56 protein-coding genes, 10 tRNA genes and 1 rRNA gene (1 of these 67 running past the window's edge) are annotated in these 57671 nt (G+C 46.1%); 22 read left to right on the top strand and 45 right to left on the bottom strand.

The features are described from left to right. The 5 genes from AA84_RS0108820 to AA84_RS0108800 form a co-directional block, all read left to right on the top strand. Positions 1 to 1044, top strand: partial view of an MFS transporter gene (locus AA84_RS0108820; protein WP_028976899.1) — the 3' portion only. It extends 237 nt beyond the left edge of the window; only the last 1044 of its 1281 coding nucleotides appear in the window; the start codon falls outside the window, past its left edge; it ends in the stop codon at positions 1042 to 1044. 180 nt (positions 1045 to 1224) lie between these two features. Continuing rightward, positions 1225 to 2391 (top strand): tRNA epoxyqueuosine(34) reductase QueG, encoded by a 1167-nt coding sequence (gene queG / locus AA84_RS0108815; RefSeq protein ID WP_028976898.1) that lies wholly within the window; start codon positions 1225 to 1227, stop codon positions 2389 to 2391. Between the two features lie 75 nt (positions 2392 to 2466). Then, complete coding sequence (locus AA84_RS0108810) at positions 2467 to 3291, top strand: AraC family transcriptional regulator (protein WP_028976897.1); 825 nt, start codon at positions 2467 to 2469, stop codon at positions 3289 to 3291. An 89-nt stretch (positions 3292 to 3380) separates the two neighbouring features. Then, a complete protein-coding gene (locus tag AA84_RS0108805) occupies positions 3381 to 4592 on the top strand; it encodes a multidrug efflux MFS transporter (protein WP_028976896.1) in 1212 nt (403 codons plus the stop codon). Positions 4593 to 4604: 12 nt separating this feature from the next. After that, positions 4605 to 5162 carry a hydrolase gene (locus AA84_RS0108800; protein ID WP_081791753.1) on the top strand — a complete coding sequence of 186 codons (558 nt, stop codon included), beginning with the start codon at positions 4605 to 4607 and terminating at the stop codon, positions 5160 to 5162. 154 nt (positions 5163 to 5316) lie between these two features. Here the strand turns inward: AA84_RS0108800 and AA84_RS0108795 are convergent, their stop codons facing one another. Next, the gene (locus tag AA84_RS0108795; protein ID WP_028976894.1) at positions 5317 to 6594 is read right to left on the bottom strand and encodes a YhgE/Pip domain-containing protein; all 1278 of its coding nucleotides are present in this window, start codon (positions 6592 to 6594) and stop codon (positions 5317 to 5319) included. A gap of 180 nt (positions 6595 to 6774) precedes the next feature. Between AA84_RS0108795 and AA84_RS18380 the strand changes: the two genes are divergently transcribed. Then, entirely contained in the window at positions 6775 to 7182 is a 408-nt protein-coding gene (locus AA84_RS18380; protein ID WP_051577888.1) for a TetR/AcrR family transcriptional regulator, read from the top strand. A 540-nt stretch (positions 7183 to 7722) separates the two neighbouring features. Here AA84_RS18380 and glmS read toward each other — a convergent pair. From glmS to sigW, 6 genes are all read right to left on the bottom strand, one after another. Continuing rightward, complete coding sequence (gene glmS / locus AA84_RS0108785) at positions 7723 to 9528, bottom strand: glutamine--fructose-6-phosphate transaminase (isomerizing) (RefSeq protein ID WP_028976893.1); 1806 nt, start codon at positions 9526 to 9528, stop codon at positions 7723 to 7725. A gap of 552 nt (positions 9529 to 10080) precedes the next feature. After that, on the bottom strand, positions 10081 to 11436 hold the full coding sequence (gene glmM / locus AA84_RS0108775; protein ID WP_028976892.1) for a phosphoglucosamine mutase: 1356 nt from the start codon (positions 11434 to 11436) through the stop codon (positions 10081 to 10083). 110 nt (positions 11437 to 11546) lie between these two features. After that, positions 11547 to 12905, bottom strand: a complete 1359-nt coding sequence (locus AA84_RS17485) for a CdaR family protein (RefSeq protein WP_051577886.1) — start codon at positions 12903 to 12905, stop codon at positions 11547 to 11549. Beyond that, positions 12898 to 13716 carry a diadenylate cyclase CdaA gene (cdaA, locus tag AA84_RS0108765; RefSeq protein WP_010024497.1) on the bottom strand — a complete coding sequence of 273 codons (819 nt, stop codon included), beginning with the start codon at positions 13714 to 13716 and terminating at the stop codon, positions 12898 to 12900. The genes AA84_RS17485 and cdaA overlap by 8 nt, the downstream gene beginning before the upstream one ends. Before the next feature lie 162 nt (positions 13717 to 13878). After that, entirely contained in the window at positions 13879 to 14262 is a 384-nt protein-coding gene (locus AA84_RS0108760) for an anti-sigma factor family protein (protein WP_028976891.1), read from the bottom strand. After that, complete coding sequence (gene sigW, locus AA84_RS0108755) at positions 14259 to 14837, bottom strand: RNA polymerase sigma factor SigW (protein WP_028976890.1); 579 nt, start codon at positions 14835 to 14837, stop codon at positions 14259 to 14261. Before sigW ends, AA84_RS0108760 begins: the two co-directional genes overlap by 4 nt. A 256-nt stretch (positions 14838 to 15093) precedes the next feature. Here sigW and AA84_RS19005 point away from each other — a divergent pair, with 256 nt between their 5' ends. The 3 genes from AA84_RS19005 (at position 15094) to AA84_RS0108740 (ending at position 17260) form a co-directional block, all read left to right on the top strand. Then, complete coding sequence (locus AA84_RS19005) at positions 15094 to 15270, top strand: aspartyl-phosphate phosphatase Spo0E family protein (RefSeq protein ID WP_160168711.1); 177 nt, start codon at positions 15094 to 15096, stop codon at positions 15268 to 15270. A gap of 143 nt (positions 15271 to 15413) precedes the next feature. Continuing rightward, on the top strand, positions 15414 to 16067 hold the full coding sequence (locus tag AA84_RS0108745) for a TetR/AcrR family transcriptional regulator (RefSeq protein WP_028976889.1): 654 nt from the start codon (positions 15414 to 15416) through the stop codon (positions 16065 to 16067). Then, positions 16064 to 17260, top strand: a complete 1197-nt coding sequence (locus AA84_RS0108740; protein ID WP_028976888.1) for an Acg family FMN-binding oxidoreductase — start codon at positions 16064 to 16066, stop codon at positions 17258 to 17260. The genes AA84_RS0108745 and AA84_RS0108740 overlap by 4 nt, the downstream gene beginning before the upstream one ends. A gap of 173 nt (positions 17261 to 17433) precedes the next feature. Here AA84_RS0108740 and AA84_RS0108735 read toward each other — a convergent pair whose 3' ends face one another. The 29 genes from AA84_RS0108735 to AA84_RS0108595 form a co-directional block, all read right to left on the bottom strand. Continuing rightward, on the bottom strand, positions 17434 to 18225 hold the full coding sequence (locus AA84_RS0108735) for an ABC transporter ATP-binding protein (RefSeq protein ID WP_028976887.1): 792 nt from the start codon (positions 18223 to 18225) through the stop codon (positions 17434 to 17436). A 15-nt stretch (positions 18226 to 18240) separates the two neighbouring features. After that, entirely contained in the window at positions 18241 to 19053 is an 813-nt protein-coding gene (locus tag AA84_RS0108730) for an ABC transporter permease (RefSeq protein ID WP_236628082.1), read from the bottom strand. Positions 19054 to 19092: 39 nt separating this feature from the next. Then, on the bottom strand, positions 19093 to 20334 hold the full coding sequence (gene hutI / locus AA84_RS0108725; RefSeq protein WP_028976885.1) for an imidazolonepropionase: 1242 nt from the start codon (positions 20332 to 20334) through the stop codon (positions 19093 to 19095). Continuing rightward, on the bottom strand, positions 20327 to 22363 hold the full coding sequence (locus tag AA84_RS0108720) for a urocanate hydratase (RefSeq protein WP_028976884.1): 2037 nt from the start codon (positions 22361 to 22363) through the stop codon (positions 20327 to 20329). Before AA84_RS0108720 ends, hutI begins: the two co-directional genes overlap by 8 nt. A 66-nt stretch (positions 22364 to 22429) precedes the next feature. Continuing rightward, complete coding sequence (locus AA84_RS0108715; RefSeq protein WP_028976883.1) at positions 22430 to 23443, bottom strand: ABC transporter substrate-binding protein; 1014 nt, start codon at positions 23441 to 23443, stop codon at positions 22430 to 22432. Positions 23444 to 23477: 34 nt separating this feature from the next. Further along, positions 23478 to 24443, bottom strand: coding sequence for a C-terminal binding protein (locus AA84_RS0108710; RefSeq protein ID WP_028976882.1), 966 nt, complete (start codon positions 24441 to 24443; stop codon positions 23478 to 23480). 37 nt (positions 24444 to 24480) lie between these two features. Then, the gene (gene hisD / locus AA84_RS0108705; RefSeq protein ID WP_028976881.1) at positions 24481 to 25758 is read right to left on the bottom strand and encodes a histidinol dehydrogenase; all 1278 of its coding nucleotides are present in this window, start codon (positions 25756 to 25758) and stop codon (positions 24481 to 24483) included. A gap of 188 nt (positions 25759 to 25946) precedes the next feature. Beyond that, positions 25947 to 26714: an SDR family NAD(P)-dependent oxidoreductase gene (locus AA84_RS0108700; RefSeq protein ID WP_028976880.1), complete on the bottom strand. Its 768-nt coding sequence runs from the start codon at positions 26712 to 26714 to the stop codon at positions 25947 to 25949. A gap of 14 nt (positions 26715 to 26728) precedes the next feature. Beyond that, positions 26729 to 27136, bottom strand: coding sequence for an aconitase X swivel domain-containing protein (locus AA84_RS0108695; protein WP_028976879.1), 408 nt, complete (start codon positions 27134 to 27136; stop codon positions 26729 to 26731). Continuing rightward, entirely contained in the window at positions 27133 to 28338 is a 1206-nt protein-coding gene (locus tag AA84_RS0108690; RefSeq protein WP_028976878.1) for an aconitase X catalytic domain-containing protein, read from the bottom strand. The genes AA84_RS0108695 and AA84_RS0108690 overlap by 4 nt, the downstream gene beginning before the upstream one ends. 23 nt (positions 28339 to 28361) lie before the next feature. Next, positions 28362 to 29708 (bottom strand): amidohydrolase family protein, encoded by a 1347-nt coding sequence (locus AA84_RS0108685; protein WP_028976877.1) that lies wholly within the window; start codon positions 29706 to 29708, stop codon positions 28362 to 28364. Between the two features lies 1 nt (position 29709). Next, positions 29710 to 30990 carry a Zn-dependent hydrolase gene (locus tag AA84_RS0108680; RefSeq protein ID WP_028976876.1) on the bottom strand — a complete coding sequence of 427 codons (1281 nt, stop codon included), beginning with the start codon at positions 30988 to 30990 and terminating at the stop codon, positions 29710 to 29712. Between the two features lie 55 nt (positions 30991 to 31045). After that, a complete protein-coding gene (locus AA84_RS0108675) occupies positions 31046 to 31933 on the bottom strand; it encodes a MurR/RpiR family transcriptional regulator (RefSeq protein ID WP_028976875.1) in 888 nt (295 codons plus the stop codon). Between the two features lie 264 nt (positions 31934 to 32197). Next, a complete protein-coding gene (locus AA84_RS0108670; protein WP_028976874.1) occupies positions 32198 to 32986 on the bottom strand; it encodes an ABC transporter ATP-binding protein in 789 nt (262 codons plus the stop codon). Between the two features lie 64 nt (positions 32987 to 33050). Then, the gene (locus AA84_RS0108665; protein WP_236628081.1) at positions 33051 to 33812 is read right to left on the bottom strand and encodes an ABC transporter permease; all 762 of its coding nucleotides are present in this window, start codon (positions 33810 to 33812) and stop codon (positions 33051 to 33053) included. Between the two features lie 71 nt (positions 33813 to 33883). After that, positions 33884 to 34867 (bottom strand): ABC transporter substrate-binding protein, encoded by a 984-nt coding sequence (locus AA84_RS17480; RefSeq protein ID WP_037563318.1) that lies wholly within the window; start codon positions 34865 to 34867, stop codon positions 33884 to 33886. Positions 34868 to 35080: 213 nt separating this feature from the next. After that, positions 35081 to 36598, bottom strand: coding sequence for a hypothetical protein (locus AA84_RS0108655; RefSeq protein ID WP_051577885.1), 1518 nt, complete (start codon positions 36596 to 36598; stop codon positions 35081 to 35083). A 247-nt stretch (positions 36599 to 36845) separates the two neighbouring features. After that, a tRNA-Ala gene (locus AA84_RS0108650) sits at positions 36846 to 36918 on the bottom strand. Positions 36919 to 36924: 6 nt separating this feature from the next. Next, positions 36925 to 36999 (bottom strand) — tRNA-Gly (locus AA84_RS0108645). 23 nt (positions 37000 to 37022) lie between these two features. Further along, positions 37023 to 37108 (bottom strand) — tRNA-Leu (locus AA84_RS0108640). A 7-nt stretch (positions 37109 to 37115) separates the two neighbouring features. After that, positions 37116 to 37191, bottom strand: a tRNA-Lys gene (locus tag AA84_RS0108635). A gap of 13 nt (positions 37192 to 37204) precedes the next feature. Then, positions 37205 to 37289 (bottom strand) — tRNA-Tyr (locus AA84_RS0108630). Between the two features lie 25 nt (positions 37290 to 37314). Continuing rightward, positions 37315 to 37390: transfer RNA gene (locus AA84_RS0108625), tRNA-Thr, on the bottom strand. Positions 37391 to 37394: 4 nt separating this feature from the next. After that, positions 37395 to 37467 (bottom strand) — tRNA-Val (locus tag AA84_RS0108620). Between the two features lie 6 nt (positions 37468 to 37473). After that, a tRNA-Glu gene (locus AA84_RS0108615) sits at positions 37474 to 37545 on the bottom strand. 534 nt (positions 37546 to 38079) lie between these two features. Further along, entirely contained in the window at positions 38080 to 38235 is a 156-nt protein-coding gene (locus AA84_RS19000; RefSeq protein ID WP_156031422.1) for a hypothetical protein, read from the bottom strand. Between the two features lie 93 nt (positions 38236 to 38328). Then, entirely contained in the window at positions 38329 to 39120 is a 792-nt protein-coding gene (locus tag AA84_RS0108605; RefSeq protein WP_037563317.1) for a M15 family metallopeptidase, read from the bottom strand. 188 nt (positions 39121 to 39308) lie between these two features. After that, positions 39309 to 39437, bottom strand: coding sequence for a hypothetical protein (locus AA84_RS19505; RefSeq protein WP_255304661.1), 129 nt, complete (start codon positions 39435 to 39437; stop codon positions 39309 to 39311). Positions 39438 to 39823: 386 nt separating this feature from the next. Continuing rightward, entirely contained in the window at positions 39824 to 40249 is a 426-nt protein-coding gene (locus AA84_RS0108595) for a universal stress protein (protein ID WP_028976870.1), read from the bottom strand. A 387-nt stretch (positions 40250 to 40636) separates the two neighbouring features. On the opposite strand from AA84_RS0108595, the gene AA84_RS0108590 reads away from it, so the two are divergent. After that, on the top strand, positions 40637 to 41626 hold the full coding sequence (locus AA84_RS0108590; RefSeq protein ID WP_028976869.1) for a DMT family transporter: 990 nt from the start codon (positions 40637 to 40639) through the stop codon (positions 41624 to 41626). Positions 41627 to 41669: 43 nt separating this feature from the next. On the opposite strand, the gene AA84_RS0108585 is transcribed toward AA84_RS0108590, so the two are convergent. The 6 genes from AA84_RS0108585 to AA84_RS18375 all read right to left on the bottom strand — a co-directional run bounded on the left by AA84_RS0108585 (position 41670) and on the right by AA84_RS18375 (position 46318). After that, a complete protein-coding gene (locus AA84_RS0108585; protein WP_028976868.1) occupies positions 41670 to 41927 on the bottom strand; it encodes a PepSY domain-containing protein in 258 nt (85 codons plus the stop codon). A 97-nt stretch (positions 41928 to 42024) separates the two neighbouring features. Further along, the gene (locus AA84_RS0108580; RefSeq protein WP_081791750.1) at positions 42025 to 42885 is read right to left on the bottom strand and encodes a PhnE/PtxC family ABC transporter permease; all 861 of its coding nucleotides are present in this window, start codon (positions 42883 to 42885) and stop codon (positions 42025 to 42027) included. Beyond that, positions 42885 to 43670, bottom strand: coding sequence for a PhnE/PtxC family ABC transporter permease (locus AA84_RS0108575; protein ID WP_028976866.1), 786 nt, complete (start codon positions 43668 to 43670; stop codon positions 42885 to 42887). The genes AA84_RS0108580 and AA84_RS0108575 overlap by 1 nt, the downstream gene beginning before the upstream one ends. Next, positions 43667 to 44467 carry a phosphonate ABC transporter ATP-binding protein gene (phnC, locus tag AA84_RS17475; protein WP_037563314.1) on the bottom strand — a complete coding sequence of 267 codons (801 nt, stop codon included), beginning with the start codon at positions 44465 to 44467 and terminating at the stop codon, positions 43667 to 43669. Before phnC ends, AA84_RS0108575 begins: the two co-directional genes overlap by 4 nt. Before the next feature lie 35 nt (positions 44468 to 44502). After that, positions 44503 to 45522, bottom strand: a complete 1020-nt coding sequence (locus AA84_RS0108565; RefSeq protein WP_028976865.1) for a PhnD/SsuA/transferrin family substrate-binding protein — start codon at positions 45520 to 45522, stop codon at positions 44503 to 44505. Between the two features lie 85 nt (positions 45523 to 45607). Continuing rightward, entirely contained in the window at positions 45608 to 46318 is a 711-nt protein-coding gene (locus tag AA84_RS18375; protein WP_028976864.1) for a GntR family transcriptional regulator, read from the bottom strand. 182 nt (positions 46319 to 46500) lie between these two features. Between AA84_RS18375 and AA84_RS0108555 the strand changes: the two genes are divergently transcribed. From AA84_RS0108555 to AA84_RS0108495, 12 genes are all read left to right on the top strand, one after another. Continuing rightward, a complete protein-coding gene (locus AA84_RS0108555; protein ID WP_028976863.1) occupies positions 46501 to 47217 on the top strand; it encodes a GntR family transcriptional regulator in 717 nt (238 codons plus the stop codon). A gap of 151 nt (positions 47218 to 47368) precedes the next feature. After that, positions 47369 to 47809: a phosphonate C-P lyase system protein PhnG gene (gene phnG, locus AA84_RS18370; RefSeq protein WP_223362615.1), complete on the top strand. Its 441-nt coding sequence runs from the start codon at positions 47369 to 47371 to the stop codon at positions 47807 to 47809. Then, positions 47796 to 48413, top strand: coding sequence for a phosphonate C-P lyase system protein PhnH (gene phnH, locus AA84_RS0108545; RefSeq protein ID WP_028976862.1), 618 nt, complete (start codon positions 47796 to 47798; stop codon positions 48411 to 48413). The genes phnG and phnH overlap by 14 nt, the downstream gene beginning before the upstream one ends. Continuing rightward, positions 48414 to 49514, top strand: a complete 1101-nt coding sequence (locus tag AA84_RS0108540; RefSeq protein WP_028976861.1) for a carbon-phosphorus lyase complex subunit PhnI — start codon at positions 48414 to 48416, stop codon at positions 49512 to 49514. A 20-nt stretch (positions 49515 to 49534) separates the two neighbouring features. Then, positions 49535 to 50386 carry an alpha-D-ribose 1-methylphosphonate 5-phosphate C-P-lyase PhnJ gene (locus tag AA84_RS0108535; protein WP_028976860.1) on the top strand — a complete coding sequence of 284 codons (852 nt, stop codon included), beginning with the start codon at positions 49535 to 49537 and terminating at the stop codon, positions 50384 to 50386. Then, positions 50376 to 51221 (top strand): ATP-binding cassette domain-containing protein, encoded by an 846-nt coding sequence (locus AA84_RS0108530; protein WP_028976859.1) that lies wholly within the window; start codon positions 50376 to 50378, stop codon positions 51219 to 51221. The genes AA84_RS0108535 and AA84_RS0108530 overlap by 11 nt, the downstream gene beginning before the upstream one ends. A gap of 9 nt (positions 51222 to 51230) precedes the next feature. Next, positions 51231 to 52421 (top strand): phosphonate metabolism protein PhnM, encoded by a 1191-nt coding sequence (gene phnM, locus AA84_RS0108525; RefSeq protein WP_037563310.1) that lies wholly within the window; start codon positions 51231 to 51233, stop codon positions 52419 to 52421. Positions 52422 to 52548: 127 nt separating this feature from the next. After that, positions 52549 to 53259 (top strand): phosphonate C-P lyase system protein PhnL, encoded by a 711-nt coding sequence (gene phnL / locus AA84_RS0108520; protein ID WP_028976857.1) that lies wholly within the window; start codon positions 52549 to 52551, stop codon positions 53257 to 53259. Next, positions 53256 to 53705 carry a GNAT family N-acetyltransferase gene (locus tag AA84_RS0108515; protein ID WP_028976856.1) on the top strand — a complete coding sequence of 150 codons (450 nt, stop codon included), beginning with the start codon at positions 53256 to 53258 and terminating at the stop codon, positions 53703 to 53705. The genes phnL and AA84_RS0108515 overlap by 4 nt, the downstream gene beginning before the upstream one ends. Continuing rightward, positions 53698 to 54567 (top strand): PHP domain-containing protein, encoded by an 870-nt coding sequence (locus AA84_RS0108510; protein ID WP_028976855.1) that lies wholly within the window; start codon positions 53698 to 53700, stop codon positions 54565 to 54567. The genes AA84_RS0108515 and AA84_RS0108510 overlap by 8 nt, the downstream gene beginning before the upstream one ends. A 120-nt stretch (positions 54568 to 54687) precedes the next feature. Further along, positions 54688 to 56028 carry a hemolysin family protein gene (locus AA84_RS0108505; RefSeq protein WP_037563308.1) on the top strand — a complete coding sequence of 447 codons (1341 nt, stop codon included), beginning with the start codon at positions 54688 to 54690 and terminating at the stop codon, positions 56026 to 56028. A 357-nt stretch (positions 56029 to 56385) separates the two neighbouring features. Then, positions 56386 to 56931: a GNAT family N-acetyltransferase gene (locus tag AA84_RS0108495; protein WP_028976852.1), complete on the top strand. Its 546-nt coding sequence runs from the start codon at positions 56386 to 56388 to the stop codon at positions 56929 to 56931. A 391-nt stretch (positions 56932 to 57322) separates the two neighbouring features. Here the strand turns inward: AA84_RS0108495 and AA84_RS0108490 are convergent. The 3 genes from AA84_RS0108490 to rrf form a co-directional block, all read right to left on the bottom strand. Next, positions 57323 to 57396, bottom strand: a tRNA-Thr gene (locus AA84_RS0108490). Position 57397: 1 nt separating this feature from the next. Further along, positions 57398 to 57472: transfer RNA gene (locus tag AA84_RS0108485), tRNA-Asn, on the bottom strand. Positions 57473 to 57585: 113 nt separating this feature from the next. Beyond that, positions 57586 to 57671, bottom strand: a 5S ribosomal RNA gene (gene rrf / locus AA84_RS18365); the annotation flags it as partial.

Raw genomic sequence — 57671 nt, 5'->3', positions numbered from 1 at the left:
AAAAAAATGCTGGTACTGACTGTGATGATTATGGGGATCAGCACATGCCTCATTGCGCTATTGCCGACTTATGCACAAATCGGTATTTGGGCACCGATTATTTTGCTCTTGCTTCGTGTGGTGCAAGGAATCGGCCTGGGCGGCGAATGGGGCGGAGCCGTCCTCATGACTTACGAATACGCTCCGGCACGCAAACGCGGTTTATATGCCAGCCTTCCGCAAATCGGTTTGGCTTTGGGCTTGCTGCTTGCCTCCGGCGTCGTCGGTATATTAAACAGTCTGCTTTCTCAAGCACAATTTCTTGCCTGGGGCTGGCGAATCGCATTTGGTCTCAGTGTCATCCTGGTCGTTACCGGACTATGGATGCGCATCTCGGTTAAAGAGACCCCGGAATTCCAAGAAGTGAAAGAAAACAATATGGAGACCACACTCCCATTCAAAGAAATGTGGAAAGACGGGAATAGTAAAAAGATCATCGCCGGAATGGGCGCACGTTACATTGATGGCGTTTTCTTCAATGTGATGGGTGTGTTCTCCATCGACTATCTGACGCATCACGTCAAACTGTCCGGATCTTCAGCGACTCTCAGTGTGTCCGTCGCTGCGTTGGTCATGTGTTTCTTTATCCCTTTATTTGGTCACTTCTCAGATCGTGTCGGCAGAATCCGTATCTATTTGTGGGGCAGCTTGCTTGTCGGCCTTTCTGCTATTCCTGCCTTTTGGCTTTTCGGACAGTCCGGGGGGAATATGATTGTCATCATCCTGACACTTGTCGTTGCATTTGGGATTCTGTATCCAATTGTTTACGGTCCGGAGGCCGCTCTTTTTTCAGAGCTGTTTGATCCGAAAGTTCGTTATACCGGTGTGTCTTTCGTCTACCAGTTTTCCGGGATCTTTGCCAGTGGAATTACGCCGATCATCGCCACTGCACTGCTTGAGGCAGGCGGCGGCTCTCCGTTGTTGCTCACACTCTATGTCTTGTTCTCTGGAATTGTCAGTGCATTATCTGTTGTTTGGATGAAAAAGTTAGAAGCAACACCCTAATACTGGTTTTGTTCTCGAACACGATGTTTGGGGGCAAAACTTTTTTTATGCGCAACTTTCAAGCAGGCTTTCAGCGTTGATTTGCCGACGTCCGCCAATCACGTTATCATGAGATCAGCTGCTTTGAACGCATGTATGCTGTTTTTTAAAGTGACAAGCAATGAAGGGATATAAATAGAAATGACGGATTTTCAAGAGCTGAAAGAACAGCTGATCAGATATAGTAAAGAAATCGGTGTGGACAAGATTGGCTTCACAACGGACGATCCATTCACGGAATTAAAGGCACGTCTCTACCGGCAGCGGGAACTCGGTTACCAGTCCGGATTCGAGGAGAAGGATATCGAAAAAAGAACTGAACCGTCGCTGCTTATGGACGGCGTGCAGTCGATTGTCTCAATCGCCATGGCCTACCCGAAGAAAATGGCCGAGCGCCCGGCAAACACGAAAGGTCATCGCCGTGGTGCTTTTGCCCGGGTTTCTTGGGGACAGGACTACCATACGATTCTGCGTAACCGCATGCAAAAGCTTGGCGAATTTCTCGTTGAAACGGTTCCGGGAGCTAAGTTCAAAAGCATGGTCGACACCGGGGAACTGTCAGATAGGGCAGTGGCTGAACGTGCCGGCATCGGCTGGGCGGGGAAAAGCACCAACCTGATTACGAAAGAATTCGGGTCCTATGTTTATCTTGGCGAGATGCTGACCAATATTCCGTTTCCTCCGGACAAACCGGCGACCGACCTGTGCGGCGATTGTACAATCTGCATTGATCACTGCCCGACCGGTGCACTGGTTCAGGGCGGACAGCTTAACAGCAAGAAATGCATTGCCTACTTAACCCAGACGAAGCAGGAACTTCCGGAAGAATATAAGAAAGCAATCGGCAATAGACTCTACGGCTGCGATATGTGTCAACAGGTCTGTCCGTACAATCGTGATGTGGACAGCCATTTTCATGAGGAGATGGAGCCGGACCCGGAACTTTCCCGTCCCCTTCTCGCACCGCTGTTATCGCTTTCCAATCGTGCATTTAAAGAAACGTTCGGTGAACTTTCCGGTTCGTGGCGAGGAAAAAAGCCGATTCAGCGCAATGCGATTGTTGCACTCGGCAACTATAAGGAAGTTGCCGCGGCACCGGAACTGCTTCGCTTGCTTCACGATGACCCGCGTCCGGTGATCCGGCGCACGGTCACCTGGGCACTTCAGCAAATGTGGGATCGCCTTGAACCGGACATGCGCGCACATATGATTCAATCCTTCGAAGACCTGCTTGCGAAAGAAGAGGATGAAAAAGTTCACCAGTGGATCAAGGCAAAGCTGGATGCTGAAAAAGACAACTACTGTTAATCAGCATCACAAAAATAAAACGCTGGGAATTCCGATTAAAGTAGCCATCCAATACTTTGGAAAGCCGGTGAGGTCATGTTGTCCGACCAACTTTTTTTCCATATTCATTATTGCAACCATCGATCATTTGATGATAAGGAGCGTCCCCCGCGCAAAATAAACCGTACACTGTCCCACCACGAACTCATTCTTTTTACTGGCGGTTCCGGAACGATCGCCATTGATAAGCGACATTATTCAATAAAAAAAGGCATGCTTTGCTACATCAGCCCCGGGCTCCATCATACATTTGAACCTGAAGCGGGACCCGGCGGTTTTTTATCGGTTCATTTTAGCTGCGCGGAGGTGGAATGGAGTCAAAATCAGTGGATAATCCATGAATGCACAAAACAGCTGATGAAGAAACTGGGGAAACAATTAATGGATGCCTACGAGGTAGAAGCGTCGTTTCGACGCTTGACCGACTGCTGGGACCAGAAAAGACCCGGATATCCTTTTGCCGCACGCACCTTGCTGCAGCAACTGTTCCTCGCCATTGCAGACAATGTCAGGAAACAGAATCAGAATTTCGCAAGTTCGCTAAAGGTGGAGCGAATTGTCGACTATATGCAAAAAAATTTATCGAAGCATATTACCTTGAATGAACTATCCGAGCTTATACGATTGTCACCAACCTACCTAACAAGGATCTTTAAAGAAAGCACCGGTTCCTCCGTTATTTCTTATTTTAACCAGATGAAAATCGACAAGGCGAAGGAGCTGCTTCTTGACGGCGATCACAAGGTCAAGGACGTTGCGCATCTGCTTGGGTTTGCTGATGAATTTTATTTTAGTCGGCTATTTAAACGATCCGAAGGGATAAGTCCAATCGACTATTACAGCAAAAATGTCCATGGATAACAGGATCAACTATGGATCAGCCACTGATCTGTGTTTAGACTAATGGGTGTGATTATTCATCCTATCGTTGAATCGCGGAGGCTCAGATCATGCCGATTTGGAAAAAAAATTTAGTAGTTTGCTGGTTTGGCATGTTTGCGACAGGCATTGGCATGAGCCAAATTGCACCGGTGCTACCGCTGTACATCAGACATCTTGGTGTGGGTCAGGAAGCGGCAGTCGCTCAACTGTCCGGCATTGCATTTGGCAGTACCTTTATTTTGTCGGCCATTTTCTCACCCATTTGGGGGTCGGTGGCCGATAAGTTTGGCCGAAAGCCTATGCTGCTTCGAGCTAGTCTGGGTATGGCAATCGTGATCGGCTGCATGGGGTTTGCCCCCAATGTCACTGTACTGATTGGGCTGCGCCTTTTACAAGGCGTGATCACCGGTTACAGCACAGCCTGTACGACGCTGATTGCTACGCAAACGGATCAAGAACATGCCGGCTGGGCGCTAGGTACACTTTCGACCGCCAACATAGCCGGTTCGCTGCTCGGTCCGCTCATCGGCGGATTTCTTAGTGAACATTTCGGATTGCAAAATGTATTTTTTATGACCGGAGCACTGATGATGGTCTCCTTTTTTACGACGCTTTTCTTCGTCAAGGAATCGTTTCAGCGTACCGATAAAAAAGTACGTCACGCCAAGGAGATTTGGCATCAAATCCCGGAAAAAAGTTTGACCGTTACCCTGTTTGTGACCGCATTTATCTTGACCATCGCCTTATATTCCGTTGAGCCGATTGTGACGGTATTCATGGGACATCTGACAAACAGCAGCCATCTTGCCCTGCTGTCCGGGCTTGCTTTTTCAGCGTCAGGGCTCGCGAATATCCTCGCCGCCCCGCGCTTAGGGAAGCTGTCCGATCGGATTGGCGCGCATAAGGTCATGGTCATTACGCTGTTTACGGCAGGCTTGCTTTTTATCCCGCAAGCTTTTGTCACCGCGCCATGGCAATTAATCGTGCTTCGATTTCTGTTCGGGCTTACGGCCGGCGGGCTAATGCCTTCCGTGAATATTATGATTCGCAAAATTACCCCCACCGCGCTGACCGGACGCGTATTCGGTTTTAGTATGTCCGCGATGTATTTAGGTGTTTTCGGTGGATCGGTTTTTGGCGGCCAGATTGCTGCATGGTTAAGTATTCGTGCGGTCTTTTTTGTCACTGCCGCACTGCTGCTCGTGAATGGCTTGTGGGTTTATTGTCGCGTCTATCGGCAAATCGCCGCGCAGCCCAGTCGAACACAACACATAGGTTAAGGAGCGATGAAAATGAATAAAGATAAGACAGCCTTAGTCGTTATTGACCTGCAGAATGGGATTGTCAACAGTCAGCATGCCCCATACACAGGTGCACAAGTCGTGGAAAAGACAACGAAACTGATGAACACATTTACGAAAAATGGGGCCTTTGTTGCACTTGTACGCGTCTCTTCCTTTGATGGAAAGGATTGGTTTGTTCCGCAAACCGATGCAAATCGATCCGCATCGGGATTTCCTGATGGATGGGATCATTATGTACCTGAGCTGGATGCTTTTCAAAAGACCTACCGAATAACCAAACGGCAATGGGGCGCTTTTTTTGGAACCGACTTAGATTTGCAGCTGCGTCGCCGCGGCATTGATACCCTTGTATTATGCGGTATTTCAACCGGTATTGGTGTTGATACGACCGCGCGGGAAGCATATGCGCGCGCCTATCAGCAAATCTTTGTCGAAGATGCGATGACTGCATCAACTAAAGAAGAACATGATCACTGCATCACCCATATTTTCCCGCGAATCGGTAAAGTCCGAACAACTGACGAAGTGCTGGCGATGTTGAAATAACTGTGATTTATCGTTCAGATATAGCTGTAAACGATAATACGTTTTATTAACTACAAAAGACAGAAGAAACCGCATTTTTCCATTGAAAAATGCGGCTGTTTCAAATAATAATTATTTACTTTTCAGGTTTATACCATTATTACACGTTTCGTATTTACTTAATGTCGATGCTCTTCTTCTTAGCATAAGTTGCTATAATCAATGATCCTAATCCTAGAATCGTAAAGATGAGGAACATCCAGATTGTTCCATTACTTGTTAAGTCAGCTCCTGTGTACAGAATATCCCTTAACGTTGACATATAGTGTCCAAATGGATTCCATGGAACAATATAGTTTTGATAAAATTCAGGAATCATTTGTTTTGGTAACATTACAGATTGTATTGTAAAGAATAGGAATAGGATAAAAATTGGAATTGTTGCCAACCCAATCCAAGACATGATTCCAACAAGTAATGATGAAAATCCTACTATAGCAAATGATATATATACTGCAGTTATAGCCGGCTGATTAAAGTCGAAGCTCATAACCCAATCTGTATAGTAGACATAGACAAATCCACCAATAAAACTTGAAACAATCATTCCGATTGGTAATAAGATTGCGTTTTTACTTTTCTGTTTTGTACTCAATAATTTATCATTATTTCTAAAAACGAAGAAAGTCAAAACAGATATAATCATTGAAGCTAACCAAATGGGCGTAAACATAACGCCTTGCGCATTACCGCTCGCCTGATGTTCTTTAATCTTATTAATGGATTGACTATCAACTTTGATTGGGTCTTTTAAGCTCCTTATATCCGACCCGGGTACATCAATATTATGATCTGATAAAATTTGAATGTTTTGATTACTGATTTGTTCATTGATTTTAGTCGTCATTCCACTTAGTATCTGCGTAGCAGCTTGTGCTAATTGTGGGTTTGCGCCCTCGTTTGCTACAATCTTTATTTCCGCATTCTGTGGTTTACTTAGTTGATTTTCAGAGCTTTGTGATACTTGCTCTTTCATTTTTTCAATTTGTTCTTTACTTAACTGACCTGAGTCTATCTTTTCTTTCATTTCAGCTTGCTTCTGCTTTATGATAATGCTTTGACTGTAGCTCATGGCGTTTTGAGAAAAGTTTTTGTCAATAATAATGGCACCGACATATTCTTTATTTTTCAGACCTTTAGTTAACTCTTTTTCATTCTTTATCTTATGCCATTCTATTGTATTATTACCATTTTTGCTTGAAGTCATCGTATCAACTAATTGTTTCCCAATATTGATTTCACTACCCTGAGCTTCTACTCCATGATCATTATTAACAACAGCTAAAGGTATATTTTTAGCTTTAGGATTATAGGCCGGATAAAAAGCCGTAGATAAAACCATTAAGATTAGAGATGCTACAATGGGAATAACCCAAATTAATTTGTTTTTCATTTAACAGTATCCTCCTTTTGGTCGTGTCGCGTAGATGACTGATCTTAAGACCTCCTTGCTTGACATTTTTTATTCTAACCGGCTACGTTTAAAATAAAATGGTCAGAAGTTGCGTATTTGAGATCTATGCCACACTTTTGATTAAATTGTTTCGTAAACATAGGTAATGGAGGAAAAGTTATGGATTTACGTAGTGAACGAACGATTAAATGGATTGAAGATATTTTTGTTGAATTGACACTTACCGAAGGCTTTTCAAGGGTAACTGTTAGTGAAATTGCAAATAAGGCGCAAATAAACCGTAAAACGTTTTATGCCCATTATTTAGATAAATATGACTTGGCTCAGAAATTAGCAGTCCAGGTTTTAAAAAGATATAAATTGCTGTTGGATCAACGGTTGATAGGCACAAATATAAGATTAAACAGCTTAATCGATTCTTTTCTTAAGAAAAAAGAAAATGTTCGACTTTTAAAAGCACTATTTACCATTCATACTGAAGAATTTGATTTCGAGGAGGAGTTCTCTAAATTATTAGTCAGTCAATTTGAAAAAGCACGCAAAAGTAACCGATCCATTAGAAATTGAAATTCTTGTAAACATAGCCATCACAACAGGTAAATACTATTTAAATTCAGAAGAAAGTTTTTCTGTCGACAGACAAACAGGAATTATTCGAAGCATTCAAAAATTGATCTGAACCTTGATTCGAAAATTTTTTAGAAAATCAATTTTCACTTACATCTCTTGTGAGCATCTCTTCACAAAAAAACATGGACTAAAATGCCATGTTCAATATTACACTATTCAATTCATTTACCAACTTATTCATCAGGTACAGTAAAGAACTTTTTTTGGACGGTACAACTGATAATTAAAAAAGCAGACGGTTGTACGCAGTTGATGGATAAATCGTAATGGTGAGAAGAGGGGAGTTCTGTCCGATCCTACCGTGAACAATACCCACCACCATAGTAGATGACCCCTTCCTTACCATGGAAGTGCTCTACCAAACCGGAGTATGGGAAACGTAGCTCCGCGACCACTGCTTCTTTAAGAACGCAATCCTATTTATCAAAAACAAAAAAACAGGCAAGTACACGAGTATGTACTTGCCTGTTTCTATTTTTATTCCACCGTAACTGATTTTGCTAGGTTACGTGGTTTATCGACATCGCATTCGTTCTGCAGGGCTGCGTAGTACGCAATTAGCTGCAGGGGAACGGCGCAAACAAGTGGTGCTAGGACTGGATGCACGTTCGGGAGTACGATTCGGTCGCCTTTTTGATTCGTGACTCCGTCCATGCTGATGATGCACGTGTGGGCGCCGCGTGCGGCAACCTCTTCAACATTGCTGCGAATGCTGTTGTTGACTTTTTGCTGGGTCGCATAAGCGAATACCGGTGTACCTTCTTCGATCAGCGCAATCGTTCCGTGCTTGAGCTCACCGCCGGCAAAACCTTCTGCTTGAATGTAGGAGACTTCTTTCAGCTTCAGCGCAGCTTCCATGCAGACATAGTAGTCGAGCGCGCGTCCGATGTAGAAAGCGTTGCGCGTAATCGAGAGGTACTCGCGTGCCACTTCTTTGAGCTGCGCTTTCTCATCGATCATTTGTTCCATGCCTTGAGCAGCAAGGCTCAGTTCATGAACGAGATCGAAGCCGAGCTTAGTCCCTTTCTTTTGTGCAGCAGCTACCGACATGAAGGCGAAAACAGCAATCATCGCTGTATAGGCTTTGGTTGAAGCAACCGCAATTTCCGGACCGGCAAAGAGCAGCATTTTGTGATCTGCTTCACGATACAGTGTAGAGCCTTCGACGTTGGTCATGGTCAGTGTCGGATAGCCGAGCTTCTTGACTTTGACCAGCACAGCGCGGCTGTCGGCCGTCTCCCCGCTCTGGGAAATGAAGATGAATAGCGGCTTTTTCGACAGAAGCGGCATATTATAGGAAAATTCACTGGAAATATGCACTTCCGTTGGTATACCGGCAACGGTCTCAAGTAAATGCTTACCGGCGAGTCCGGCATGGTAGCTCGTGCCGCAGGCAATGATGTAGATTCGATCAGCATCGTTGATCGCGCTCGTGATCGTCGGATCGAGCGTGATTTTACCGTCCGTGCTGCTGTATTCCTGCAGCAGGCGGCGCATCACGGCTGGCTGTTCATCGATTTCCTTCAGCATATAATGCGGGTAAGCGCCTTTTTCCGTATCATTTGCATCAAAGGAAACCGTATACGGCTTGCGCGTTGTGACCGTTCCGTCAAGATCCTTAATCGTATAGCTGTCGCGCTTCAGAATAACGATTTCTTCATCCATCAGTTCGACATAACGCTTCGTTTTTTGGATCATTGCCGTTGCATCGCTGGCAACAACATTGAATCCTTCGCCAAGACCGATTAAGAGCGGACTTTTATTCTTTGCAACATACAGCGTTGCGTCATCCTTTGCATCAACCAACGCAAATGCATAAGAGCCGTCGAGCAGCTTCAGTGTTTTCCGCAGTGCTTCTTCGGTGCCAAGTCCTTGATCGGCAAACTTTTCGATCAATTGAACGACGACTTCCGTGTCTGTCTCGCTTTTCAACGTGACACCTGTCAGATAATCTGCCTTCAATTGTGCGTAGTTTTCGATCACGCCGTTGTGAACAAGTGTGAAACGGCCGGACGCACTCTGGTGCGGGTGCGCATTGCGTTTGTTCGGCTGGCCGTGTGTTGCCCAACGTGTATGGCCTATGCCGAGTGTCGCATGTACCGCCGGATCTACCGAATTGCGCAGAACGGCGATCCGTCCTTTTTCCTTAAATACATGAACACCGTCATCATTAAGCAGGGCAATGCCGGCTGAATCATAGCCGCGGTATTCGAGATTGCTGAGTCCCTTAAGCAAAATGTCACGTGCATCTTCGTTACCAATGTAACCTACAATACCACACATAGGAAATGTCCTCCTTGTGAGGCAAGATGCATATTAAGATGCAATAACCATCATGAATAGGGCAGTCTTGCCCCACTTGTTTTTTATTTTTCTTGCCTATGCGCTTGCAGCACAGCTTCTGTCCAGAAAGTTGCCTTCCTGTTTTGGGTCTGTGCTCACGGTTGCAAGCATACCGAGAGGCATCCGCCGAATGATTCGATTAACCTCCTCCTCGTCAACTATTCCGGTCTTTCTCCGTCCTTTGGAATAGTCCAGGCGCTTTCTATTCAGTTGTCCCAATCCTCACTTTCCTTCTTGAGTTACAACCACATATTACTTGAAACAAAAAGGCGCGTCAATCCTTTTTGAGCATGGAGTTCTTTGAACTTACATGGTATATCTATGCAGCACAGGGCCGTCCCGTAACCGCTTTAAAATAATATTGGCGCACACAGCGAAAATCATGGTGTTCACACCTTTTATTCAGAAAACTGGGCTGGCCTTGGTTCCTTACGTTCACTCTGATATACGGTTGATTCAGTCAACCTTGACCCTGACTGCTGCTGATCCGTGTTATTGAATCTCTCCGCCGATCGCTTCAACAACTTTTTGCGCGATCCGTTCCACGTAGGCATCGCAGACTTCCTCAGTTGGAGCCTCAGCCATAACGCGGATCAAGGATTCTGTTCCTGATGGCCGTACAAGTACGCGCCCGTCACCAGCCATATCCGTTTCTACATCCTTAATTACCGCAGCTACTTCAGGATTTTCGGTGACGTGGAACTTGTCGGCAACTTTGATGTTGACCAACTTCTGTGGGTAGGTTTTCACACCCGCAGCGAGTTCGGACAGCTTTTTGCCGGTTACTTTCATGATGTTCACGAGCTGAAGCGCCGTCAGCATGCCGTCGCCGGTGGTTGAATGCTCAAGGAAGATAATGTGTCCGGATTGCTCTCCGCCGAGTACATAACCACCATCACGCATTTCTTCCATAACATACCGGTCGCCGACTTTCGTCTGCTTCGTTTCAATTTGCTGTGTTTGAAGTGCCTTGTATAAACCAAGATTACTCATCACAGTTGTTACTAATGTATCTTTCGTCAAGCGTCCTTTTGATTTTAAATACGTTGCGCAGATGTACATAATCTTATCGCCGTCAATGATATTGCCAAGTTCATCGACAGCAATCAAACGGTCACCATCGCCGTCAAAGGCTAAACCAACATCGGCTGCTTTTTCAACGACCAGCGCCGACAAGGCTTCCGGATGCGTTGATCCGACACCGGCATTAATGTTCTTCCCGTTCGGTGATGTCCCAATCGTTACAATGTCTGCTTCTAAATCAGCAAAAAGATGCGGTGCGAGTGCACTCGTTGATCCGTGCGCGCAATCCAAGGCAATCTTGAAGGTTGAAAAGTCTTCCTCTTGAATCGTTTGCTTCAGAAATTGAAGGTATTTCTGACCACCTTCAAAGTAGTCACTGGAGACGCCCAGATCGCCGCCAATTGGCCGAGGCAGATCATCTTTGTCTTTTGCCAGCAGGGTTTCAATGGTTGCTTCCACTTCGTCGCTTAACTTGAAACCATCGCTGCCAAAAAATTTAATGCCATTGTCTTCGACCGGATTATGTGATGCAGAGATCATGATACCGGCGCTGGCATCCATGGCTTTCGTTAAGTAAGCGACACCTGGCGTTGAGACAACTCCCAGCCGCATAACTTCGACGCCAATGGAGAGCAAACCGGAAATAAGCGCACTTTCGAGCATATAACCGGAAATGCGCGTATCCCGGCCAACCAGAACCTTCGGATGCTCAGTCGTCTTCGTTAATGCGTAACCGCCGGCCCGACCCAACTTAAATGCTAATTCGGGTGTCAAACCGAGATTTGCAATGCCTCTGACTCCATCCGTTCCAAAGTACTTTGCCATAATATCAATCGCTCCTATCTTTCCTCGTCCAAATTCCGCCGCTTTATTTTAAACTCAGGATTGAATTCTGTCAAAGGGTGTTTCATCCCCTACACAAAGAACCCTATTCGTTAACTAATACGCACACTGACGGTCTCCGGAAGTGTCTTTATCTTATATTTATCTGACAAGTTGACGGTGACCGCGGTGACCGGTACTTTGTGTGTCCCTGAATCAAGGCCGCTTAGATCCACTTCCGCTTCCAAATCATTTTTTGTCAGCTGATTCAAATCGTCTTCTGTTCCGGAAACAGAAACAGCTACCTGATCGTCCTTAACAAAAGAGGCGGTTTTGCCGTTCTCAAGTCCAGTGACCTTAATTGGGATATTCGTAAAATCTTTTGTTTGTTTGTCCGTACTCGAATTAGAAGTTGAATCGGCGCTTGAATCCGCGCTTTCTGAATTTACTGCTGCCGTACTTGAATCAGCGGAGCGATCTTCTGACTCGGCACTTGTTTCATCGCTGTCTTCACGTTCAATATGAACCGTGACCTCAATCTTCTCAGGATCTACAGACTCTGCGTCAGAGGGTACCGGTACAGATACAGAAAATGTTTTATCTTTTTTCAATCCATCAACGGAAACAGACAAAGGATCGAGCGCTTTAATTCGATTAAGTGCTTCACTGTCCTGTGCGGTCACAGCGACTTCGTTTGTCGATTGTTCCACCGAGGAAACCGCGTATCCCTTTGCCGGTGTCCCGGTTGTTTCCGTTTTAATAGGTAATTTTTTCAAAACCTGCTCAATCGGTACCCGGACATGAATCGATGATGGCTTGATCGTGACATCAACCTGATCGCCGTTGTTATTATACGCATGAAGGCTGATCATTTTGTCTACGGTATCCGCCGCATTTTTAACGTCGACCACACCTTTGATAAAGGCAATGGAATCCACAGTATTCTCACCACCGGTAACGGTAACCGTCTTCGTGTCAATCGCCGGATCGCCGATTGAGTAGCCGTCCGCTAACGCATCTTTGTTCAAGACGTCTACACCAACCGGGAGCTCTTTGCTCGTCTTTTTTTGAATGGTGACGCGAACCGTCTTTGGCGATGGGAGGACCGTTAATCCGGAGGGGAAACCGCGTGTGTGTACTTGAGCGTCATAGGTACCAGGTTTCATGCCGGTCAGATCCAAGTAAACACTTTTGGTGCTCGGAAGCTTCGCTTTAAGAATCGACTCATTGGAACCGTTCAAATGCACATTAATTGTTTGCGGTGCACCACTGACCACATATTGGCTTTCATCATAGCGGATCGCCAGCTTCTCATTCACGACTGTCGTTTGCTGGGTAGGGTTAACCGCCACATTGGCTGTTGATCCCGGCGCGTTTCCGCCGTCTCCGGCGGAAACAACCCCATACAGCATTAGAGCGAGAACAAAGGATATAATTTTAACCAACCAATTGTTATTAAATAGTTTATCCATTGTGCTTTCCTCTCCAATTCCAGCGAACCGGCGACTGATTATCCGACTCGTCCAGCTCATGTTGAAGCATTTCCTGCAAGCGTTCCTCGCTAATCTCACGGAACATCTCGCCGTTTTTGGTCACGGTGATTCCGCCCGTTTCTTCTGAAACAACGACCGTCAATGAGTCGGTGACTTCGCTGACCCCCATCGCCGCACGATGCCTTGTCCCTAGTTCCTTTGAGATAAACGGACTCTCGGACAGCGGCAGGTAGCAGGCGGCAGCGACAACCTCTGTACCGCGGATAATGACAGCGCCATCATGAAGCGGCGTATTCGGGATAAAGATATTGATAAGCAGTTGTGAAGTCAAATTCCCATTAAGCTGAATCCCTGTCTCGATATATTCATTAAGTCCCGTCTTGCGTTCAATCGACATAAGGGCGCCGATCCGCCGCTTGGCCATATAGGAGGTTGCCTTAACAATAGCATCGGCCATTTGCTTATGTTCTTCCTCAACCTGGGTCCCTCTGGAAAATAAGCGTCCGCGTCCAAGCTGCTCGAGCAAACGGCGCAGCTCCGGTTGAAAAATAACAATGATCGCGAACAATCCGTAGGTAATCGCATTGTTCAAGATCCATTCCAGCGTACGCAGTTGAAACAAGCTGCTTAGAAACCACACAGCAACGATCACAAGGATCCCTTTTGCCAACTGGACTGCCTTTGTGCCTCGAATAATCATAATCACTTTGTAGATCACATAAGTGACAATCAAAATGTCGATGATGTCTGTTAAGTAGTTCAATATGTTAATATGAGTCCACAAAGGCATCGCTTTTCATCCTCCAAATCAACCATCGTTCTCAATTCGTACCGACCATCTTAGTTTTACTCGATCATTCCGACTTAAACATCCAATCTTAAGTTCGAATCAGATTTTATACTGAATCGTTCTATATCTATGACACACTTTTGAAAAAATGAAACAAGCTGGTCAGGTTTGATCCCCCAAACCTTTGATTAGAACATAATTATTTTTTTCGCGCACTTGCCGGCGGGCACCAATCATTACCAGTGACATCGGTACCACGCAAATCGCCATCGTTGTAAGCACCGGATGTTGGCTGCCCCAGCGCCGGATTGCGTGACGTTTCTCAGGGGGCAATTGTTCTAACACAGTTTTCGTAAATACAGCCGGCAATTGCGGGTGGGCAAGTCGGCGAAGCAGCTCGGTCGACGCCTTAAGTTCATTAAAATGAATTCGGCATGTATCGCAACTCGCCAAATGCTCAAACAATTGCTGTTTCTCTTGATCTGTAGCTTCTTGATCCAATACTTTATTCATTAATGAAAGATATTTTACACTTGAGCAGCTCACGTTTGTTTGCCTCCCTTGACCGTCATATTTTTTCTCAGCATTTCTCGGCCACGGTGAATTCGTGTCTTCACTGTTCCAACTGGAATTTCCATAATTTCACTGATTTCCTTCAAGCTTAAATCTTCAATATATTTCAGTACCACTGCTGACCGGTATTTCTCCGGCAGTTTGTCAATCTCATGCTGTACGAACGCTTCAGTCTCTTTGCGTAAGATGCGCTCCTCAGGATGCTCGCCTTCGTCCGGGAGAATGGCGTTTAAAGTCAGCTCCTCCGTCCCCGGTACAGACGCATCAAGAGAAACCGTGTTCTTTCTGCGACGCAAAAAGTCGATCGACAGATTCGTTGCGATCCGAAACAGCCACGTTGAAAATTTTCGCTCCTGATCATACTGGTCGATATGGTTATAGGCGCGAATAAAAGCCTCCTGTGACAAATCCTCTGCTTCCTGTACCTGGCCTACCATACGCAGACAGATGGCAAACACACTGTTTTTATACCGTTCAACGAGTAGGGCAAAAGCCTGATGATCTCTTTTTTTAACCTTTTTAATCAGTCGCTTCTCTGTTTGATCCATAGTTACCTCTCTGTTTGAAGCATTATTAACTACGCAAGATACTTATATCAAGTTTCATTGTTGTATCAAGGCAATGATTAAAAATGAGTGCTTTCGACTTATTCTTACAGCTCATTCATTGCCTTATTTCTGTGCTGTTATTCGTGATCAAACGGAAGGATACGGCGGTCATCCGCAAGAGAATCATATTTGTTTGAACTATGCAATTCGGGGTAATCTTTATACTAAAGCAAGCATAAAGCCTGGAGGTGGACCAATGGACAAGCAAGAACTTATCAGTCAAATCGAAGTCCTGAGAACCAGGATGATACGTGCTGCAGCAGATGAGCCACTAACCTCGCCAAAAATTCAAGGAATCAGTCAATGTCTTGACCAATTACTCAATCAATACGCAAGACTGTTTCAACACCATTCAAAAACGGTCTGCCAATAATCCTGCAGACATTAAAAGTATACCATAAATGACACATTCTTTAACCAAACAATGCTTGTTCCTCTTGACAGGAGCAGGCTTTTTCTATTCAATAAAAGTAAACCAATAGTTTACTTTTTCGATTGTCAAAGGGAGGAAAAAAATTGGCGTCAAAACGAGAGGTAGAAAAGCAACGGAAGAAAGCCACCATTATCGACGCAGCCGAACAACTCTTTTTCTCAAAAGGCTACGAACAGGCTACGATGGACGATTTGCGTGCTGCTGCACACCTCAGCAAACGCACCCTTTACGTCTATTTCACCAGTAAAGAACAGATTTACTTCGAGATTATGATCCGCGGCTACCAAAAGTTGATTGCGCTGCTTGATGAAGCCCCTCAGACCGCATCGGTCATTGAACGCCTGAGACATATGGCAGATACCTTCTACCAATTCAGTAAAATGTACCCGCAGTACTTCTCAGCGATTTTCTCCTATGAAAACCGCACGACTGATTTTACGCAAAGTGTGCCGGACCCCTCAAAAGAGGAATGTTATGCGCTTGGGGAAGTTGTGCTCGGAAAGTTCACCGCCCTTTTACAGGAAGGTAAAAATGAAGGGGTGCTTCAAATCGATCAAGATGTCACGCTGACAGCGATGATCCTCTGGTCATCCATGAGCGGCGTGCTGCGTACAGCAAAACTGAAGAAAAATTATTTGGAGAACGATCATGCCATCTCACCTGAGTCCCTGATCAACCAAGCGTTTGTGCTGATGATGCGTTCTATCCGAAACAATTCCGGAGGTTCATTAAAATGAAAACAGAAGGTGTGAAAAAAAACATGCTGATTCTCGCTGCCTGCCTGCTCGCCACTCTCTTCCTTTTTCTAGTCGTCCTGTTTGCCGCCGGAGGACTTTTCCAGACGAAAACCTATCTTCAGCCTTGGGACAAAACATACGCCAAAAATTTTAAAGATCCGCGCATCCGCCTCGCTGCCTACGGTCTGCTCGCAGCCAACGGGCACAACATGCAGCCCTGGATCATTAAGCTGGACAAAAAGGATGCCATGACCTTTTATTTGTTCGCCGACCCAGAACGCATGTCGCTGCAAGCCGATCCTGAAGCGCGGCAGCTGATGGTCACTCAAGGTACCTTTCTCGACTATGTTGCCGTCGCCGGGCAATCCATCGGCTTTTCGGTCTCCATCACCCTGTTCCCCAAAGGCACTTATGATGAAAACCATCTTCAGCACAGCATGACCGTGCAGCCCGTTGCCAAAATTCAATTAAAGAAAGCAGCACCCAAACCGTCTCCGCTCTTTAATAGCATCTATATTCCCGATACAAATCGAGAGGCTTATCAATCAAAAAAGTTAACCGCCGCACAAACGCTTGCGATTGAAGCGCTCGGAGATTCACAAGACGTTGAAACGCATGTTTACCAAGACCGCAAGAACGTGCAAACGCTCGGAAAAATCGCTATGGATAGCGCTGAGATTGAAGCGCAAACCAAACGCGTGATGGATGAAGCCGCAGCAATCTTCCGGGCCAACGAATACCAGAAAAACCAAACACGTTACGGATTTTCCTTGGAAGGGCAAGGTACATCCGGATTCAAGCTTTACTTCATGCAAGGCTTGATCACCCTGTTTCCATTCCTGAACAGCGACAAAGCTTCTGCTGATTTGATGATTCAATCCACGCGAACCGCGCTTGATCACACGCCTGCCTATGCAATGATCACAACAAAGGAGAACAGCCGCGCAAGCCAAGTAAAAAGCGGTATGATCTACAGCCGTCTGACACTAACCGCCGCCCATCTCGGACTCGCTGTTCAACCGGTCAGCCAGGCATTGGAAGAATATCCGGAGATGCACGATCCCTATCAGAACATCCATCATTTATACGCGCCAAACGGTCAAACCATTCAGATGCTCGTACGCATTGGAACACCAACGAAAACCGTCCCGCAATCCATGCGTCGAGACATTATCGATTTAATCAAGCACTAAACACATATAGGAATTAAATGAAAACGATCAAAAGAGAACACTTGAACGGCAAACAAACGGAGACTCTGCCCGATCGGCAAAGTCTCCGTTGTTCTTTTTTATGGAGCCTAGCGGGATACCGCCATAGGTTTCTGTTAGTGTACTTAGTTAATTAATTACTGCGAATGAACTGCTTACAGCGCATTCATGCCTTTTAACGTTTCGTTTCTAATTAATTCAACCGCCTGCGCCTTATAATCAAGAAATTTTTTGGATGTTTTAATATGGTAATCTCTTGGTCTTGGAAATTCAATTGGTATTATTTCTTTTATTTTTCCAGGGCGCGATTCCATAACAACAACACGGTCAGCCATAAAAATTGCTTCATCAATATCATGAGTAACCAAAATAACGGTTTTTTGAGATCGTTGCCAAACATCTAGCAGTAGTTCCTGCATCAGACTCCGTGTCTGCATGTCCAACGCGCCGAATGGCTCATCAAGCAAAATCACATCAGGATCATTTGCCAGTGCACGTGCAATAGCAACGCGCTGTTTCATTCCCCCAGACAACGCCTTAGGATATGCATTTTCAAACCCCTTTAATCCAACAATCTCAATATATTCTTCAGCAATCTTTGCTCGCTCTAAGGCCGGCATTCCTTTTTCACGCATACCGAATTCTATGTTTTTTTGAACCGTTAACCATGGAAAAAGGGTGTACGACTGAAAAACCATCCCTCGATCAGCACCTGGATCCACGATCTCGCTTCCATTAATCAACACGGTTCCTTCAGAAGGTGTTTCGAGCCCACCGATAATTCGAAGCAAGGTCGATTTCCCACATCCCGATGCGCCAAGAATTGAAACAAATTCTTTGTCTCTCACTTCAAGATTGATCTCGCTCAGCGCCTGAATTGTCCGTTCCTTTTGCTTAAATGTTTTCGACAGACTTGAGATCACGAGTTTTTGAACGGGTTTACTCATGTGCGCTCATCCTCCTTAGCTCCATGGGAATAATCGTTTTGACAGAAATTTGAATAGATAATCAAAGATAAGGCCGATCAGCCCAATAATCAGGATGCCGACAAAAATATTGGATGTTTTCAGCATTCGCTGCGATTGAATAATCATATATCCGATTCCGGAAGATGCGCCCACCAACTCAGCAACAATAATATAAGTCCAGGCCCAGCCAAGCACCATGCGCAAAGAGTCCATAATACTGGGCATACTAGCCGGTAAAATCACCCGCCATAAGACTGCTGCCCGCGATGTACCAAGTGTGTAGGATACATCAATGAGATCGGTCTGGACGCTTTTTGTAGCCGCTGCAACCATTAGAATTAACTGCGGAAAACTCCCCATAAAAATGACTGCTATTTTTTGTGACTCGCTGACCCCAATCCAAAGAATGAAAAGGGGAATGAAAGCAGATGCCGGCAAATAGCGGACAAACGACATGAGTGGCTCGAGAAATCCTTCAATCGGCTTATAGGTGCCAAGCATGATGCCCAGCGGAACCGCAATCACAGCTGCCAAAAGAAAACCAACGAGCACGCGAAGAACGGTTACCCATATATCATGAGTAAAATTCAGTTGTGTGAACAGATCAACGGCAGCTCCATAGGTAGCCGTTGGCGTAGGAAGAAATATAGGATCAACCATCCCCCCGTACGTCAGAATACCCCAGACTGCCAATACAACAAAGAAGCCGATGACTCCTAATGTTAGATACAAACTGTGCTTGATGTTTGTCATTGGTGTAAATAACCTTTTCAGCGATATACCTGGTTTTTTTCCATTTTTATTCATTCTCACGGCCTCACGGCCTCCTTCCGATCAACATTCTCTTCAGAACGCATCTTGTCCATTCTTGATTACTGTATGGACACAATTCATGGCTGTATGATAAATAAGATATTTGTAGCTTGGACAGCTAAGCAAAACAAGATCAGCTCTTTTTCCGGATTCAATGGTGCCGATCGTATCGGAACGTTTCAATGCCGCTGCCCCATTCAAAGTGAATGCGGTCAGCGTTTCCTCGCTGCTCATCTGCATGTGAATCCCCGCAAGCGCAAAAATAAGCGGCACAGAATAAGTAAAACAGCTGCCGGGATTAAAGTCGCTGCCTAAAGCAACCGCACAGCCCGCATCAATCATTTTGCGTGCACCGGCGAATGGCTTATTCAAACAAAAAGCAGTTGCCGGAAGCAACGTGGCGACAATTCCTTTTTCAGCAAGCGATCGAATTCCCGCTTCAGAGGCTTCTAGCAAATGGTCAGCAGAAACCGTGCCAACCTCAGCCGCCAGTTCGGCTCCGCCCATTGATTCTATTTCATCCGCATGAATCTTCAGCAATAATCCATATTTTTTTGCCTTATTTAATAATTGGCGCGATTCATTAATGGAGAAAACACCGTCTTCACAGAAGACATCACAGAAATCCGCTAAATGCTCCTGAGCAATTTTTGGAATGACCTTTTCCATCATAAACTGAATATACGCTTGGTGGTCGGTTTTGAACTCGCGAGGAATCGCATGTGCCCCTAGATACGTGGACACAACATCAACCGGGTGGTCAGCATTTAATTGTTTCATCACGCGAAGCATGCGTAGTTCCGTTTCCATATCGAGTCCGTATCCGCTTTTCCCTTCAACCGTAGTGATCCCCAAACGAACCATGCCATTCAGTCGCTGACGGCCGCTGCTATAGAGCGATTCAAAAGTATCTGCACGTGTTGCTTGAACCGTATTTTCAATTCCTCCTCCAGCTTTCATAATTTCCATATAGGACTTGCCGGACAAACGCATTAAGAACTCATCGGGTCTGAAACCTCCGAAAATGAAATGCGTATGGGAATCAATGAAACCTGGAACAACACTTTTACCCGAGGCATCGGTGAGCGTGTATTGATTGAGGTCAAACCGGGACATGATCGCATCACTTGTATCAACGGCAACAATCATGCCGTCCTCAATGACAATCGCACCATCCTTTATTGTCTTAATCCGGGACATTTCCTTTCCTACACGCGCTTTTGTCCCTGTCGGCGTTGCAATTTCCGACGCATGAAGAACGATTCGCTTATTCATTGCTCGTGCCTTCAATTCCGCTCAGTCTAGCAAGCAGTTCTTCATCGACCAGATAAGGGATCGTCAAATAATTTTTCCCCTTGTATTTCTGATTAAATGCAATGGCTGTTTCCATCGAATGCTCGTTTCTCGCCCAGTTTCTTCGTGCGACACCGCCCATCACATCCCAAAGGATTGCTTGCTTAATGATTTCATCCACACGTGTGCTGCCGTCAAGCACCAAACCGAAGCCGCCATTAATGGATTTGCCAATTCCCACACCGCCGCCATTGTGGAGCGCAACAAGACTCATCCCGCGGGCGGCATTGCCTGCAAAGCATTGTACCGCCATATCCGCCATCACATTGCTCCCGTCCTTGATATTGGCCGTTTCTCGAAACGGTGAATCCGTCCCGCTCACATCGTGATGATCACGTCCGATCATCACCGGTCCGATCTCATGGCTTCTCACCATCTCATTAAATTTCAGTGCAATCGCAATCCGTCCTTCTGCATCCTGGTACAGAATTCTCGCTTTCGTCCCGACAACAAGCTGATTTTTCTCCGCGTCGCGAATCCAATTATAATTATCACGATCCTGATACCGTCTGTTTGGATCAATACAAGCCATCGCCGCCTGATCCGTTTTTCGCAGATCTTCATCTTTTCCGCTCAGGCAAACCCAGCGGAACGGTCCGTAACCATAATCAAACAGCTGCGGTCCCATAATGTCTTCCACATAAGAAGGGAGTGTAAAACCGTCTTTATCATCGCGGCCGTTCTTCGATATTTCGGTCACCCCTGCATCGTAAACCGCTTTTAAAAATGAGTTGCCATAATCAAAGAAATAAGTGCCTTGATCAACAAGTGCTTTGATGCAGGCGTAGTGATGTTTCAGTGATTGATCAACGAGCTGATTGAATTGCGCGCGATTTTCACTCAGCATCGTAGTCCGTTCATCGAATGTAAGCCCCTGCGGACAATATCCGCCCTCGTAAACGGCATGACAAGAAGTTTGATCAGACAGTAGATCTACCTTGATGCCATGCGCAACCACATAATCGAGCAGGTCAACAATATTTCCGTGGTAGGCGATAGATACGGCTGTTCTATCATTCAAATGCTTCTTAGCTATCGTAAAAAGCTCATCAAGGTTATCCGATGCTGCATTTACCCAGCCCTGACGGAGACGGGTGTCAATCCGTGACCGATCAACTTCAGCAATAATTCCGACTCCATTGGCAATCTCCACTGCTTTTGGCTGAGCCCCGCTCATGCCGCCCAAGCCCGAACTGATAAATAAATGTCCGGAAAGATCTGCTTCATTTGTAATCCCCAGTTTTTCGCGCCCAGCATTGAGCAGCGTGTTATACGTACCGTGAACAATGCCCTGCGGACCGATATACATCCACCCGCCTGCCGTCATCTGACCGTAATTGGCGACCCCCATCTGCTCGGCAATCTCCCAGTCCTTTAAGTTGTCAAATTCGCCAACCATCAGTGCATTGGTCAGAATAACGCGTGGAGCCTCAGGTTTAGTTTTAAAAACACCAAGTGGATGGCCGGACTCAAGCACCAGCGTCTGATCGCCCTCCAGACTTTCAAGATATTTTTTTATTAAACGATACTGCATCCAATTCTGGCAAACGCTGCCGGTCTCCCCATAGGTGACCAGTTCATACGGGTACAGTGCCACATCAAAATCGAGATTATTGTCAATCATGACTTGGAACGCTTTGCCCTCCATACATTTCCCTTGATAGGCATCAATTGGCTTGCCATAGATGCGGCCTGCAGGTCTAAACCGATAACCGTAAATACGGCCGCGCATCTTCAACTCATTAAGAAATTCTGGAATCAATTGTTCATGAAACGTTTCAGGAATGTAGCGCAGCGCATTCTTTAACGCAACGCTTGTCTGCTGCGGGCTCAGCGCATAGCCTCTATCCGGTGCACGCCGAATGTTGGCGACAAATTCGGGATAATCAGGCAGCTGCTGTCCTTCATCCAAAATCGATAAAGAATAATGTGAATCAGGTCGAACAGGCATTCCAAAAGCCTCCTTTATTATTCAAAGATTCTGTCCATCGCTGAAATGGCTGAGTCATCAAATCGCTTACTTACCGACAAAGTCACCGTTAATCATATCCGTTGCTTTCGGCTGTTTACTGATCAGCTTGACCTTTTTCCAGAAGGTTGCAGCTTTATCCGTCACATCGTAAATCAAACCTGGATCACTCTTTGTTCCAAAGTATTTAATATTGCCTTCCTTATCATAGAAAGTAACATCTGGTTCTGTGGCTTTAAAATCTGCAACGGTCTGCCCCATACTTTTTGCCATAATCTTGTCGGCTTCATCAGGATGCGCTTTCGCATAATCCAGTGCGTCATACCATGCGTTCACAATCCCTTGAACCAGTTTCGGATTTTCATCAACAAAGTCTTTACGCAGTCCGAGGGAATCGACAATTAATCCCGGCGTTTTATCACTGGAAAGAAGAACATGACCAAACGGCGTTTTCTCAGCTTTGGTCAGCCAGGGCTGCCAGGTAACTGCTGCATCGACTTTACCGCCGACAAAAGCCGCTCCGGCGTCACCAGCACTCATATTGACAATCTTCACATCATCCATCGTCATCTTGTTTTGATCAAGCATGTACATAAACCAGAAATAGCTTGCCCCACCGCTTGTATCAATGGCAACCTTTTTCCCCTTAAGGTCTGCGAACGATTTAATATCCTTCTTGGCAACAATCCCATCACCGCCGCTCGACGTATCCAAAGCCAATACTTGATAAACAGGGATATCAGCAGCTGCTGTCATGACATGTGTGTCGACCGTTGTAAAAAAGCCCTGAATTCGGTTTGCAGCCATCGCGGTGCGCCGATCGCTTGCACTCTGAATGGTCTGCAACTTCACTTTCACACCATTTTTCTCAAAAAACCCTTTTTCCTCTGCAAGATACATCGGTGCGAAACCGATCCAGGATGAAATGCCGAGCTTCACGGTTCCCTTAAACTGATTTTTGCCGCTTTTACTGCTCCCGCTTTTTGATGATGAGGAACAGCCGGAAAGGAGCAAGGCTGCGAACATGAGGCCGACAAGAATGAGCACAACGAACTTTTTCATATAATTCCCTCCAATATCAAATGATTCTATTAATTTAGATAACTGCATCTTTAGAGTGTCCGCCATTTATCACAGTAATGACATTCGCAACCGCGCGCGCCTTGAGCGTCGTCAGCGATTCAATCGATAAATAGGAAACATGCGGAGTGACGTAAATATTTGGACAGGAAAAAATAGCTTCACTGCCTTTCGGTGGCTCGTTTGCGATCACGTCCAGCATGGCCCCAGCAATGTCTTTATTTTTTACCGCCTCGATCAAATCTCCTTCATTCAGAACACGCCCACGTGAAGTATTAATAACATGTGCAGTCGGCTTCATCAGCTTAAATTCAGGCATCGACAGCAATCCGTCGGTCTCAGGTGTATACGTCGTATGCAGCGTTACATAATCTGCTTCCGACAACCCCTCTTGCAGTGTGACTTTCCTCACCCCATGATCAAGGGCATCCGAACCGTTCAGGCGTGGATCATGAACAAGCACACGGATATGAGCAGCTTGCGCCTTTTCCGCGACCTTTTGACCAATTCGTCCAAAACCAATAATCAACAGCGTCGATGAAGCAATGCGTGGAGTGAGTGCGGATGCAGCTTGCGCTCCCCACGGGCCGTCATTCGCAATTTTTAAATAATAAGGCAAATTCTTGTTGAAGAAGTAAATGGCAGAAATCACATAATCAGAGACATCCTCAACGCAGTAACCAGGAACATAGGTAACCGTTATCCCTTTGGATTTTGCTGCATCAACCGCTACTCGATCATACCCTCCCCCATAAATAGCAATGATCTTGCAATGCTCCAATTTCTCAATAGTCTCTTTCCCGATGGTGACATAAACTTGACAAAGAATCGCGTCGGCATATCGACCAAAATCTACAAGATCCTTTTGATAATCATTTCCCGAATACCTAATGACACAGTTTGGAAAAGCCTGTTTCAGTCGTTCCTGTTCAATGGTGTAATCCGACCATTCCTCATCAATAATCCAAATCAACGGTTTCAAGACATCACCTCCCCAAATTAGTTGTTTTTTTATTCTGTTAATTTTTATCAAACGCCTTTAAGCGAACAGAAACGGACTTTCCATGCGCATGCAAGCCTTCCACTTTTGCAAGCTGCATGCAAGCCTCAGATAAATTCAGGCAGCCCTCTTCGGTGATTTCTTGATAAAATGACGTCTTAATAAAAGTTCCTACCCAAACACCATTCGAATATTTAGCTGTACCCATTGTCGGCAAAATATGATTGGTGCCTGAGACATAGTCGCCGAATGCTACCGGAGCATTCGCGCCAATAAAGAGTGAGCCGAAGTTAATCAGTTTAGTACTGACTTTCTTAGCATTCCTGGTTTGCACTTCCAGATGTTCCGGCGCGATCTCATTGGCAATCGCAATCGCTTCTTCTAAATGATCAGCAAGAATAACTTGACCGTTATCCTTCCAAGACTGGCTGGCAATCCGATTGGTTGACAGCTCGTCTGAATACTTCTCAAGCGACTGCTGCACCGCCTCGATCATTTTCCGATCCGTACAGACAAGGATGGTCTTAGTATTCGGATCATGTTCCGCTTGGGCGAGCAAATCAATGGCAACAAAATTAGGATTTGATGCTTCATCTGCAAGAATCAGTACTTCACTCGGACCGGCAAAACTGTCTATGCCTACATCTCCCAGTACCTGACGTTTCGCTTCGGTTACAAAACGGTTCCCAGGGCCAACGATCATATTGACCTTCGGAATGGTTTCCGTCCCATAGGCCAAAGCCGCAATGGCCTGAGCGCCGCCGATCGCATAAATTTCATCTGCACCGGCGATGTCCATAGCTACGAGTACAGCCGGGTGTATGGTGCCATAGTCCCTAGCCGGAGGACAGCAGGCAGCAACACTTTTCACTCCAGCAATTTTAGCTGTAAGTATAGACATCAGTGCAGAACTGGGCAGCGGATAACGCCCACCTGGAATGTACGCTCCGCAACGCTCTACCGGGATTAGACGATGTCCTAGAGTAACGCCAGGAACCGGGTTGCAGCCTCCCATTGCTTTTAAACATTGATATTGATTTTCAGCATAGAAACGAATATTTTTTGCTGCAAATTTCAATGCATCGAGCGTTTTAGGTTCAACCTTTTTATAGGCTTCACTTATGGTTTCTTCGTTTACCTTGACCGATTCAAGCGAAACATGATCGAACTGTTCAGCCAGCTTAATTAATTCTTGATCTCCGCGCAAACGTACATTGCTTATGATTCCGGAAACTAAATCCATCAGTTGCTGATCGCGTTCATAGGTTTTCTTAGCTGCTTTCTTGATCCACTCCATTAAAGACCGACCCTCTCATACATAGTTATCGTTGAAATACCTTGGGACAATGGCTCATAAAAAGCGGGGCATCCTCGATCGGAACAATATGTGTAATCCGTTTGGCTTCACCAAACAGTACATCAGCCTAAACAACCCGAACATCCCTAATCCATAATTTCTTAATGCCTTCACGGGTCACTCATCTCTCATCCTGCTGTCCAGCCGCCATCGACACTGAGCGATTGACCGGTAATATAGTCAGAAGCAGGTGCGGCAAGAAACAACAAAGTTCCTACTAGATCATCAGCCGTGCCGATCCGTCCAAGCGGAATTTTATTTTCAATCCACGCTTTGTGCTCAGGATCATTGAAGAAGGGTTGCGTCATTTCTGTCAAAAAATAACCAGGGAAAATAGCATTCACCTGTATGCCGTATGGCGCGAGTTCTAGCGCAGCCGTTTTGGTCAGCTGAGTAATTGCACCCTTCGAGGAACAATAGACAGATGACCCCGGAAGGCCGATGACACTACCGAGTGATCCGATATTAATTATCTTGCCTTGTTTTCTCGTCTTCATCTTTCCTGCTGCGGCTTGTGTCAGAAAGAAAACAGCTTTTAAATTGACGTCCATAATCGCATCGTAATGATCCTCGGTTACCTCGAGAAAAGGTTCGGCAATCTCAGTTCCAGCGTTATTTACAAGTACATCGATGGCTCCGAAGCATTCCTCAATTTGATCGACAGCTGCCTTCAGTCGGTTGAACTGTGTGACATCAAGAACCACTGCTTCCGCATCACCCTGTTCCTGTTCAATGATCTGTTTTGTTTCAATCAGATCATCCAGCGACCGCCCAACACAGATACATTTGCATCCGGCGCGTCCTAGTGCAATCGCATACCCTCTGCCAAGTCCCCTTCCGGCACCGGTAACCAGCGCTGTTTTTCCTTTAATTCGAAAAAGCGATAATTCATTCATGCCCCCATCTCCGTTCAGGATTGAATGGTTAATTGACCATGATCGGCATCGACACGGATCTGATTGCCATTCTTGACATGTTCATAGAAGTCCTTCGGCACACGATCAACAACAGGCAGTTCCATAATAATTGAACTGGCAACAAGTACCGTATCCGGATATTTGATGATTAAAGCTTTCGGCCCTTTCCCACTCATTTTCAACTGATACATACCGTCCGCCTGGACAACCGAGCTCCCTTTTCCACTTGGAAAAACAAGAATTTTGTCGGCAATGGACTGACCTTCCAGACAATGATTTTTCTCAATGACGATACCGGTCTTCGGATCGACAAGGTAAAAACAGAAATCGTCGGTTGAAAGCAGGACTTCCCCTTCAATGACGCCTTCAGATACTTTATGGCATGCATAGGTTTCACTCATGACACTTCACCTCTCATAGCAGCTTCAATGCAATCTTCCACCTTCCGAATCACAAACTGCATATTCCGTCTTTTCGTGTAGTAAGCACATTTCGGCGAGTCAGTGACCCCTTTCTTCCCGTAAAGGAATTCCCAGCATGGTTGATCCATGCAGGTATCATCAACAATATCTCCGCCAGCGGCCTGCAATGTTTCAAGATAGCCCATACGCGTGGCCAATTCTTTTGTCAAAGACGATGTCATGATCCAAAGCTTTACTTTAAGCTTTTTCCCTTTAACCAACTCTGCAACCTGTGCCACTTGATTCAAATTGAAGTGCGGACAACCAAATAGGGCAAAATCAATTTTCCCAACCGGATCAGTAATCTCTGCATGTACTTGATCCAAGTCTTCTTGTGTGATCGTAATGATACGTTCAGGCTCATCCCCTTGAAATGCATCTTCAATAGTCCGCGCTTCAGGAGTGACTCCGACAATATGATACATCGGTACATTGCCTGCCGTATTGAGCTGAGCACCAAGATTCATCAAAGCTGCTGGAGAGGGATTTGTCGGCAGATTGACAAAAACCGGTGTTTTAAACTGAAGCTTCTTTGGAACAGCATAGCCAAGCAGCTGATAATCAAAATCGTTTTTCACGTCGGCTTGAACATCGACGAGCACCTGCCCTTTGCGATTCTCATCAAGCAAAAAGCCGTAGAGCGGCGTTCTGCCGGTTATCGCAGCACACAGTGCACTTTGTGCCGATTCACGGTTTGTTCTTGCACCGTAAACCGAATTGATAAATGGTGTTGCACTCGATTCAGAGAAAGCAGTGATTTCACCAAACCGTGGCACATTCTTTTCAAGATAAGGCGTACAATCAAAAGTCAGTGTAGCGCCTATTTCTTTATAAGCCTGTCTGGTTCGGCGAATTGTTTGTTCATCTTCCTTCGAAATGGTCGTAATACACTGAAAATATTCAAGATTAAAGCCCGGGTTGACCGTTGGCGATACCCGGCATGTAGCTCCTGCATTCACAAGTTTTTCAACAAACCACAGATCTGCTTCCTGATTACTCAGTGCAACATGTGTCCGGCTGACCTGGACCATTTTCGGTGCATCGAAAACTTCGCCGAGTGCAACTTGGATTTTCATTGCAATCTGTGTACCCTTGCCGTATTTTCCATCCAACATTTCTTGTTCTTCAACTGTTAGCTGCATAGAATCGCCTCCTCACAAATTTTTCATGACTTCGAAGCTTCTTTGTCAATTCCATTCATAAGATTCTGAACTTTATGGATGACCTGTTTCTCATTCACCATTGTCAGATTGCCATGATCAACAGTGCATTTTCCATTAACCACAACATAATCAACAGCGGTCGGCTGCATGGCATAAACGATATTGGGGAGTACCTGTTCATGCGTATCCGAAATCGGCTGCATCGATAGATCATTTTGATTCAATGCCACAAAATCGGCACGGAATCCCGGTTTAAGCTCGCCAATCGGCTGCTGTAAAATTTCAGCACCGCCTTTTGTACCCATCGCGAATGCCTGATGATAATTCACTGCAAGTGAATCTAATTTACTTACTTTCTGCAGCATGGCGCACATCCGCATCTCTTCAAAAACGCTGATGCGATTATTACTGCAGGCACCGTCGGAACCAAGACCAATGGTCACTCCGCCGTTCATCAATGCAGGAATGTCTGTTATCCCGTCCGCAAGGAACATATTGCTTGATGGACAGTAGACAAGCGATGCTTGATTTTGTGCCATCAGCTGTTTCTCATGGTCATCCAGCCAGACACAATGAATCGCAGTCATGCGCCCGTCTGCCATGACACCGATCTTGTCGAGCAGTTCAACAGGGCGCATGCGGTGATCGCGTAGCACCTGATCCACTTCAAAGGGTTCCTCTGCTACGTGAATGTGGAATCGACAGTCTAATTCCTGCGCCAGACGATGGCCGGCCTTTACCATTTCTACGGATGCTGCATGTAAGCTGTGAGGAGCAGGAACAATCGACACCATTGGATCATGTTCGTATTTCTCTGCTAAGTACTTGACATTTTTGACCGCCTCATTAACGGATTCAACGTAACCGGCTGGTGCACCTGTCCAGTCATACATCGTCCGCGCCAGAACAAAACGAATACCCACATCTTTAGCCGCCTGAATGACTGCCTCATCACTTTCAATGCCATCATTGTGAACATAAAAATAGTCGCTGACGGTCGTCGCACCGCATTTCATCATTTCGCTAAACGCGAATACAGCACCTGTATAAACATCTTTCGCCTTTAGGTACGGCGAGAATTTATAAAGTGCCTGATCGCGCCATTCTAGGAACGGCCGGTCTGCAGCCAGTCCGCGCAGCAGGCTTTGAAAGGAATGATTATGTGCGTTGACCGTTCCGGGAACAATGATTTCATCCGACCAATCCATTAATTCTGCACCAGGATATTTCGTGACCAGTGCTTCATACGCACCGACAGATGCAATTTCTCCTCCGTCATCAACCACAAGCGCTCGGTTTAATTTAAACTGTCCTTCTTCAAACAATAAAAACGGTTTGTAAAGCTTCATGTCAATCGAGCTCCTTATCCAGTGCGATCACTGTTTGAATCAATACATTGCCTGCCTTAACAATATCCTCAGTTCTTGTCTTTTCCTCCGGACAGTGGCTCTTTCCATCAATGCTGGGTACAAACACCATACCTGTCTTAGCAACTGGCACCATATGTACTGCATCATGTCCTGCCATGCTTGGCAGATCTAAATACGATTCTCCAAATGCTCTAATCGATTGCTGCAGAACTTTGCGAACCAGCGGATCCATGGGAACAGCTTTTTGATCAAGAATCGTCTTTCTCTTAATAATAATCTGTCTTTTCACTTCAATTTCAGCACATCGCTGTGTCAATTGTTCGATCAAGCGCTTAAGCACTTGATCATTCGATGTTCTTATTTCGAGAATTAATTGTGCTGTTCCCGGAATAATATTCGCCGAGTTAGGAGAAATCTCCATGTGTCCCACGGTTCCAACAACGTCGGTTCGATTTTGCTTGAGTACGGCCTCTTCGACGGCAAGGCTTAACTCAGCCCCTGCCAGCAGTGCATCATGACGATTTTCCATCATCGTTGTTCCTGCGTGATTGGCTTCACCGTAAATCGTAATTTCTTCACGATAAATTCCAGTAATAGTTGAAACAACGGCAAGCGACGAACCATAATCCATTAAACGCCTCCCCTGTTCAATGTGACATTCAAGAAAAACGTCTACATCATCGCTGGTTAGTAAATGATTCGCTACGTCCGCCACATCACCCCCTAATCTTTTTAAAGTTTCTGATAATTTTTCATGTGTATACTGATGAGTCGCCTCTCCAATCTGTTTCCCGTCGAGAACACCGGTAATCAGCCGGCTGCCTAATGTAGAAATATTGTATGGATTCGGTTCCTCTGCCGAAAAGGAAACAATTTTTATTGGATGGCGAAGCTTATAATCTGCTTCCTTTAAGGATTGAACCACCTCAGTGGCCAGCAGCACACCGACTGCTCCATCATATTTACCACCATTGGCGACCGCATCATGGTGAGAACCCAAAACAATAGGCTTCATTTTTTCTTTACCCTTGCGTTCGGCCCAAAGGTTGGCTGCTGAGTCTACAGTCACTGTCGCATTTAGTGCTGTTTTCCACAACTTTTTAAGCCAATTTCGCGCCTGAATATCTGCTTTACTGCCGAGTGAACGATCAATCCCTCCCTTCTCATTCATTCCAAACTGTGCCAGATTTTGAATGTACTTGGCAATTCTTTCTTCGTTAACCGTAACAGGATAAAGATCTTGTGGTGTCTTATAAGTCATTCACACACCCTCCTTTCACTTTGAAGCAGATCTATTACGGTGAAACGTTATAAAATTAGTCTAGTGTTGCATCGTAATGATACGTTTCATAATAGATTTGATCCCTTTTATCCAAAGCCTCCAATTCTGCCATTCGTTTATCCAACCCATCTGTAGCCGTTGCCACCTCACGAAGTAGCAGATTTAAAAAGAGGATCGGCGTACTGTAAATATCAAAGATCGACGATGTTGTAATTGGAACACTCAATACAGGATCAGCAAGATCATAAACAGGTGAGGTAATGCTGTCGGTGATCGATGAAATCGAAAATCCTTTCTGATGCAAGTGCCTCAATTTTTCAAGAAGCCTGTTCGGATATCTCGGGAAAACAAATGAGAAGATATGCACGCGAGACGGATCCATCAACTCTAAAGTCTCCCAGGCTGGATTGTTTGGCGTAACCTGAACGACATTGGCCCTTATTTTGTTCAATATATAGTAGGTATAAGATAATAAGGTTGCCGACATCCGGGCTGATAAAAGAATAATCTGGTCTGCATGAATGATCTGATCAATCATTTTTTTAAACTCTGGACGTTCCAGCAGCTGTTCCAGAGCATCAATATTTTCATGTTCCAGCTTGAGAATATTCGAAATGTTCTTATTTGCATGTGATGTAAATTGAAGCCGCTGCGGTGCAGTAATCTCCTTTCGAACAAATTGTTGAAGATGATGCAAAAAATCGTTATACCCTTTATACCCCATTGCAATGCAGAAGCGTGAAACACTTCCCTGACTGACGTCTGCTTGTTCAGCAACTTCCGAGGCAGTCATGAAAATAATGTGCTTATAGCCCTTTTCAAGGGTGTACGCCAGTTTTTCATACGTTGGCGATTCATGAGCGATCTTGGCAATTTTATCCATCAAATGCTGTAATTCTTTGTTGCTTGTTTGAAAATCCATAGTTATCACCGTACCAAATCTATTTATTTTCCAATCCAAGAATGAATTCATTCATATATGCGTTTCTGTGAATAATTATATTCTTGAGATGCAGGACTGTCAACGAATTTTTAGAAATTTATGCGAATTAAAAAATTGGTTCATTACATACAAATTGATGGTCAAGCGGTGCACACAACTTTGCCGCTCCGATCGCTTCATTCATCAAGACAGGCAAGACCCTGTTTCAGTTTTCTTGTTAACATGCGCCAAAAATCTCTTACTTTATTCAGACGGGCGCATATCATCTTTTTGCCGCTTCAGTTCCATCAAGATTTCTTTTTTATAGTTAATAAATGGTTCAGATAATTGAATGCTCCAGTCCTTCTCATCTGATAAATGGATGTCGATCTGTTTGGCAATTCTGCCAGGATTGGCAGACATGACATATACGCGATCCGATAAATAAACGGCTTCATCAACGTCATGCGTAACAAACAAAACGCTAGAACGCGTTTCTTTGAATATGCTGACCAATAAATCCTGCATATCGCGACGTGTTTGAGCATCAAGGGCTCCGAACGGTTCGTCCATAAGCAAAAGCGGCGGCTTAATGACCAGGGCACGAGCAATTGCTACGCGCTGCTGCATACCGCCTGACATTTGCGATGGATAAATTTCTTCAAAACCCTTGAGTCCGACTAGATCAAGAAAATGATAAGCCAAATCCTTTTTCTCTGTATTGCTCATATCTTTTTCCTTTTTCAATGCAAAAGCCACGTTTTGCCACGCCAGAAGCCATGGAAGCAAACTGTATTGTTGAAAAACAACGCCTCGATTGCGCCCCGGCTTTTCTATTGTTTGTCCGTTCATTTTCATCGTTCCAGATGTCGCTTTATCGAGTCCGGCAACAAGTCGGAGAAAGGTCGATTTTCCGCATCCTGAAGGTCCAAGTAAAGAAACGAATTCATGATTGCCGATATTGAGCCCAATATCTTTAAGTGCTGTAAAATGGCGCTGTTTGTTTTCAAAAACTTTATTTATCTTCACTGCAGTCAATAAATGTTCGTTCATGATTTCCTCCATAAATGGCTGATCTGTGCCCAGCCCTGACTGGGAGCTTTGTCCCAAATCACCATTAATTATTAATTTTTTCCTTTTCATTCCACGGGAACATGCACTTAGCAAGCAGTCCAAAAATAATGTCCGTGATCAATCCCAGCATTCCAATAGTAAGAATGCCGAGAATAATGGTCTCTGTTGACAAGTAACGTTGCGCCTGCATAATTCTGAATCCAAGACCGCTCGTGGCCGCCACGAGTTCAGCAACGACCAAGTACGTCCACGCCCAGCCCCACACAGTACGCATTGTATCCCAAATATTTGGCATTGCCGCTTTCACAACAATATCTTTGATAACTTCAAACCGATTAAGTCCCAGTGTCAGTCCAACTTCAAGAACTGACTTTTTAACGGTTTTGCAGTTGTCCGCTATCATGATTACCTGTTGAAAAAACACACCGAAGAAAATAATGAAAAATTTCTGCATATCACTTGTCCCAAACCAGAGAATCGAGAGCGGAATAAACGCGACAACCGGCATGTAGCGTACAAAACCGACAAGCGGTTCCCAAAAGGCTTTCCAAGTCTTAGAGGTTCCCATCATGACTCCGATTGGCAGTGCAAAAAGTGTAGCAAGTAGAAAACCGATCAGGATCCGGTAGAAACTAACCCATATATCCGTAAAGAAAACACCTTCAGCAATCTGTTTTCTTGCTTCAAGAACGACTGCTGTCGGTGTTGGCAAAAAGAGATTGCCGACCAACCCGCCGTAGGTTACAAACGACCAGATGGCGAGAACGATAAGAATTCCCGAAACTGATATGACTTTAAATCGCATCATGTACCTCCAAAGACGCAGCGCATGTCCCTTTCCAATGCTCTACGTCACTTTTCTTCACTAAATCTGAGTTAGTTAATGTCAATTAACTCATCCACGTCAAGATCTTTTTTCAGCTGTTTTTGTCCATTAAGAATCCCTTTAATATTTGCCAACCCTTTGCTCAATTTTCCAGAACTCGCATCATCTTTTTGTTGGTCAAGCGTGAAAAACTTGATTCCTTCAACAATTGTCGGTAGTTCATCCACAGAAGTGCCTGAGGCTTCTGCTACCATTTTATTTCCTTCATCAGGGTGTTCCTTCCAGTAGTCAAGCGCTTCATCCCATACCTTCTGGAGCTTTGCTTTTATGCCCGGATTTTTACTGAGATAACTTGATTTGGCTACGGTCATGTCACTGATCAAGCCAGGAGAATCCTCACCAGAATAAATACGGTGCACCTTTTTGTTTTTCTGCATAATTGTTGAAATATAGGGTTCATAGGTAACGGCTGCGTCAACTTTGTTGGAGAGCAGCGCAAGACCAGCGTCCGATGCAGCCATGTAGACAACATTAAAATCTTTCATCGACAGACCGGCACTTTTTACGGCCTGACGAAACAGCAAATCGGAAGTTGTTCCTTCTTCATAAGCAATTTTCTTTCCCTTAAGTGCTGCTAGATCTTTGTACTTGCTCATTGTGATCATGGCATCCGCAGTTTTTGATTCATCCAAGAAAGCGACGCCCTTTAGATCTAGATTGTTATTGGCTTTCATTTTCATTGCCGTGTGCGAAGCAATATTTGCAAATTGGATCTTATCCGAGGCAAAAGCAGCATTAATATCCGCGTCCTGTTTAAACATAATGATGTCACTATTAATGCCGTTTTTCTTAAAAATCCCGGCCTGATCGGCAATCCACCAAGGTCCATACCCGATCCATGCCTCAGTTCCCATCTTTAGATCAACCAACTTGCTTTCCGAGCTTTTTTTATCCCCACTCGATGACGATGAGCAGCCCGCCAGCATTAAGAAAGCGAGGCACATGGCTACCAGCAATACAATTATTTTTTTCATGATTACTTTTCCTCCTATAGTTGTCCTCAGCCATCTCATTCTTTTCAATCATTTAATTATTATGAATTCACTGATAATAAATGTTTTTTCCCTCCCTACACCAATGTGAAAACAAGTGTAATTAATCGATTAATTCATAAAGAAGATTATGTGAATAATTATATTCATGAATGCAGGTGGGTGTCAACAGAATTTTTAGATAAAACTTTCTTTTCAGTCAACGGATGCATTTTTTACCACTTGCGATGCTATTAAAACAAAAATGAAGGAAAGGACTGTAGCTTCTGTCATGACGAGAATAAATATAGTTGGAGCAGACGATAAGAAAGGTGCGGCAATAAACGGCACATAAGCAGTGCCTCGCAGGTTCAGAAAACCAACCAGCATCCCGCTAAGCACCGCAGACATCAACGTAGCGATTAAAATAGCTCTGTTTTTGAAATAAGGATAGATGGATTCGACAAACGTCCCATAGCAAACATTCATAACCAAACCCTTTTTTGCTGCAGCGTCCTTCCTGTGATGCAATACCCATAGAGCCGCATTCACACCTGCAGCAATGGCAACCAAACAAATCATATCAATGGCTCCAAAAAAACTCGTACCCGCCTGAGCAATTTCAATCAATATAATTGGTAAAATGAGGGCATGGTATCCTTTTTTCAGCAAAGACAGCCAAATAAACAAACCTGAAAATGCTCCAACCAGCAAACCGTTCCAGTTAATCAGGTTATTAATGCACTGAACCATACCGTTTTGTACAAACGATAGAAACCTCGCGAGCACAAGATTAATGATGATACCCGGAATGATCCCTGATAGAGCACCTGCAATGAGATTGCTTGTCGTAATCGGTATCTTTTTGCGCGTGCAGACCAAGAGCAGATAGGAAGATAAAGCACCTGCAGCTAATCCTGCCGCAATTCCGCCAAGTACACCAGCTTTATTGGCAAAGAAGCCGGCAATCAAAGCAGCAATCAAGGTCACTTCATTTAAATCGCTGATCTGCTTTGCAGAGAGCACAGCAAGCAAAACAGGAATGCATGCGACGACCAGTTGCAAAAGCTGGATTGTTTCATGAGAGGGAAAATATTCTGCTGCCGTATGAATTATTGCCAGGGCGATAAATGCTGGCAGCCCCGCAGTCAGAATACCGGTCGGATTGAGCCTTTTCCATTGAATATGAGCTGAATGGCTGCTCATGTTCCAGTAAGCACAAAGATAGGAAATCACTGTTAACGCACGTGTTCGATTGGTTGTCCCGGTTGTACCTGACGACCCGACCACATGACCGCCAATCGATTCGACATGGGCCATCGACGTTCCTCCTGTGCCAACGATCGGAATCTTTTTTTCTACGGCAGCGCCTACTGCAGCGCGGTTGACTCCTGAAGGATCTGCACTGATAAGAACAAGGCCATCAATCTGACCGCTTCTAATTTTCTCAGCGATGCCGTCATCTAACCGATTTGCCTCTTCGTTGACGCTCTCCAACTGCCTACGCTTTCCAGTAATGATCGTTCCGTTCTTCCACGTATATAGTGTTGCACAGGTTCCCGGCTTCACGCGGTCCAATGATCGATTGGCAGCGATATATTGCACAGCCTCCAAGCTGCAGCCATTCCGCTCGCACTGCTGATCAATTTCTTCCAATAAATTTATAGGCTGGTTTCCGCCCAGATAAAACAGATTTCCACCGCTGCTCCCGATCACTGCAAGTTTCTTCATCATCTTCCCCCACCCTTCTCGCAATAGGACTTATTTTCGATCATAATCAATCATTGATGTAGAAACAATAGGTATACCGACGACAAATGAATATAAAAGTTCAAATTATTCAAGAATATAGTTTTGACAAAAACTAAGATAATTCACAAAATGATCCTGCACCTAAATTGTAATGCGTTATAGATACAGCAAAAAGCCGCGAAGTTTTGATTTTATCCAAAACTTCGCGGCCTCATATGTATAACTTTGATGGAGCCTAGCGGGATCGAACCGCTGACCTCCTGCGTGCAAAGCAGGCGCTCTCCCAGCTGAGCTAAGGCCCCATATTATGGAGCGGAAGACGGGATTCAAACCCGCGACCCCCACCATGGCAAGGTGATGTTCTATCACTGAACTACTTCCGCAAAACAAAAAATATTAAATTAAGTGCGGATGAGAGGACTTGAACCTCCACGCCCCGTAAAGGGCACTAGAACCTGAATCTAGCGCGTCTGCCAATTCCGCCACACCCGCATAAAAATGGTGGGCCATGAAGGTCTCGAACCTTCGACCCTCTGATTAAGAGTCAGATGCTCTACCAACTGAGCTAATGGCCCACACGATAATGAATGGTGGAGGGAGAAGGATTCGAACCTTCGAACCCGTAGGGAACGGATTTACAGTCCGTCGCGTTTAGCCTCTTCGCTATCCCTCCATATTAAATTAAAACGTAAATCGAATGGTGCCGGTCAGAGGACTTGAACCCCCAACCTACTGATTACAAGTCAGTTGCTCTACCAATTGAGCTAGACCGGCGGAGTGGAGGATATAGGGCTCGAACCTATGACCCTCTGCTTGTAAGGCAGATGCTCTCCCAGCTGAGCTAATCCTCCATAAAGTGACCCGTACGGGATTCGAACCCATGAACCCACCGTGAAAGGGTGGTGTCTTAACCACTTGACGAACGGGCCATGTTGCTTGTCCGTCGCAATCGACGTTTTTTATTATATCTAGATTGACAGGTCTTGTAAAGAGAAAAATAAAAGCAATTTTATTCTGAATATTTGGGACGTCAATTGCCCCTTGCCATTTCTATACTTCTCAATCGGTCTGCTCCTCCACGGAAAGCAAATGCACACCTATTGTACATGACATAAAGTGGGGCCAGCTTCTTGTTTAGTGGTTGGGCGGCACTTTAGCTTCTCGCTTGCCGCGGGCGATCCGGAAGCCTCCTCGAACACGTATTTTTCCTGCGTGATCTTCCTTGGCTCGCTGTCCCGCAGGCGCCAGAGCGCTTACGTGACTTCCGCGTCGTGCACAGGACGTACTTTCGCAGGGTGATGACTTTCGCGTTGCATACAGGACGTATGCGCACTTAGCAAAAGCACAGGAAAGTTTCCTCTTTAATGCCGCATATCGTCATACCACAAAGCAAAATCACAAACTTTCTTATCCTGTAAGAAAAAGGAACCCTTCGCTTGGGCTCCTTTTTTCTTCTGATCTGATCAGCTTTCTGGAAAGACTTGTTTTTGATGCATCATTTTGTCCATACGGCCTTTAACCGCTTGGCCAACCTTATTATTCGGTCTCATCATTTGGTAACAAGCTGCTCCGATGCCGATTGATGCAATCAAAGGCACGATTCCATTTCGCTGTTTCATCATTGCCCACCACCACTGAAGATTTGTCCGGTTACCCGAACCTTTATAGCTTAACCTCAGTATCGGATTCAATGAACGTGAATCATTACCAATTCACTGACTGACCGGTACATCGTTCAAATACTCCTCGAGGGTTTCATGGGCTTGCGCAATCTTTTGCGCTGCCGGAAGGCCGACATAGCGCAGATGCCAGGCTTCGTACTCATATCCGGTTACCGATTCTTTTCCCTCAGGATAACGTACGATAAACCCATAATCCTGGGCATGCTTTGCCAGCCAGGCTGCCTCAGGCGTTTTGCCGAATTCTTGTGTTGCCGCATACTTGCCGTTCATTCCTGAGACATCAATGGCAAGTCCGGTCTCATGTTCACTTGTCCCCGGCCGCGCGCTGTAATTCAGCGCCTTTTTTTCACCATCGCGCTGAACATAATAATTGAACAACGCAACTTGACTCTTGTGAGAACGATATGCTGAGACGCCAGCAAGTTGAATCCCATCTTTCTTTGCCGCATCAAACATGCGCTTAAGTGGAGCGGCGGCAGCGCGGCGCATTTTCTTTTTTTCCGATTTTCCAGAGAAAATAAACGGGACGTCAAGGTCGACCAAATCATTCGGTACATAGTCATTGGGTAACTTGAAGTACTTATTAACAAGCACGAGCGTACTTCGTGGATCGGCAACCACATGAATGCCATTTTGATTCATCGCGGACACCGTGTTCTGCTGTGGTGAGGAATCATGGCTCTGTGCTTTCTGATTATTCAATGATGAGTGTGTTTGCGTAGAGCCGCTGTTCGACGAACCGCTCCACGGCCATTGGCTACAGGCGGATAACCCCAATAGAGCCGACATCGCTGCTGCAGTTAAAATTCCTTTGTTGTTCATAAAAGCGCTCCGTTGTTTTATTTCAATTTACAATTGATGTTGGTCAGACACACTGTTCATTTTGCCTGCACTCTTTTTATTGTATTCGAAGTCCGGAGCCATTTCATTAGCACAAACAAAAAAATCCGCATAGGCGGATGAAAAAAATATATAGAAATTAGGGGTTATCGGATCACTAACGCTGCCGGTTATCCAAGCAGCAACTTGACATTCAGGAGAACAGAAACAACCAATACAAGATGAGTCAACAGTAATTTGCGATTAAGCTTCACCGCCACAACATTTTGTTCTGCCGCATGGGTTTGGTTCATTTCCATGTATCATTTCCTCCTTGATTGCTCATTGAATACTTAAAGAATAACCCATAAATGTTAGCGGTGTGTGATGCTGTCTTTAATTTCATGTAAAGAAAACCTCAGCTTGCATGAACACGCGTCGATCGATTCGTTTTCCCCCCTGGAGTGTAACGATATAGAAAAACTAGGCTACGCCTAGTCCCTTGCCATCGATCCGGGCACTACAGCTGCTCGCTTGCCGCGGGCGCCAGAGCGCTTTCGTGTCTGTAACGGGCTTATTGATGAAATGCCGCCGATCATCATACCAGCAAGGCCAAATCATATATTTCTTTACTTGCTAGAAAAGGCACCCCAAGCAGGATGCCGTTTCATTATGCGTATGCGTTTCATTAAGCTATCCGGTCATTTCATTTAACGATCAAAACGGGAACTTGTGAACGCTGGACAACCCCATGGCTGACGCTGCCCAAAAATTCCTTAACGCCGCTTAACCCGCGGCTGCCGATGACAATCAGATCATAATCGTTTTGGCCGGCGAACTCAATAATTGTTCGTACCGGCTGGCCTTCTTTGACAAAGGTCTCTGTTTTGTTCGGCAATGCGTCAAGCGTTTGATCCGTACGGCTTACCACTTCATGGCCATACTTTATGATCGATTCGCGTACTTGACGGTACACTTCGCCGACAACAAATTGGTTGGTCGGTACAGTCACGACATTAAGGACATCCAGCTCCGTATCAGCATCGAGCCGAGCCAAATCTGCTGCTTTTTGCAGTGCCTTCTTCGACAAATCGGAGTCATCATAGGAAACCAATATTTTTTTAAAGAGCATACCAAACACCGCCCCTCTCACAAGTTGACATGGAACCGTTCAAAAAGGGAGATCACATTGTCCGGAACACCGCAAAATTCAAGCGAATGAACAGGCGGTCACTCGGTTCCCAAACATTCCCTGTCACCTTTATTTTACCACAAAATTCCCGTTTTAGTGGGACAACATAGGCAGACAGCCGTACAAAAAGTTCATCATTTACACATGCTCCGTTTTTCTAAACGCTTATCATTTTCTCATATCTGCGTTATATTATTAGAAGATGAAACAGATGCAAAAGCTATTATTTGGCAGCGTTTTCACAATTAAGTTCTTGCCGGTCTTTCGCGGCGCGTTGTAAAGCGATCAGATCACCTTCAAAATATGGTGAGAAATCGAGGGTTTAGCATGAAAAAAGGATTAATTTTTATTGGTTTTTCAACACTATTCTTTAGCACAATGGAAATTGCAATCAAATTGGCGGGCTCGCAATTCAATCCAATGCAACTCAATTTTCTGCGTTTTCTAATCGGATCCATTATTCTGTCGCCGCTTGCCATCCGCCATTTGAAGGGGAGCGGATTTACGCTTGATAAAAGTAAAGTGCTTTATTTTTTGTTTTCCGGATTGATGTGCGTCGTGGTCAGCATGACTTTCTTTCAGATGGCGATTGTCTATGCAAAGGCATCGACCGTTGCGATTCTGTTCAGCTGCAACGCCGTGTTTGTCATCCCGTTTGCCCACTTCTTTTTGAAGGAAAAGCTGACAAAGCTGTCGCTCGTGTCACTGGTTGTCAGTTTAGCAGGCATGCTGTTTATTGTGAACCCTGAAAATCTAACCAACGTGACCGGTATCACGCTTTCGCTGATTGCCGCAGTCACCTTCGCGCTCTATGGGATTGTCGGGCGCAAAGGCAGCTTAAACTATGGTTTTGACGGGGTGGTACAGAGCAGCTTCAGTTTCCTGTTCGGCAGTATGGAACTACTGGTGCTGATCTGGATCACCAAGATCGGCGCGGTTGCCGGGTGGCTGAGAAGCGTTGGGCTGAATGATTTCGCCAACATTCCTGTACTGCAAGGGATTTCCTGGGGCACTTTGCCGATGCTGATCTATCTGGGCGTGTTTGTCACCGGGCTCGGTTTCAGCTTTTATTTCCTTGCCATGGAGACAACTTCAGCATCGACCGCCTCGCTGGTCTTCTTTATTAAACCGGCACTGGCTCCGGTTCTCGCACTGCTGATTCTCGGCGAATCGATTACACTCAATGTCTTGGCGGGCATTCTTTTGATTCTGGCCGGTTCATGTGTTGAACTGATCTCCGACAACCGGCAGGCGAAGCTTGAAAAACAGCGCATGATCAAACAACCGATTGCCAGCAAGGAAGCGCATGTTCGGTAAAGATTCGACAAAAAGCCGACCCCAGAAAATGGGGCCGGCTTTTTTAATCTTCTCTTTCCACACTCAAAACGCGCCCGTCTCTTGAAGCGATTTCCACCTCGTAGACGACACCTTGATCGGTTAAGACATAAACCTCATATTTCAATAAGTGATCATCCAATTCCATATCAACATGAATGATTTGCCCCGGTACACGGGCAACGGCAATCTCTGCTGCTTGCTGCGCCGTAATGCGCTGACGGTAATCCGCCGCAGGTCCATTTGCCGCAGGTCCATTTGCCGCTGGATTGGTTCCGTACATCAACTAAACCGCCTCCTCATCAAGATCCGTTTCCTCACTAGTCTATGATGAAAGGTGATATCTGTGCCTTTGCCTAAACGATGAAGCTTCGCGCGACTTAAGCGCGAATTCTCTTTTTCATTTGAAGCGATAGGTATTCAAGCAGCATCGCTACGGCTAAGATCATGTACGTAATGACCCCCATCTCATGCAGATTGTAGTAGAACGCACTGTCCATAAACATGTCGTAGCCGATGCCGCCCGCACCTGCGGCAGCCCCCATCGCTACGGAAACGCCGAAGTTGATTTCAAAACGAATGAATGTCCAGGACACAATTGAGGTCAGGGATGAAGGCAACACCGCCTGACAGATAATCTGCCACCAGCCTGCCCCGCATCCTTGTAACGCTTCGAGGATTCCTTGGTCCAATTCTTCAAACGACTCAGAATAGGCTTTCGTCAGATAACTGATGGAGTGAAAGGACATCCCGATAACCGCGGCCACACTCCCCAGTCCTGCCGATACGGCAAAAATGAGTACCCAGAGAACGGTTGGCACCGCACGAATCACGGCCATCAATCCTTTGACACTGTTAGAAACCGTTTTATTTGATAAATTTTCAGCTGCAAGCATGCTGAGAAACAAGGCGATCAAGGCGCCGATCAAGGTCGTCAAAACACCCAGTGACAAGGTAATCAACAGCTGATGGACGGCCTCCGGAAAGGTGAAATGTGAAAACTGCGGCGAAGCAAAAATCGTTTTAAAATTCACAAAGGTTGTCGCAATTCCCTTCAGCAAATGAACCTCTTGGTAGTTGAAGGTCATAAAACCGATAACGGTTAAAACCGCAAGCGCGATCAGCGTCACCCGAATGGCAAGCATCGACTTGGTCAGCACGCGCAACTTCAGTCTCCCGTTTACAAGGGGCGGTTTGCCGTCATTGACCATTTTTGGCTGGGCTGCAGGACTGATCGCCATTACAACATCGCCCTCCTTACATAATTCGAAATCTGTTCAATCACGAGAATGGAGACAACAATCGCAAGTACGACCAGGCTGGCTGAGTGGTAATCCATTCGTTTATAGTAAAGGTCGAAAATGAAACCAATACCTGAGCCGGTCAGAATCCCAACCAGCGTTGCCGCTCGAATATTCGTTTCTATCATGAACAGTACCCAGCTGATCAATTGCGACATACTCATTGGAAGGACCGCCTGAAAAATGATCGAGAAACGATGAGCACCGGTCGCACGCAGCGCTTCAATCGCGCCTGAGCCGACTTCATCAATCGTTTCCATGAATGCGCGTGTCAAAAAGCCAAATGAAGCAACAAACAAGGCAAAATAGCCGGTTAACGAACTTTGGCCAAAGGAGAAAAGCAGCACCAGTGCCCAAATGCTGACATCAATGTTACGGAAAACATTTGCGATGAAACGGCTGAAAGCCGCAAGTGTATTATTGATCTTGGTGACTTGCGAACCAAGCAAAGCAAAAACGAAAGCGAAAATTGCTGCTACCGAGGCCGAGGCAATGGAAATCAGCAAGGTCTCCTGCAGCTTGAGCATGATATCCGGAAAATTCGTAAAGGAATCTGCCGTTGGATAAAAATTGCTGCATCCCCATATCATCGCTTTTGGAATGGAACTGAAGCTGTTTGCGATGCTGAATTGCGTCATCGTCATCGCCGCACATGCAATCCCAACCAAAACGAGCAAAAAACCGAGAAAGGACAAGCGCTTTTTCATCAGAAAGTGCTGCTTCATCTTTTTTGCGCCACTTCTTTCGGTCTCTCGACGTTCAGATTCAGTCCGTCTGGATCTGAGCCATAGATTTGGCGTATAGCGTCATGGGTCAATGCAGACGGCATCCCGTCAAAAACCACGCGCCCGCTGCTGATGCCAATGATTCGATCTGAATAATTTAACGCCACATCCAGCTGATGCAGATTGACCAGCACGGTGATTCCGAATGTTTCGCAAATGTTTTTCAAATGATCCATAATCACTTTGGAAGAACTTGGGTCGAGTGAGGCAATCGGTTCATCGGCAAGAAGGACGCGTGGTTCCTGAACAAGTGCTCTTGCAATGCCAACGCGCTGTTTCTGGCCGCCGCTAAGCTGATCGCAGCGTTTGTAAATTTGTTCTTCAAGCCCAAGCGATTTCAGAATTTCAAGTGCACGCGCTTTTTCTTCTTCATGATAAAAACCAAGCGCGCCAACCAATGCCGTCTTATAGCCAAGACGTCCGTGAAGCACATTTTCAAATACACTCAACCGTTCGACAAGGTTATAGTTTTGAAAGATCATACCGATTTTCGTCCGCAATTTCTTGAGGTTGCGTCTGCCGATGCTCAGTACGTCCATGCCGTCAAAAATGATTTCTCCGCTCGTCGCATCAATCAGTCGGTTGATGCAGCGAAGGAGCGTTGATTTCCCGGCCCCTGAAGGACCAATAATGGAAACTAACTCTCCCTCGTTAACGGAGAAGTTAACATCAGATAACGCCACAGTAGAGCTGCCATATTGCTTGGAGACCTTTTTAAACTGCAATAACGTCGTCATCGTGAACTCCTCGATTCATGATCATTTACTAGCAATTATTCGGATAGTTTTCTAATTTCGTCAAACCAGCCGTCTTCAATTTTCAAGAAACGTTCGTCTTGCGTTTTTGCATACATGCCTTTTGAGCCTTCCGGAGCAAAAATGCCTTTGTCATTGGCAACATCGTCCGAGGTCAGCTTATCAAGCACTTTTTTCTGATCGGATTTACTCAAAGTTTCCGTATTCATGACAACCGGCGCATTTAAAACCGGAGTAACCGCAAGGACCGTAAATTCTTTTCCGCCCAGTTTATTAAAGGGTTCTTCGGCATTTGCCTTTACCTTGTATGTCGATCCTTCTTTGTTCATTTCGCCATTGGCAAGATCTACATAGCGGATGAGTTCTGTATCACAGAATGCTGCAACGTCTGCTTTTCCTGTTAATAGATTCACCGCAGAACCTTGATGTGATTGTCCGAAAACCACTTGTTTGAAGAATTTGTTTCCTACCTGAAGATCTTCTTGTTTTAAATGATCGGATTTAAAGTTAGCAATAATTCGAGAGGAAGGGACGACAAACCCGGAGGTGGAGCTTGTAGAGACAAAAGACATCCGTTTGCCTTTAATTCCGTCAATGGAGTAGCCGTTATTGCTTTTGTATTTGTCTGCATCCTTACTGTTGACTGCAATCCAGCTGTAGTAAACTGCGTCCTTCAAGGTACCGGATGCTCCGCTGTTCACAACGAGCGGCAATACTTTTTCATTTTTCTTATGCGCTTCAATATAGCCTTGCGCAGCCATAAATCCGATATCGGCGTTGCCACTGGCGATTGCTTCGATTGCAATGTTATAATCCGTGGTTAACTTGTCCACGACTTTTTTACCGGTTGCATCAGCAATGACTTTATCAATGGCTTCACGTGAACTTTTCATATCCGCACCGGATTCATTTGGATACCATACGACCGTGATCGTCTTTTTCGCGCTCGATCCGGACCCTGATCCGCCGTTTGCCGAGCACGCTGCGCTAACAAGAAAGAGTGCAAGTACAAGAAATCCAATGACTGCTTTTTTCACTTTGTGGTTCCCCCTGAATAAGTTTTCAAATCTCGCTAAGTATTGGTCAACAGAAGAAGTAATCGATGATGCGTCTGAACAGGCTTCATGAAAAAGAGACACAGCTTTCTTGCAAATCACCGCGAATCCGTGAGCGACTGTACTCAATTGGCACAATTCCTCGATGACTGACAAGACTTTCAACCTGAAGAATCGGCGACTGGGCAGAGATCTCCAGCTGCGCCGCATCGTCTGCATTCGGCAGTGAGGCGCGAACAACGGAGCTCAGTCTTTGCGGTTGAAGGCGATAGATCCCGGACAAGATCCGGTACAGGGAGACAAATGGATCCAAGTGAAGCTCAAGATCGGGAACGATGCGTTCAACAAGACAGGTTGTTGTCATCGATAAAGGCAACCGCCCCGCCCGGCGCCGGATCTCCAATTGATAAACCCAGTCCGCATGATCCAGATGCAGAAGCCTTCGCTCGTGCTGATTTGCCGTTCGCTTTTCCCAGTGCAGCAGTTCAGCATGCGCGATAACCCCGTTTTTCATCATCTCCTCAGTAAATGCGGTCTTAGATGAAAGCGCGTAAGCAAGCGGCGTGCTTCTTGCCGTAACGAACGATCCTTTGCCCTGAATGGTTGTGATCCACCCGCTATCGCAAAGGCGAGCGACGGCGCGCCTTGCCACAGAACGTTTGACTCCGAACTGTTCGCGCAACTCCGATTCAGAAGGCAGACGTTCGCCTTCTTGATAAACCGCTTGCTCAATCGCTTGGATGAAATAATCGGCAATCACCAAATGCTCTGTTTCCATTAAACACGCTCAGCCTCCCCTCTCATCTCCTTCGTTCTTCCATAGTTTAGCGGATAATCCCGTAAAGAAAGTTAAGCCAGTTTTAAGTTGTGATAAAGATTTTGAAAATTCAGTGCCAACGATTGATTCTTACGTTTTCAAGAATGTACATTAGAGGAAATAAAGCTAAAAAGGGGAAGCCTATGCGCACTGAACAAGCAGCCTCCAAAAGAATCATTGAAGCGCTTGAATATAAAATTGAAAAAGCAATCTATAAAAGCGGAGACAAGCTTCCATCTGAACATGACCTTTGCAATCAATTCAGCGTCAATCCTCACTTTGTCCGATTTGCTTTTTTGGATCTGATTCACCGCGGTCTGGTTGAATCAAAGCAAGGCAAAGGCTATTTTGTTGCCAAGCGGATGCGTGAACTTTGCTACCCGCTTTCATCCCTTACCCGATTTACGGAGAACCTGAACCAGATTGGGATTGCAGCAGAAGGGAAACTGGTGGACTGGACGCTGCGCCTTGCTAATGAACCGGAAGCCGAGCGTCTCCAGCTCACCGACGATCAGCATGTTTATGAACTGCAGATCATCCGCTGCGCAGGCGATCAGCCTTTTTCCCGATCACAAACCGTTCTTCCAAAACAATGCGTACCGAATTTCAGCACAAACCTCGAAAACTTCCGTTCGCTTTATCAACTGCTTGATCGCCATTATCGTATTTACCCGCATCGCGTTTCATCGACCCTTCAAGCGGTCATGCCAAACCAGCAGGATACGGAACAGCTCAATATTCCGGAAAATGTACCGATCCTGCAAGTCAGAAGCCTGACACATTATCCCAAAGGCAGACCGATTGAATACAGTTGTTCACGAATCCGCAGTGATCTGTGCCGCTGTACCATTGATTTTTAATAGGCTTCAGAAACGATGCTTATTCGTCTATCCGCTCGTATCCAGGTCAGTCACGGTTCCTTTACGCTTTTTTTACATGCGGTTAACGATTCGTACTTATCGATAAGTTACAGTGCTCTTGTAAGCAAAAATGAAGGAGGTTCAAATCGTGATGATGAACAAGCAGCGGCTCAGTCGTATCCTGAATGCCTGCTCACTTTCGCTATTAAAAGAGATCACTGAGCAATTGGAACAGACGCTCTGTTTGCAGGTGGAACGTTTCCCGCAAACGTCGCTTGTGATGATGAAAGCGCGCGACTCCGTGTCTGATCAACCTTTTTATGTCGGTGAAGTCTTAGTGACCGAGTGCACGGTTTCCTTTAATCAAAAGTTTGGCATCGGCTTGGTTGTCGGTGAGGCACCACAGCGCGCCTATTGTATGGCCGCTGTTGATGCAGCCATCAACGCCGGCTTCCCCATACTCGAGCAATGGCGTGAACGTCTTGAGGCAGCGGAGGGCGCGATCATCGCCGAACGCAACGCAGAGTGTGCTCGCAGCGCTGAGTCGCAAGTCCATTTCGATACGATGGGGGCATACAATGACAGACACTAAAAGCTTCCATGAGGTACATGATACGCGGCGCGTTTATCGCAGTCTGCTCGACAGCATGGCGCGCCCGGGTAAGCTCCATGACCTTTCACCACAAATGAATAGTATTCCAAATGCGATTCCACTTTTCTCCGGAACCTATGCGCTTGGCCGTACCTTGCTCGATGCTCAGACAACTTTCTATTTAGAGACGGAAAATAATGAGGCGGCGTCCTATTTGGAGCTGCGGACAGGAAGCCGAATGCTTGCTGCAGAACGTGCAGACTATCTTTTCATTGAAACTCAGCCTAGTGTCGATTTAATCCGTACACTGATGCAGCAGATTCGCATCGGTACGCTGCTTGAACCCGAGAAAAGTGCCACATTGATCATTCGTGTCCGCGCTTTATCCGATTCTGAAACAAGCGGCATAACGATGACACTCAGCGGCCCGGGCATTAAGAAGCGCCGTACCCTGTCGGCAGATGGATTCAATCCGGAATGGCTTCGGATACGTGCAGCGCGCAATATGGAGTATCCGACCGGCTGTGATTTCATCTTAATCAGCGACAACGGTCAGATGGCTGCACTGCCGCGGACAACAATGATTGAAAGCGAGGCTGTATAAATGGGCTATGTTGCCGTAACTGGCGGTCAGCAAGCCATCGAAACCGCCAATTTACTCAATCAATGGTATCGCTTGAAAGATGCAGACCATGCACTTGAAGTCACGGCAATTGAAAAACAGATGCGCCATCTGGTTGACCGCGTCATCAGCGAAAGCGGCCTTTACGCGCCAAACGATGCGGCACTCGCGCTCAAGCAGGCGGAAGGCGATCCTGCCGAAGCTGCTTTCCTATTGCGCGCCTACCGCTCAACGCTGGAGCGAAACGTTGAATCTCTGACGGTTGATCCCGGACAGATGCGCGTAATCCGCCGCATTTCATCTGCTTTCAAGGACATTCCCGGCAGTCAGATTCTCGGACCGACAGCCGACTATACGCATCGTCTGCTTAATTTTACGCTCCGTAATGAAGAGGCACAGGCTGCACTAAAATCCGTTTTGCAACAGCTTCCGAAACAAGACAACCCGCATACGGATCACCGACAGCCGTTTCGTAAGGTCGCTGACTTGCTGCGCGCACAGGGCTTGCTCAGTCCCCCGAACGCACGCAATGGTTTAGTCGATATTACCCGCGACAAGCTGACCTTCCCTGTCCCGCGCTCAGCGAAACTTCAGCTTTTATCTCGCGGCGATACCGGTGCGATGACCGCGCTCGCCTGCAGCAGCATGCGCGAACATACCGCGCAACACCCTACGGTCGCTGAACTGCGTGTCGGCTATGTGGAATTGACGGTTGCTTATCCGCTTGCTTCAAACGAAACCTTGTCGCTCGGCGAAGTGATGGTAACTGAAGTGGAAACGATCAACTCATTTACCAAAAAAGACAATGGCGATGTGCAGTTTCAACTGGGGTATGGACTAACCTTCGGACAGAATGAGACAAAAGCAATTGCTATGGCAATTCTTGAACAACGCTTGGAAACGGACGGAACGAGCCCGACCCATGATGAGGAATTTGTTCTGCTGCACGTAGACAGTATTGAAGCAAACGGCTTTGTCTCCCACCTGAAACTGCCGCATTATATTACATTCCAGTCCAAACTCGATGTCCTGAGGCAAGCGCAAAAGCTGGCAGCTGAAAAAACAGACCACCAGGAGGTGTAAATATGGCGATGCACACGCCGTTGAAACAAACGTACAACTACGCATTTCTCGATGAGGGTTCGAAGAAAGAAATTCGCCGCGCCACACTGAAGGCTGTGGCGATTCCCGGCTATCAGGTGCCGTTTGCATCACGAGAAATGCCGATCGGCCGTGGTTGGGGCACCGGCGGCCTGCAGCTCACCCTCTCTTTGATCGGCGATGGCGATACCTTGAAGGTGATTGATCAAGGCAATGACGACAGCGTTAATGCCGTCAGTATTAAAAAGCTGGTACAGGCGTGCACCAATGTTGCCGTAACAACTGATGCCGAGCAGGCGACCCTGATTCAGTCACGGCACCGTATTCCCGAAGTACCGATTCGTGCCGATCAAATCCTCGTGTTTCAAGTGCCGATCCCTGAACCGCTGCGATTCGTCGAGCCGAAAGAAAAGAAAAGCAAACACCTGCATGCAGAAATGGACTACAGCGGCATCTGGCTGCGGCTTTATGAAGACATTGTCAAGTGGGGGAAAATCAGCATTGGCGCCGACTATCCGGCATTGGCCCATAAACGCTACATTTTTGCGCCTAGTCCGATCCCTCGATACGATCTTCCGAAGCTCCATCAAGCAGAAGGGTTATTTTTATTCGGCGCCGGACGGGAAAAGAAAATCTATGCGATCCCTCCCTATACCGACGTGGAGCCGCTCGCTTTTGACGACTATCCTTTTGAAGTCGAACACTTTGAAGGCTGCAGCTGCCGTCTGTGCGGGAGCACGGACAGCTTCCTCGATGAACTCTATGATGAGGCCGCCGGACAGACCTTCTATCAATGTTCCGATACCGGCTATTGCCGCAAATGCCGGGAGCGAGGTGCGCAGCATGGGAAATGAAGATCGGCCGTTGCTCGCAGTACGTCATTTGATGAAACGCTTTGGAAAAGGCTGTGCCACTTGCCGGAACCCCCAGAATCTTCCATCTGGCAGCAGTCATTGTCCGCATTGCGGCAGTGTTTTGGCCTGCAATGACATCAGTTTTGATCTCTATGAAGGTGAAATTCTTGGGATTGTTGGCGAGAGCGGATCGGGAAAAAGCTCGCTTGTTCAAAGTCTCTATTTTGATTCGCCCGTGACAAGCGGATCGGCAACCATTGCTACTTATAACAAAGGACCGCGCAATATTTTCCTTGAATCCGCGCAGCAAAAGCGCTACATTCGCAACCATCTCATGGGCATGGTATACCAGAATCCCTGGATCGGGCTGAAGATGAACTTTTCCAGCGGCGGCAACATTGCTGAAAAATTAATCGCAGCCGGTGATTTCAATGTACGCGCCATTCGCAGCCGTGCCGCAGACCTTCTAGATCATGTAGAAATTCCAATCACGCGCATGGATGAAGCACCGGCCCATTTCAGCGGCGGCATGCAGCAGCGTGTGCAAATTTCCAAAGCCCTGGCCAACAAGCCGCCGATTCTTTTGCTGGATGAAGTGACGACCGGCTTAGACCTGTCGGTGCAGGCACGTGTCCTTGATCTGATCCGGCGCATTCAGCGCGAAAACCGAACCGCCATGCTTGTCGTCTCCCATGACCTTGGCGTCATTCGTATGCTGTGCGATCGGACCTTGGTTATGAAACAAGGCCGCTGCATCGAAGCCGGCTTGACCGATCAAATCCTTGAAGACCCGCAACATACCTATACACAACTGCTTGTCCATTCTTTATTGTGAGGTGTCTTTATGAAAATCTATCATGCAAACATTGTTTTGCCTAACCGTGTGATTGAAAACGGATCGGTCACGATTGAAGCATCCCGCATCAGCCGCATTGAAGCCGGCGCACCGGAAAGCGTGACTGCTTCAGATCTCGACGCTGGCGGCAGATGGCTGATTCCCGGTTTGATTGATTCACACAGTGATGCGATTGAAGTTGAAATTGAACCGCGGCCAACCAGTCGTTTTGCGATCGAACTCTCGTTTGCCGAATTGGAGAAGAAGCTCGCTGCAGAAGGGATCACCACCATCTTTCATGCCGTTTCCCTGATGAAACAAAACACGATACGGAAAGCACGTCAAAATGAAACGGTTTATGCGCTCATGGATTCCATCCACCGCCTTGCTCAAGGTCCCCACTTGATTCGGCACAAGACGCATCTGCGTTTTGAAATTGCCAATATTGATGCGGTTGAAGCGGTATCGGCACTGCTCCGTGACGGAAAGATCGACGAATTTTCACTCACCGATCACACGCCGGGTCAAGGACAGTATCGCGATTTGGAAGTGCAAAGAAGGCTGCTGATCGAACATCGCCACTTCTCCAAGAAAGAAGCGGAACAGATGATTGAAGATACGAAAAAGCAGGAGAAATTGGATCCGCAAATGCTGCAGCAATTGGCCCATCTTGCAAACACATGCGGCATACCGGTTGCATCCCATGACGATGATACGATTGAAAAGCTCGACTTAATCCGCAGCTGGCAAGCGGAAATCAGTGAATTTCCAATCACTCTAGAGGCGGCTCGTTATGCACGAAAGCTGGGCATGCGTGTTGTGATGGGTGCACCGAATCTGCTGCTTGGCAAATCACACAGCAATAATTTATCTGCGCTTGATGCGGTTCGTGAAGGTCTCGTTGATCTTTTCTGCTCGGATTATTACCCGGCATCACTGCTGCATGCAGCGTTCAAGCTCCACTATGATCTGGGCATAGATGCGCCCCAAGCATTCAACACCGTTACACTGAATCCGGCGCGCGCACTGAAGCTCGATCACGACATCGGCTCGATTGAATCTGGGAAGAAAGCTGATTTACTGATCGTCGGTGTCAGCGAAACGAAACAACCACTGCTGCAGCATGTTTTCGTCGATGGCTCAGAAGTCTGCCGTATGAACTATCTGACTGCACACCATCAGCCGGCCTTGAAGCGTTGATCCAATACTTCCAGCAGAACACGCCTAAGCGAACGGCGCACCATCGCACCAAGTACAGTTGTTTTGATGAAGCGCTTTGGGATTACCATGCATTTAGCAAACTTATTCAGGTACAGAGGTGAGTAAAATGGAAGAATTGCTCCATGTCGATCATCTTGAGAAAACATTTACCATCCATCAATTTAATGACAAAAAGATTACCGGCTGCCGCAACATTCATTTTTCGGTGAATCAAGGAGAATTTCTCGGAATCACCGGTCAAAGCGGCAGCGGCAAATCAACAATTATCAAGTGCATCTACCGTACTTATTTACCGAGCAACGGGCACATACACTATGCATCGGATCGCTATGGACGCATCGATCTGGCCGAGGCTTCCGAACGCACGATGCTGCGCCTTCGTAAAGAAGAAATCGGCTATGTCTCTCAGTTTCTCAGCATCATGCCGCGGATGACTGCTCTCGAATTCGTCATGGAATCGCTGCTCGAAATGGGAGAAGGCGAAGCTGCTGCACGCATGCGAGCAAAAGCGATGCTGACCCACTTCAATCTGCGCGAAGTACTCTGGGATACGTATCCGAAAACGTTCAGCGGCGGCGAAAAATTACGCCTCAATTTGGCACGGGCTATGGTTCGGCAAACAAAACTGCTGCTGCTGGACGAACCCACTGCATCGCTCGATCAAGCATCAAAAGCTTCGGTAAAAGAACGCATCCAAGAATTGAAACAACGCGGGACGACCATGATCGGCATCTTTCATGATTTGGATTTTATGGAATCGGTGGTCGATCGAACCTTCCGCTTACAAAATGGGTTGCTCAAGGAGGCCGCTCAATGACAATTGAATGGAAGGAACTCGACCGTACAGCGATCGATCAGTACCTTGATTTGCTCGGTGATTTGGATGCTCAGAACCGGCTGCCCGTAAACAAAGCCCCCCAGCTGCTGAATCGTCTCAATGATTATCCTTACTATAAGATTTATGGTCTCTTTGATGCAGCACAACTCATCGCTTCCTATACGCTGATCATTCTTGATAACTTTGGCCACGGCGGAAAAAAAATCGCAATCGTTGAAAATGTTGTGGTCGCTGGAGCCGCCCGCGGACAAGGGATTGGGAAAAAGATGATGCAGGACGCCATGCGCCGCGCAGCCAAGCAAAACTGCTACAAACTAATGCTTGCAAGCGACATAAAACGCAGCGGCGCTCATGCTTTTTATGAGAAGCTTGGATTTGAGCAGCACGGCATGAGTTTTCGAACGGAGGTTAAGGCTGATGATTGACCTGCACTGCCACACATCCATCTCTGACAATTCCGATTCCATTGAAGCGGTTCTTGATCAGGCAAAACACAACGGTGTGGATCATCTGGCAATCACGGATCATGATACGACTCTAGGACTCGCGCGCGCCGCTGAATACAGCAGAAAGATCGGCATTACGCTCATTCCCGGTATTGAAATTTCCGCCTATGACTTCACCCGCAACCGCCGTGCACATCTTCTCGGTCTATTCATCGAAACGGGTCACCCGGTATTGGAGCATCTGTGCGCGCCGATGCGTGCCGAGCGTCAGCAAGCGGCTCGGCAAATGGTCGAAAGACTCATCCAAGCAGGCTATCCGCTCACATGGGCAGAAGTCGCCGAGTTGGCGAAAGAAAGCACAAATGTCTACAAACAGCACATCATGCATGTGCTGTTTAAGAAGGGATATACCGATACAATCTATGGCGATCTGTATCGCAAGCTGTTCGCACGCGCTGGTGCCGGGCACAAACAAGGTGCGGCATATGTATCGGTCCATTATCTCGACGCTTTCGAGGCGATTCGTGCAATCCGTGCAGCCGGAGGTGTCCCCGTGCTTGCCCACCCTGGCCAGTTTGATAATTTTGCCGCTGTGTCTGAATGGGTGCGTGCCGGCCTTGAAGGGATTGAGGTCTACCACCCGCTCCATGATTCACAGGCAGAGCGCCATGCGCTGCAGCTCGCCGAGAAATATGACCTTGTGATCAGCGGCGGCTCTGACTATCATGGCTTTTACAGTGACACCGGATCTCGGATCGGCGACAAGGGGGTTGGTCACCATGCACTCGAAATGATTGAAACTAGAAAAAAACGCATGACACAGACGCGTTGCATACACTGATGCCCATGTTCAAGCCAATAAATGGTCATGATTCGTGCGAATTAATTATGGATTAAATTCATAAAATCAAATATAATGAAACTATATCACTTAATTTTATAAAAGGGAGAGATTGTTTCCGTGGATAGTCCTTCAGATGACCCTGGGAGTCCGTTGTTCTTTCAATTTGGATTGATCGGGGTCCTTACATTAATTAATGCTTTTTTTGCTGCCGCTGAGATTGCGCTTGTTTCCTTGAATAAGAAGCGTATTGAAAGACAGGCGGCTGCCGGCAATAAAAAGGCACTAATCATTAGCAAAGTGATCGATGATCCAAGCAGATTCCTAGCAACCATCCAAGTGGGCATTACTTTAGCCAACTTTTTCTCAAGTGCATCCGCCGCAACCGGTTTAGCAAACCAATTTGCATCGTTTCTCGGAACGATTCCTTATGCAAAGGAACTTTCCATCGCTGTGATTACCCTCGTGCTTTCTTACATCACGCTGGTATTCGGTGAGCTGTTTCCGAAAAGAATTGCGCTTCAGAACGCTGAACGTATTGCTGCATTCGCTGCAAGGCCTATTTTCTTAATTGGCAAATTCACTTATCCCTTTGTCATGTTTTTATCTTTTTCCGTCAATGTGCTGGCCAAGGTTATTCATGTCGGTAAAGAAGATGGAAAAGAACAGGTTAATTCGCGTGAAGAAATCAAATTGCTCGCACAATCCGGCCAGGAAGACGGCTCGGTGAATACCGAAGAGTTGGAAATGATTCGTGGTGTCTTTGAACTGGATGATAAAATCGCCAGAGAAATTATGACTGCCCGAACCGATTCCTTTATCATTGATGCCGATACACCGCCGGATCAGCTGACCGAGTTGATTTTAAGTGAAAAGTATTCACGTATTCCGGTTTATGAACAGGACCGTGATCGCATCATCGGCCTTTTGAACATCAAAGACTATTTTCACGCTGCAAGCAAAGTCGGCTTTGAAAACGTCGCTTTGCGCTCCGTGATGCGTGAAGCCTTCTTTGTACCGGAAACGAGATATATTGACGATCTGTTAAAAGAAATGCGTGATAGCCATCAGCATTTAGCCGTGTTGATTGATGAATACGGCGGTTTCGCCGGTATCGTTACGATGGAAGATTTGATTGAAGAGATCGTCGGTGAGATCGAAGATGAGTATGATGAAACAAAACAGCCGCTGACGCGGATCGATGAATCCACTTATCTTGCTGACGGATCGATGGAGCTCGATGCCTTCAATCATCATTTTAAAACCGATATTGATGTTCCCGAGTTTGACACACTCGCCGGATGGATGCTCAGCCAGATTGGCTCAATACCTGATGAAGGCTTCAAGCCGACCGTAACATACAAGAACATGCTGTTCACGGTTAAATCCGTAAACGGCAACCGGCTCGAGAAGATTGGGATTAAATTCATCAACCCTGCCAGCAGTTCCGCCGCCTCATAAATAGAAAAAACACGCCACTCCTTATGAGTTGGCGTGTTTTACTTTTCCTGACCATGTGTTAATCGGTAATGCCACGTGGGGGTGCAATCACATGTCTCAATATAGAACAGAGAACACAAAGACAAACACCAAGCAACATCGAGAAAATCACGATTGACGGCCATGTATTTTGATCTGTATTTATCATCGTTACGAATATCAGCACGATACTATTTGCTGACGTTATGAGTGCGAACACCAGCATCACCGGTGCAAGCAAATAGCCAAGTGGATTTTTTTTGAGCAGCATCATTAGCGGCAATAATAAGATAAATGGAGCGGCGCATAGCCCCTTCAAAATAAGGAAGTGATCCGTACATGATCATCAAGCAAAAAGAATTTACGATTAAAGGAGGTGCCTGTACCATTCGCTCCGCGCAGCCTGATGATGCCGCGTACTTATCAAAAATTCGTGTACAGATTGACGGTGAGACGGAGAACATGGATCGAGAAGCGGGTGAAGCATTCATCACTCCTTCTGAATTCGAACAGCTGATTAAGCATGACTCAGCAGATCCAAAGAACCTTTTTCTTGTCGCACTCGTGGATCACAAGATCGCCGGATTCTCAAGATGCGAGGGCAATCATTTAAAACGCCTAGCCCACAAAGCTGAATTCGGTGTCTGCGTACTAAAGAAGTACTGGGGCTTACATCTTGGCCCCCATCTGCTTCAAGAATCGATTGCATGGGCCGAAACCATTCATCTGAAAAAAATCACACTTAACGTTTTGGAAACCAATGAAAAAGCAATAAACGTATATAAAAGGTTCGGCTTTGAAGTTGAAGGTATCCTCAGGAATGACAACTATTTATCGGATGGCTGCTATTATAGCACGCTCGTTATGGGCCGGCTGAACGTTTGAAATAACTTATTAACAAAAAAATGGATCAAAGAAACCGGCTACTTCAACGTTTAATGCCCCTGAAATTCCAGATCGTTCCATTCGTTGTATTTTTCTTTCAGCGCACGCACAACACTGACGGAATGGCCCTATCCGCACAGAGCGGATGCGGCACTAAACGAATAGCTTACAGAGTGATCCGTCTCAGCTCCTGCCCGAGCATATGAGACGGATTATTTCTTTCTATCTGACAGCATCAGTATCCCCCTTTCAAGAGGGCGTCAATGAGAAGCAATGCAGAATCGTTTTTATCAAATTTAATCAGCAATTTAGTCAGTTGTTAATTAAAATAAAAGATGCATCAAGGTCAGCCATTGGCTAAAATCCTTGGTGCATCAATGTTTTATAAGTAAGCTTCCAACTGGACTTGAACCAGCGACCCCTTCCTTACCATGGAAGTGCTCTACCGAACTGAGCTATGGAAGCATGGCTCCACAGGTAGGATTCGAACCTACGACCGATCGGTTAACAGCCGATTGCTCTACCACTGAGCTACTGTGGAATACTTAATAAAATATGTATATTATAATGTACTTTCCCATATTGGGGAAGTTTACATTATAAATAGAATAAGAAACAGGTTGCCATACCAATGACTTCCTGCCTCTCTCAATTGCCTGGCAGTGACCTACTCTCACAGGGGGACAGCCCCCAATTACCATCGGCACAGAAGAGCTTAACGACCGTGTTCGGGATGGGAA

Origin of the sequence: Sporolactobacillus terrae DSM 11697 (assembly GCF_000648615.1) — a bacterium.
GTDB lineage: Bacteria > Bacillota > Bacilli > Bacillales > Sporolactobacillaceae > Sporolactobacillus > Sporolactobacillus terrae.
The sequence above is the reverse complement of the archived record's forward strand: the minus strand, read 5'-3'. Positions and strand labels throughout refer to the sequence as shown.

Coding starts and splice junctions, on each gene's coding strand:
- queG (WP_028976898.1), top strand. CDS start 1,225: ATGACGGATTTTCAAGAGCTGAAAGAACAGCTGATCAGATATAGTAAA.
- AA84_RS0108810 (WP_028976897.1), top strand. CDS start 2,467: ATGTTGTCCGACCAACTTTTTTTCCATATTCATTATTGCAACCATCGA.
- AA84_RS0108805 (WP_028976896.1), top strand. CDS start 3,381: ATGCCGATTTGGAAAAAAAATTTAGTAGTTTGCTGGTTTGGCATGTTT.
- AA84_RS0108800 (WP_081791753.1), top strand. CDS start 4,605: ATGAATAAAGATAAGACAGCCTTAGTCGTTATTGACCTGCAGAATGGG.
- AA84_RS0108795 (WP_028976894.1), bottom strand. CDS start 6,594: ATGAAAAACAAATTAATTTGGGTTATTCCCATTGTAGCATCTCTAATC.
- AA84_RS18380 (WP_051577888.1), top strand. CDS start 6,775: ATGGATTTACGTAGTGAACGAACGATTAAATGGATTGAAGATATTTTT.
- glmS (WP_028976893.1), bottom strand. CDS start 9,528: ATGTGTGGTATTGTAGGTTACATTGGTAACGAAGATGCACGTGACATT.
- glmM (WP_028976892.1), bottom strand. CDS start 11,436: ATGGCAAAGTACTTTGGAACGGATGGAGTCAGAGGCATTGCAAATCTC.
- AA84_RS17485 (WP_051577886.1), bottom strand. CDS start 12,905: ATGGATAAACTATTTAATAACAATTGGTTGGTTAAAATTATATCCTTT.
- cdaA (WP_010024497.1), bottom strand. CDS start 13,716: ATGCCTTTGTGGACTCATATTAACATATTGAACTACTTAACAGACATC.
- sigW (WP_028976890.1), bottom strand. CDS start 14,837: ATGGATCAAACAGAGAAGCGACTGATTAAAAAGGTTAAAAAAAGAGAT.
- AA84_RS19005 (WP_160168711.1), top strand. CDS start 15,094: ATGGACAAGCAAGAACTTATCAGTCAAATCGAAGTCCTGAGAACCAGG.
- AA84_RS0108740 (WP_028976888.1), top strand. CDS start 16,064: ATGAAAACAGAAGGTGTGAAAAAAAACATGCTGATTCTCGCTGCCTGC.
- AA84_RS0108735 (WP_028976887.1), bottom strand. CDS start 18,225: ATGAGTAAACCCGTTCAAAAACTCGTGATCTCAAGTCTGTCGAAAACA.
- AA84_RS0108730 (WP_236628082.1), bottom strand. CDS start 19,053: ATGAATAAAAATGGAAAAAAACCAGGTATATCGCTGAAAAGGTTATTT.
- hutI (WP_028976885.1), bottom strand. CDS start 20,334: ATGAATAAGCGAATCGTTCTTCATGCGTCGGAAATTGCAACGCCGACA.
- AA84_RS0108720 (WP_028976884.1), bottom strand. CDS start 22,363: ATGCCTGTTCGACCTGATTCACATTATTCTTTATCGATTTTGGATGAA.
- AA84_RS0108715 (WP_028976883.1), bottom strand. CDS start 23,443: ATGAAAAAGTTCGTTGTGCTCATTCTTGTCGGCCTCATGTTCGCAGCC.
- hisD (WP_028976881.1), bottom strand. CDS start 25,758: ATGGAGTGGATCAAGAAAGCAGCTAAGAAAACCTATGAACGCGATCAG.
- AA84_RS0108700 (WP_028976880.1), bottom strand. CDS start 26,714: ATGAATGAATTATCGCTTTTTCGAATTAAAGGAAAAACAGCGCTGGTT.
- AA84_RS0108695 (WP_028976879.1), bottom strand. CDS start 27,136: ATGAGTGAAACCTATGCATGCCATAAAGTATCTGAAGGCGTCATTGAA.
- AA84_RS0108690 (WP_028976878.1), bottom strand. CDS start 28,338: ATGCAGCTAACAGTTGAAGAACAAGAAATGTTGGATGGAAAATACGGC.
- AA84_RS0108685 (WP_028976877.1), bottom strand. CDS start 29,708: ATGAAGCTTTACAAACCGTTTTTATTGTTTGAAGAAGGACAGTTTAAA.
- AA84_RS0108680 (WP_028976876.1), bottom strand. CDS start 30,990: ATGACTTATAAGACACCACAAGATCTTTATCCTGTTACGGTTAACGAA.
- AA84_RS0108675 (WP_028976875.1), bottom strand. CDS start 31,933: ATGGATTTTCAAACAAGCAACAAAGAATTACAGCATTTGATGGATAAA.
- AA84_RS0108670 (WP_028976874.1), bottom strand. CDS start 32,986: ATGAACGAACATTTATTGACTGCAGTGAAGATAAATAAAGTTTTTGAA.
- AA84_RS0108665 (WP_236628081.1), bottom strand. CDS start 33,812: ATGCGATTTAAAGTCATATCAGTTTCGGGAATTCTTATCGTTCTCGCC.
- AA84_RS17480 (WP_037563318.1), bottom strand. CDS start 34,867: ATGAAAAAAATAATTGTATTGCTGGTAGCCATGTGCCTCGCTTTCTTA.
- AA84_RS0108655 (WP_051577885.1), bottom strand. CDS start 36,598: ATGATGAAGAAACTTGCAGTGATCGGGAGCAGCGGTGGAAATCTGTTT.
- AA84_RS19000 (WP_156031422.1), bottom strand. CDS start 38,235: ATGAAACAGCGAAATGGAATCGTGCCTTTGATTGCATCAATCGGCATC.
- AA84_RS0108605 (WP_037563317.1), bottom strand. CDS start 39,120: ATGAACAACAAAGGAATTTTAACTGCAGCAGCGATGTCGGCTCTATTG.
- AA84_RS19505 (WP_255304661.1), bottom strand. CDS start 39,437: ATGGAAATGAACCAAACCCATGCGGCAGAACAAAATGTTGTGGCGGTG.
- AA84_RS0108595 (WP_028976870.1), bottom strand. CDS start 40,249: ATGCTCTTTAAAAAAATATTGGTTTCCTATGATGACTCCGATTTGTCG.
- AA84_RS0108590 (WP_028976869.1), top strand. CDS start 40,637: ATGAAAAAAGGATTAATTTTTATTGGTTTTTCAACACTATTCTTTAGC.
- AA84_RS0108585 (WP_028976868.1), bottom strand. CDS start 41,927: ATGTACGGAACCAATCCAGCGGCAAATGGACCTGCGGCAAATGGACCT.
- AA84_RS0108580 (WP_081791750.1), bottom strand. CDS start 42,885: ATGGCGATCAGTCCTGCAGCCCAGCCAAAAATGGTCAATGACGGCAAA.
- AA84_RS0108575 (WP_028976866.1), bottom strand. CDS start 43,670: ATGAAGCAGCACTTTCTGATGAAAAAGCGCTTGTCCTTTCTCGGTTTT.
- phnC (WP_037563314.1), bottom strand. CDS start 44,467: ATGACGACGTTATTGCAGTTTAAAAAGGTCTCCAAGCAATATGGCAGC.
- AA84_RS18375 (WP_028976864.1), bottom strand. CDS start 46,318: ATGGAAACAGAGCATTTGGTGATTGCCGATTATTTCATCCAAGCGATT.
- AA84_RS0108555 (WP_028976863.1), top strand. CDS start 46,501: ATGCGCACTGAACAAGCAGCCTCCAAAAGAATCATTGAAGCGCTTGAA.
- phnG (WP_223362615.1), top strand. CDS start 47,369: ATGATGAACAAGCAGCGGCTCAGTCGTATCCTGAATGCCTGCTCACTT.
- phnH (WP_028976862.1), top strand. CDS start 47,796: ATGACAGACACTAAAAGCTTCCATGAGGTACATGATACGCGGCGCGTT.
- AA84_RS0108540 (WP_028976861.1), top strand. CDS start 48,414: ATGGGCTATGTTGCCGTAACTGGCGGTCAGCAAGCCATCGAAACCGCC.
- AA84_RS0108530 (WP_028976859.1), top strand. CDS start 50,376: ATGGGAAATGAAGATCGGCCGTTGCTCGCAGTACGTCATTTGATGAAA.
- phnM (WP_037563310.1), top strand. CDS start 51,231: ATGAAAATCTATCATGCAAACATTGTTTTGCCTAACCGTGTGATTGAA.
- phnL (WP_028976857.1), top strand. CDS start 52,549: ATGGAAGAATTGCTCCATGTCGATCATCTTGAGAAAACATTTACCATC.
- AA84_RS0108515 (WP_028976856.1), top strand. CDS start 53,256: ATGACAATTGAATGGAAGGAACTCGACCGTACAGCGATCGATCAGTAC.
- AA84_RS0108510 (WP_028976855.1), top strand. CDS start 53,698: ATGATTGACCTGCACTGCCACACATCCATCTCTGACAATTCCGATTCC.
- AA84_RS0108495 (WP_028976852.1), top strand. CDS start 56,386: ATGATCATCAAGCAAAAAGAATTTACGATTAAAGGAGGTGCCTGTACC.